This is a genomic window from Citrobacter braakii (genome assembly GCF_002075345.1).
Lineage (GTDB): Bacteria > Pseudomonadota > Gammaproteobacteria > Enterobacterales > Enterobacteriaceae > Citrobacter > Citrobacter braakii.
Window position 1 is genome coordinate 286,242 of record NZ_NAEW01000004.1, and the last position, 57,671, is coordinate 343,912.

The 57,671-nt window shown below is 52.7% G+C and carries 51 protein-coding genes (2 of these 51 cut by a window edge); 13 read left to right on the forward strand and 38 right to left on the reverse strand.

The features are described 5' to 3' along the window. The 10 genes from ptrA to rppH all read right to left on the reverse strand — a co-directional run. Nucleotides 1-1,675, reverse strand: partial view of a pitrilysin gene (ptrA, locus tag BZK42_RS11230; RefSeq protein WP_053390052.1) — the 5' portion only. The gene continues 1,214 nt to the left of window position 1, outside the view; 1,675 of the gene's 2,889 nt are visible here — the first part of the coding sequence; it begins with the start codon at nucleotides 1,673-1,675; the stop codon falls past the left edge of the window. Between the two features lie 179 nt (nucleotides 1,676-1,854). Then, entirely contained in the window at nucleotides 1,855-5,223 is a 3,369-nt protein-coding gene (recC, locus tag BZK42_RS11235) for an exodeoxyribonuclease V subunit gamma (protein ID WP_080859168.1), read from the reverse strand. Nucleotides 5,224-5,235: 12 nt separating this feature from the next. After that, nucleotides 5,236-5,559, reverse strand: a complete 324-nt coding sequence (locus BZK42_RS11240) for a prepilin-type N-terminal cleavage/methylation domain-containing protein (protein ID WP_047359086.1) — start codon at nucleotides 5,557-5,559, stop codon at nucleotides 5,236-5,238. Continuing rightward, entirely contained in the window at nucleotides 5,544-5,951 is a 408-nt protein-coding gene (locus BZK42_RS11245; RefSeq protein WP_016154272.1) for a DUF2509 family protein, read from the reverse strand. Before BZK42_RS11245 ends, BZK42_RS11240 begins: the two co-directional genes overlap by 16 nt. Beyond that, nucleotides 5,948-6,511, reverse strand: a complete 564-nt coding sequence (locus tag BZK42_RS11250; RefSeq protein WP_016154273.1) for a prepilin peptidase-dependent protein — start codon at nucleotides 6,509-6,511, stop codon at nucleotides 5,948-5,950. Before BZK42_RS11250 ends, BZK42_RS11245 begins: the two co-directional genes overlap by 4 nt. Then, nucleotides 6,502-6,972: a prepilin peptidase-dependent protein gene (locus BZK42_RS11255; RefSeq protein WP_047359083.1), complete on the reverse strand. Its 471-nt coding sequence runs from the start codon at nucleotides 6,970-6,972 to the stop codon at nucleotides 6,502-6,504. The genes BZK42_RS11250 and BZK42_RS11255 overlap by 10 nt, the downstream gene beginning before the upstream one ends. A 183-nt stretch (nucleotides 6,973-7,155) precedes the next feature. Next, nucleotides 7,156-7,950 carry a thymidylate synthase gene (thyA, locus tag BZK42_RS11260; protein ID WP_003033990.1) on the reverse strand — a complete coding sequence of 265 codons (795 nt, stop codon included), beginning with the start codon at nucleotides 7,948-7,950 and terminating at the stop codon, nucleotides 7,156-7,158. A gap of 6 nt (nucleotides 7,951-7,956) precedes the next feature. Further along, nucleotides 7,957-8,832, reverse strand: coding sequence for a prolipoprotein diacylglyceryl transferase (gene lgt, locus BZK42_RS11265; protein ID WP_003825606.1), 876 nt, complete (start codon nucleotides 8,830-8,832; stop codon nucleotides 7,957-7,959). A gap of 164 nt (nucleotides 8,833-8,996) precedes the next feature. After that, complete coding sequence (gene ptsP, locus BZK42_RS11270; RefSeq protein ID WP_016157379.1) at nucleotides 8,997-11,243, reverse strand: phosphoenolpyruvate--protein phosphotransferase; 2,247 nt, start codon at nucleotides 11,241-11,243, stop codon at nucleotides 8,997-8,999. A gap of 12 nt (nucleotides 11,244-11,255) precedes the next feature. After that, complete coding sequence (gene rppH / locus BZK42_RS11275; protein WP_003825602.1) at nucleotides 11,256-11,786, reverse strand: RNA pyrophosphohydrolase; 531 nt, start codon at nucleotides 11,784-11,786, stop codon at nucleotides 11,256-11,258. Between the two features lie 684 nt (nucleotides 11,787-12,470). Between rppH and mutH the strand changes: the two genes are divergently transcribed. The 4 genes from mutH to BZK42_RS11300 all read left to right on the forward strand — a co-directional run bounded on the left by mutH (nucleotide 12,471) and on the right by BZK42_RS11300 (nucleotide 15,465). Further along, nucleotides 12,471-13,166: a DNA mismatch repair endonuclease MutH gene (gene mutH / locus BZK42_RS11285; RefSeq protein WP_080859169.1), complete on the forward strand. Its 696-nt coding sequence runs from the start codon at nucleotides 12,471-12,473 to the stop codon at nucleotides 13,164-13,166. Nucleotides 13,167-13,241: 75 nt separating this feature from the next. Beyond that, the gene (locus BZK42_RS11290; RefSeq protein ID WP_016154277.1) at nucleotides 13,242-13,955 is read left to right on the forward strand and encodes a TerC family protein; all 714 of its coding nucleotides are present in this window, start codon (nucleotides 13,242-13,244) and stop codon (nucleotides 13,953-13,955) included. Nucleotides 13,956-14,099: 144 nt separating this feature from the next. After that, nucleotides 14,100-14,318: a lipoprotein YgdR gene (ygdR, locus tag BZK42_RS11295; RefSeq protein WP_000758660.1), complete on the forward strand. Its 219-nt coding sequence runs from the start codon at nucleotides 14,100-14,102 to the stop codon at nucleotides 14,316-14,318. Nucleotides 14,319-14,424: 106 nt separating this feature from the next. After that, nucleotides 14,425-15,465, forward strand: coding sequence for an NADP(H)-dependent aldo-keto reductase (locus BZK42_RS11300; protein WP_046276130.1), 1,041 nt, complete (start codon nucleotides 14,425-14,427; stop codon nucleotides 15,463-15,465). A 100-nt stretch (nucleotides 15,466-15,565) separates the two neighbouring features. Here the strand turns inward: BZK42_RS11300 and lplT are convergent, their stop codons facing one another. Next, nucleotides 15,566-16,771 (reverse strand): lysophospholipid transporter LplT, encoded by a 1,206-nt coding sequence (gene lplT / locus BZK42_RS11305; protein ID WP_016154279.1) that lies wholly within the window; start codon nucleotides 16,769-16,771, stop codon nucleotides 15,566-15,568. Beyond that, a complete protein-coding gene (aas, locus tag BZK42_RS11310) occupies nucleotides 16,764-18,923 on the reverse strand; it encodes a bifunctional acyl-ACP--phospholipid O-acyltransferase/long-chain-fatty-acid--ACP ligase (protein ID WP_016154280.1) in 2,160 nt (719 codons plus the stop codon). The genes lplT and aas overlap by 8 nt, the downstream gene beginning before the upstream one ends. Nucleotides 18,924-19,520: 597 nt before the next feature. Between aas and galR the strand changes: the two genes are divergently transcribed. Together galR and BZK42_RS11325 are read left to right on the forward strand one after the other, a co-directional pair. Further along, nucleotides 19,521-20,549, forward strand: coding sequence for an HTH-type transcriptional regulator GalR (galR, locus tag BZK42_RS11320; RefSeq protein WP_016157382.1), 1,029 nt, complete (start codon nucleotides 19,521-19,523; stop codon nucleotides 20,547-20,549). A 13-nt stretch (nucleotides 20,550-20,562) separates the two neighbouring features. Next, nucleotides 20,563-21,573 (forward strand): LacI family DNA-binding transcriptional regulator, encoded by a 1,011-nt coding sequence (locus BZK42_RS11325; RefSeq protein WP_008785715.1) that lies wholly within the window; start codon nucleotides 20,563-20,565, stop codon nucleotides 21,571-21,573. Between the two features lie 51 nt (nucleotides 21,574-21,624). On the opposite strand, the gene lysA is transcribed toward BZK42_RS11325, so the two are convergent. Further along, nucleotides 21,625-22,881 carry a diaminopimelate decarboxylase gene (gene lysA, locus BZK42_RS11330; RefSeq protein WP_080859170.1) on the reverse strand — a complete coding sequence of 419 codons (1,257 nt, stop codon included), beginning with the start codon at nucleotides 22,879-22,881 and terminating at the stop codon, nucleotides 21,625-21,627. Between the two features lie 118 nt (nucleotides 22,882-22,999). Here lysA and BZK42_RS11335 point away from each other — a divergent pair, with 118 nt between their 5' ends. Beyond that, nucleotides 23,000-23,935, forward strand: a complete 936-nt coding sequence (locus tag BZK42_RS11335) for a LysR family transcriptional regulator (RefSeq protein WP_016157385.1) — start codon at nucleotides 23,000-23,002, stop codon at nucleotides 23,933-23,935. On the opposite strand, the gene BZK42_RS11340 is transcribed toward BZK42_RS11335, so the two are convergent. Continuing rightward, nucleotides 23,907-24,614, reverse strand: coding sequence for an aspartate/glutamate racemase (locus tag BZK42_RS11340; protein ID WP_080859171.1), 708 nt, complete (start codon nucleotides 24,612-24,614; stop codon nucleotides 23,907-23,909). The two genes, BZK42_RS11335 and BZK42_RS11340, sit on opposite strands and share 29 nt — an antisense overlap. Before the next feature lie 137 nt (nucleotides 24,615-24,751). Between BZK42_RS11340 and BZK42_RS11345 the strand changes: the two genes are divergently transcribed. Beyond that, nucleotides 24,752-25,078: a cupin domain-containing protein gene (locus BZK42_RS11345; protein WP_016154285.1), complete on the forward strand. Its 327-nt coding sequence runs from the start codon at nucleotides 24,752-24,754 to the stop codon at nucleotides 25,076-25,078. A 144-nt stretch (nucleotides 25,079-25,222) separates the two neighbouring features. Here BZK42_RS11345 and kduD read toward each other — a convergent pair whose 3' ends face one another. From kduD to BZK42_RS11365, 4 genes are all read right to left on the reverse strand, one after another. Further along, a complete protein-coding gene (kduD, locus tag BZK42_RS11350) occupies nucleotides 25,223-25,984 on the reverse strand; it encodes a 2-dehydro-3-deoxy-D-gluconate 5-dehydrogenase KduD (protein WP_016154286.1) in 762 nt (253 codons plus the stop codon). Nucleotides 25,985-26,041: 57 nt separating this feature from the next. Next, complete coding sequence (gene kduI, locus BZK42_RS11355) at nucleotides 26,042-26,878, reverse strand: 5-dehydro-4-deoxy-D-glucuronate isomerase (RefSeq protein ID WP_080859172.1); 837 nt, start codon at nucleotides 26,876-26,878, stop codon at nucleotides 26,042-26,044. 484 nt (nucleotides 26,879-27,362) lie between these two features. Further along, nucleotides 27,363-28,541: an acetyl-CoA C-acetyltransferase gene (locus BZK42_RS11360; RefSeq protein ID WP_016157388.1), complete on the reverse strand. Its 1,179-nt coding sequence runs from the start codon at nucleotides 28,539-28,541 to the stop codon at nucleotides 27,363-27,365. A 102-nt stretch (nucleotides 28,542-28,643) separates the two neighbouring features. Further along, entirely contained in the window at nucleotides 28,644-29,528 is an 885-nt protein-coding gene (locus BZK42_RS11365) for a LysR family transcriptional regulator (RefSeq protein ID WP_016154289.1), read from the reverse strand. Between the two features lie 101 nt (nucleotides 29,529-29,629). Between BZK42_RS11365 and BZK42_RS11370 the strand changes: the two genes are divergently transcribed. Together BZK42_RS11370 and BZK42_RS11375 are read left to right on the forward strand one after the other, a co-directional pair. Continuing rightward, nucleotides 29,630-30,085 carry a multidrug/biocide efflux PACE transporter gene (locus BZK42_RS11370; RefSeq protein ID WP_016154290.1) on the forward strand — a complete coding sequence of 152 codons (456 nt, stop codon included), beginning with the start codon at nucleotides 29,630-29,632 and terminating at the stop codon, nucleotides 30,083-30,085. A gap of 142 nt (nucleotides 30,086-30,227) precedes the next feature. Then, nucleotides 30,228-31,457, forward strand: a complete 1,230-nt coding sequence (locus tag BZK42_RS11375; RefSeq protein ID WP_029139645.1) for an amino acid permease — start codon at nucleotides 30,228-30,230, stop codon at nucleotides 31,455-31,457. A 53-nt stretch (nucleotides 31,458-31,510) separates the two neighbouring features. Here BZK42_RS11375 and rcnR read toward each other — a convergent pair whose 3' ends face one another. Further along, on the reverse strand, nucleotides 31,511-31,783 hold the full coding sequence (gene rcnR, locus BZK42_RS11380) for a Ni(II)/Co(II)-binding transcriptional repressor RcnR (protein ID WP_003825567.1): 273 nt from the start codon (nucleotides 31,781-31,783) through the stop codon (nucleotides 31,511-31,513). A 120-nt stretch (nucleotides 31,784-31,903) separates the two neighbouring features. On the opposite strand from rcnR, the gene BZK42_RS11385 reads away from it, so the two are divergent. After that, nucleotides 31,904-32,791 (forward strand): nickel/cobalt efflux protein RcnA, encoded by an 888-nt coding sequence (locus tag BZK42_RS11385; RefSeq protein ID WP_080859173.1) that lies wholly within the window; start codon nucleotides 31,904-31,906, stop codon nucleotides 32,789-32,791. Between the two features lie 45 nt (nucleotides 32,792-32,836). Here BZK42_RS11385 and BZK42_RS11390 read toward each other — a convergent pair whose 3' ends face one another. From BZK42_RS11390 to BZK42_RS11420, 7 genes are all read right to left on the reverse strand, one after another. Continuing rightward, nucleotides 32,837-34,219 carry an amidohydrolase family protein gene (locus BZK42_RS11390; RefSeq protein WP_080859174.1) on the reverse strand — a complete coding sequence of 461 codons (1,383 nt, stop codon included), beginning with the start codon at nucleotides 34,217-34,219 and terminating at the stop codon, nucleotides 32,837-32,839. 12 nt (nucleotides 34,220-34,231) lie between these two features. Next, nucleotides 34,232-35,182 (reverse strand): carbamate kinase family protein, encoded by a 951-nt coding sequence (locus BZK42_RS11395; protein ID WP_080859175.1) that lies wholly within the window; start codon nucleotides 35,180-35,182, stop codon nucleotides 34,232-34,234. Nucleotides 35,183-35,208: 26 nt separating this feature from the next. Further along, nucleotides 35,209-36,759 carry a permease family protein gene (locus tag BZK42_RS11400; RefSeq protein ID WP_016154296.1) on the reverse strand — a complete coding sequence of 517 codons (1,551 nt, stop codon included), beginning with the start codon at nucleotides 36,757-36,759 and terminating at the stop codon, nucleotides 35,209-35,211. Between the two features lie 117 nt (nucleotides 36,760-36,876). After that, complete coding sequence (locus BZK42_RS11405) at nucleotides 36,877-38,295, reverse strand: YlbE family protein (protein WP_080859176.1); 1,419 nt, start codon at nucleotides 38,293-38,295, stop codon at nucleotides 36,877-36,879. Then, entirely contained in the window at nucleotides 38,295-39,842 is a 1,548-nt protein-coding gene (fdrA, locus tag BZK42_RS11410; RefSeq protein WP_080859177.1) for an acyl-CoA synthetase FdrA, read from the reverse strand. Before fdrA ends, BZK42_RS11405 begins: the two co-directional genes overlap by 1 nt. After that, complete coding sequence (locus tag BZK42_RS11415; RefSeq protein WP_143329695.1) at nucleotides 39,820-40,608, reverse strand: oxamate carbamoyltransferase subunit AllH family protein; 789 nt, start codon at nucleotides 40,606-40,608, stop codon at nucleotides 39,820-39,822. Before BZK42_RS11415 ends, fdrA begins: the two co-directional genes overlap by 23 nt. Nucleotides 40,609-40,734: 126 nt before the next feature. Then, nucleotides 40,735-41,340, reverse strand: a complete 606-nt coding sequence (locus BZK42_RS11420; RefSeq protein WP_016157395.1) for an ankyrin repeat domain-containing protein — start codon at nucleotides 41,338-41,340, stop codon at nucleotides 40,735-40,737. 391 nt (nucleotides 41,341-41,731) lie between these two features. Here BZK42_RS11420 and BZK42_RS11425 point away from each other — a divergent pair, with 391 nt between their 5' ends. Next, on the forward strand, nucleotides 41,732-42,661 hold the full coding sequence (locus BZK42_RS11425; RefSeq protein ID WP_016154301.1) for a LysR substrate-binding domain-containing protein: 930 nt from the start codon (nucleotides 41,732-41,734) through the stop codon (nucleotides 42,659-42,661). 42 nt (nucleotides 42,662-42,703) lie between these two features. Here the strand turns inward: BZK42_RS11425 and BZK42_RS11430 are convergent, their stop codons facing one another. The 6 genes from BZK42_RS11430 to pgaA all read right to left on the reverse strand — a co-directional run bounded on the left by BZK42_RS11430 (nucleotide 42,704) and on the right by pgaA (nucleotide 49,628). After that, nucleotides 42,704-42,976: a GNAT family N-acetyltransferase gene (locus BZK42_RS11430; RefSeq protein ID WP_016157396.1), complete on the reverse strand. Its 273-nt coding sequence runs from the start codon at nucleotides 42,974-42,976 to the stop codon at nucleotides 42,704-42,706. Nucleotides 42,977-42,987: 11 nt separating this feature from the next. Further along, nucleotides 42,988-43,218: a 4Fe-4S mono-cluster protein YjdI gene (gene yjdI, locus BZK42_RS11435; protein ID WP_016154303.1), complete on the reverse strand. Its 231-nt coding sequence runs from the start codon at nucleotides 43,216-43,218 to the stop codon at nucleotides 42,988-42,990. An 82-nt stretch (nucleotides 43,219-43,300) separates the two neighbouring features. Further along, a complete protein-coding gene (gene pgaD, locus BZK42_RS11440; protein ID WP_016154304.1) occupies nucleotides 43,301-43,807 on the reverse strand; it encodes a poly-beta-1,6-N-acetyl-D-glucosamine biosynthesis protein PgaD in 507 nt (168 codons plus the stop codon). Continuing rightward, a complete protein-coding gene (gene pgaC / locus BZK42_RS11445; RefSeq protein WP_016154305.1) occupies nucleotides 43,804-45,138 on the reverse strand; it encodes a poly-beta-1,6-N-acetyl-D-glucosamine synthase in 1,335 nt (444 codons plus the stop codon). The genes pgaD and pgaC overlap by 4 nt, the downstream gene beginning before the upstream one ends. Then, nucleotides 45,135-47,156 (reverse strand): poly-beta-1,6-N-acetyl-D-glucosamine N-deacetylase PgaB, encoded by a 2,022-nt coding sequence (gene pgaB / locus BZK42_RS11450; RefSeq protein WP_080859179.1) that lies wholly within the window; start codon nucleotides 47,154-47,156, stop codon nucleotides 45,135-45,137. Before pgaB ends, pgaC begins: the two co-directional genes overlap by 4 nt. Before the next feature lie 9 nt (nucleotides 47,157-47,165). After that, nucleotides 47,166-49,628: a poly-beta-1,6 N-acetyl-D-glucosamine export porin PgaA gene (gene pgaA / locus BZK42_RS11455; protein WP_047414399.1), complete on the reverse strand. Its 2,463-nt coding sequence runs from the start codon at nucleotides 49,626-49,628 to the stop codon at nucleotides 47,166-47,168. A gap of 949 nt (nucleotides 49,629-50,577) precedes the next feature. On the opposite strand from pgaA, the gene BZK42_RS11460 reads away from it, so the two are divergent. Then, nucleotides 50,578-51,114, forward strand: a complete 537-nt coding sequence (locus BZK42_RS11460) for a GNAT family N-acetyltransferase (protein ID WP_047414402.1) — start codon at nucleotides 50,578-50,580, stop codon at nucleotides 51,112-51,114. A 228-nt stretch (nucleotides 51,115-51,342) separates the two neighbouring features. On the opposite strand, the gene vexE is transcribed toward BZK42_RS11460, so the two are convergent. The 6 genes in view from vexE to tviE are tightly spaced (at most 45 nt apart) and all read right to left on the reverse strand, a layout consistent with a single transcriptional unit that may run on beyond the window. Further along, complete coding sequence (gene vexE, locus BZK42_RS11465; RefSeq protein WP_080859180.1) at nucleotides 51,343-53,325, reverse strand: Vi polysaccharide transport protein VexE; 1,983 nt, start codon at nucleotides 53,323-53,325, stop codon at nucleotides 51,343-51,345. A gap of 19 nt (nucleotides 53,326-53,344) precedes the next feature. After that, a complete protein-coding gene (vexD, locus tag BZK42_RS11470; RefSeq protein WP_080859181.1) occupies nucleotides 53,345-54,649 on the reverse strand; it encodes a Vi polysaccharide ABC transporter inner membrane protein VexD in 1,305 nt (434 codons plus the stop codon). Nucleotides 54,650-54,671: 22 nt separating this feature from the next. Beyond that, on the reverse strand, nucleotides 54,672-55,367 hold the full coding sequence (gene vexC / locus BZK42_RS11475; protein ID WP_046276114.1) for a Vi polysaccharide ABC transporter ATP-binding protein VexC: 696 nt from the start codon (nucleotides 55,365-55,367) through the stop codon (nucleotides 54,672-54,674). A 25-nt stretch (nucleotides 55,368-55,392) separates the two neighbouring features. Further along, the gene (gene vexB, locus BZK42_RS11480; RefSeq protein WP_016154312.1) at nucleotides 55,393-56,187 is read right to left on the reverse strand and encodes a Vi polysaccharide ABC transporter inner membrane protein VexB; all 795 of its coding nucleotides are present in this window, start codon (nucleotides 56,185-56,187) and stop codon (nucleotides 55,393-55,395) included. Between the two features lie 8 nt (nucleotides 56,188-56,195). Beyond that, on the reverse strand, nucleotides 56,196-57,263 hold the full coding sequence (gene vexA / locus BZK42_RS11485) for a Vi polysaccharide ABC transporter protein VexA (protein ID WP_080859182.1): 1,068 nt from the start codon (nucleotides 57,261-57,263) through the stop codon (nucleotides 56,196-56,198). Between the two features lie 45 nt (nucleotides 57,264-57,308). Beyond that, a protein-coding gene (gene tviE, locus BZK42_RS11490; protein ID WP_080859183.1) for a Vi polysaccharide biosynthesis glycosyltransferase TviE crosses the window boundary here: on the reverse strand, nucleotides 57,309-57,671 show its 3' portion. It continues 1,374 nt past the right edge of the window; the window shows 363 of its 1,737 coding nt (coding positions 1,375-1,737); the start codon falls outside the window, past its right edge; the stop codon is at nucleotides 57,309-57,311.

Consider the following 57,671-nt stretch of genomic DNA (forward strand, 5'->3'; position numbering starts at 1 on the left):
CCTTCGGGTTACGCAGGATCACGCTGACGTCAGCCTTCGGCTCACTGGCAAAATACTGGCTCGGCGCATACACCACGCGTAGATCCGGCTCATCAACGATCAGTTCCGGGTGAGCGTATTTTTTATCCGTTTTAATCAGCGTGAAATCATCCGGAATGTAGGGGTTCAACTCCGGTAACGACAGCGCAATGCCCTGCGCTTTTTGCTGCCAGTCGGCAAAGGTTTTGTCGCTGATTTTATCCACCTGGTAAGGCGCATCGACAAAATAAGCGGTTTTATTATGCGGTTCTTTCGCACTGATATACCAGATACGCGCATTCTGTGGCGTCATCATTGCCAGGCGTTGCTCAACGGCTTTCACATCGTACTGGTCGGCAATATTCACCGCATCTAGCGTATGTTCGACAGGAACGCGGATCATGGTATCAGCCAGCCATTCCACGTAGTCCATATCACGGGTGATGGAGGGATAACGGAAATCGAGATCCAGTACGTGCGCCAGTTCGTCAAAATAGCGTTTATCGACGCCTTTATCGCGTAACAGATTGAGATAACTGAATATTGCCGCAACAACTTCATCGCGGTTCGCCAGCCCTTTGTCGGTTAATGTCGCGGAAATGGCTAACACGCCGCTGTTCCCATTGACCACCGGATCGGAATCCGCACGAATACCTTCAACCAGCCCCTGCTTTTGCAGCCAGTCAGACAACGTGCCAGGGCTACGATTACCAATCAGATAGGTCACCAGCTCATCGGTTTTACTGCGGAACTGCGCGCTGTTGTTATCGATACGAAACTCGACGCGCAGTACTTTACGCGGCATTGCCGGAACATAGTGGATGATGACGCCCTTTTGCGCGTCGGTGACTACCGGTACGGTAATTTCAGGCTTTGCGATATTTCTGTTCGGTACGCGTCCAAAGGTGTCAGCAGCTATCCGCGCCAGCTCTGGCAGGGGCTTATTGCTATAAATCACCGCCTTCATCAGGTTCGCGGAGTAGTACTTTTCATGAAATTTTTGTAATGCCTGCACCACCGGGTTTCCCGGTTTATCGCTTAATGTCTCGAGATTTCCGCCGGAGAAACGCGAGCCAGGGTGCGCCGGGTTGATGGTCTCAGCACTCACCTGCGCCATACGCATCCCGTCTCGGGTGCGCGCCAGCGTCAGCTCGGAGTTAACCGCGTTACGCTCACGATCGGCATATTTTTTATCCAGCAACGGATCGGCAATAGCGTCCGCCAGGCGATCCACCGCCCCCACCAACGCGTCGTTTTCGACTTCAAGATAGAAGGCCGTACGGTAAGGCGCAGTGCTGGCATTGTGGCTGCCGCCGTGCATTTTCAGGAATTCAGCCAGACTGTCCGGCTGTGGGTATTTTTTCGAGCCCATCAGACACATGTGTTCGAGATAATGCGCCAGCCCCTGATGCTCGTCAGGATCTTCCAGCGAGCCCACGGGAACCACCAGTGCAGAAAGGGATTTCACGGCCTGAGGATCGGATACCAGCAACACGACCATGCCGTTATCAAGGCGCACGGCCTGATACTGGCGGGTGTCTTTATCGCTTTTACGGATGGTTTCAGCTAAAGGCTGCCAACCGGTATCTGCCTGACTTACGGGAACCCAAAGGGCGACGAACAACAGTAATGCGCTGAACCAGGTGCTGCGGGGCATTCACAAACCTCATCATTAACGTATTCACCTGTTCACAGCAAAGCACGCATAAATACGTGGTCTGAACAGGGCAAGACTATGTGCTGAACGAGCCAGCATCCTCTCTTTGTAAGAATCAGTCCGTGACAGAATGCGCATCATAGTGGAAGCCATCGAACTGCGCAATTTTTATACAATCATCATGACTGATTAAAGCGAAAAATCGGTAACAGGTAGCGCTGAGACTGTAAAACAATGGTCTCCAGCGTAGCCGCATCCAGCTGACGCCAAAGACGCTGATACCAGATATCATCACTTTCACCCCGTACCATCATGTTGCCTTCATAGGCCTGCAGAAACTTACTGCGCGCTTTTTGCAACGTTGCATCGTCATCTAACATGGCATCATTTGCGGCGTCATAACAGGTTTTTATCCAGCCGCCGCCGCTTTCGGGCAATACCAGCAATGGTGACGACATGCCTTCCCGATACCCGTCAATGAGCTGCGACAGGTACAGCAGCGCCTGCTCTGCATCCAGTGGCGGAAAACGCCATTCCCCGTCTTTACGCAGGAACAACCGGCTCTCTCCCGTACCGCCACTGGCACAATAGACAAGATGTTCCAGCCAAAGTTGCACACCCTGCGCAATGCTTATCAAAGATGGGCGCCAGCGCAACAAACCGTCCTCTTGCACCTGTGGCAGCCAACCGGTGATTTGCACGCCGTTACAGTTAAGATCGATTTCCATACTCTGGCAGGGCTGACGACAGGCGATAATGCGTTCAGCCAGCGACTGCATCTCCTGACGCTGCGTATCCCACAGAATTTCGCCAAATGGCCCATAGGGAAGCGTGCCCGCCGCACGAAAACGGCGAAACAGTTGTTCAGCATCCTTCTCTTCAACCAGCGTGTTAAGCAATTGCTGATTAAGCTGATAGCGGGTTAATCCTTCAAGAGTGAACGGTTCCGTTTCCGGGATCTCACTTTCTTCAGAGCGGAAGTTGACCCTCAGACGCATCTGGAAAAAAGCCCTTACCGGATGAGCCCAAAATCGCTGCAGCGTTTCCAGCGTCAGCGTTTCAGGCATCTCAAAGGGAAGCGTCTGGACAAAATCCGTGTGCGCTTTTCCTGACAGGCTCGCCGCAGGCAGCCATTCCCGGGCATAGCTTTGCTGTTCGCCCGGCAGATAGTTTTGTGCATCAAAGGGCATACGGGTATGCAAACGGGTAATGTGTGCTTTTACCCGCGCTTCGCTTTGATCGCAGGTCAATGATTCATCGCCCGGCAGATAGTGGCTTTGCCCGATATAGTCCATCAGTTCCTGCACCAGTACCGACGGGAAGCGCTCGCTGTTGTCCTGAATGGAGCGGCCAATGTAGCTGATGTAGAGCGTTTGCTGTGCTGAAATCAATGCTTCAAGAAACAGGTAGCGGTCATCATCGCGACGGCTGCGATCGCCCCTCATCGGTTTTTGACTCATCAAATCAAAGCCCAACGGCGCAAGCTGACGCGGATAAACGCCATCGTTCATACCCAGCAGGCACACCACCTTGAAAGGAATAGAGCGCATCGGCATCAGCGTACAAATGTTAACTGGCCCCGCCAGGAAGCGCTGGCTAATGCGCTCCTGGTCAAGACGCTGAGCCAGCTCATCTCGCAATAGAGAAAGCGGTATGGCATCACCATACTCAGCCCCCAGACCTTCAGTGATAATGGCCTGCCACTGCTGTTCAATCAGCGTCATCGCCGCTTCGGTATCTGCATCCGGCAGGAAGAAATCATTAAGCATGTCCCGACAAACGGGCAGCCACTCTTCCAGCGGCCGTTCCTGCGCTAACCCTCTACGCCAGAGATTGAGCTGCATCAGCAACGAGGCCAGATGCCCTACCAACTCGGCAATCAAACCGTTGGACTCATCGTATGGCAATACCGATTGCCACTCGCCCTGCGCGCTTTCCATCGCGTAGCCGAGCAGCATGCGCGTTAAACCAAATTGCCAGGTATGCTGACCTGTAGGCGGAAGTTCCAGTTCACGCACGTTATCGTCGTCAATTCCCCAGCGAATCCCGGATTCATTGACCCATAAACGAAGATAGCGCAGCCCTTCTTCATTGATATTGAAACGCGCCGCCAGCACGGGCACATCCAGTAATGCCAGCACATCCTCTGAGACAAAACGGCTATCCGGCAGCGACAACAGGCTAATAAAGGCCTGTAAGACGGGATGAGACTGGCGCGCCCGACGGTCGGAAATCGCATATGGTAAGTAACGCTCAGCTGGCGCGCTGCCAAAGACCGACTGAATAAATGGGCTGTAGCTGTCGATATCCGCCACCATCACAATAATATCGCGCGGCGTCAGCGTGGGATCCGCTTCCAGCATTGCCAGCAGGCGGTCATGAAGAATTTCTACCTCGCGCTGTGGGCTATGACAAACATGGAAAGTCACGCTGGTGTCGTTCAGTTCAAGCCGTCGTTTATTGTCGCTACGCGAATACTCTTCCAGCGTAACGCCCGCCACGGCATGACTTTCAAGTTCCAGAATATCCGATTGAATATTATGCAAAAGATTGTCAGGCGTTATATCGACAAACGCATCCAGCTCCTGACTATTTTCCAGTTCTGAAAGCAAATAAATGTAATCGCGCCCCAGTTTGCCCCACGAGGCCAGCATCGGGTTGCCCACATCCTGTTCACCATCGCTGTTAAACAATCCTTCGGCTTTCTGACTATCGCGAAACAGCGGCAGATGGCGTTCTTCAAAGCTGTGCCGACGCTGACGCGCCATCAGCTTCGCCAGCCAAGCGGGATCTTTTATATCTCCCCAGTAGTAGCGACAAGGGTTGGTAAACAGCAGATGAATATCAATGTGCTTGCCCAGCGCCTGCAATGCCTGCAAATAAACCGGCGGCAGCGCTGAAATGCCGCAAATAAAGACGCGAGAAGGCAGCCCCTGCGGGCACTCGGACGCACTTTCCAGAGTCTGAATAAATCGTTGGTATAAATTGGCGCGATGCCAGCGCGGTTGGCCCAATTCCTCGGTGTGTTCCACCAGCGCTTTCCACAACGGCGCCTGCCAGGCCTGAGACTCGCCGAGTCCCTCAACCAGTCGCCCAGCTTCCCACAGGGTCAACCACTCAGGGCGATAGACTAAATACTGGTCAAAGAGGTCAGCCGCGCGCGAGGAAAGCTGAAACAGCTTACGTTTATCGGTGTCGTCCGTCAGATAGTGGCGCAGCAATGCGAAGTCATCGCCATCCAGCAATTGCGGCAACAGCGTCATCAACTTCCAGCTCATGCTCTGTTTGCTGAACGCGCTCTCTTTCGGGATATCCGGCAGCACGCGCACAAACATATCCCAGATAAAACTCGCGGGCAGCGGAAAATCGATGTTGGCGGCAATACTAAACTTCTGTGCAAGGGTCATTTGTAGCCACTGCGCCATACCGGTACTTTGAACCAGGATCATCTCAGGTTCAAAGGGGTCGTCCAGCCGCTCGCGCTCAACGATAAATTCCATTAACGCTTCCAGCACATCCAGACGATTGGAGTGGTAGACCCTTAACATAGCGACTCCTGACTACTGACGATTCGGGCAATGCAGACGCGTCATCTGACCCTGCCTGCCCAAGGGTGAAGAAATTTTAACGTTGATGCTGACACATCCCGCGCTCGTTGTCTGCATTCGGTTAACCTGCCAGTTCAAAGGCGATGAAAACTGATACAGCTGGGTTTGCTGCCAGGCGTGACGCCAGAGTTGCTGATACTGGTTTCTGATGATAAAGCTGTTCATCAGCGCCCGCTGGTATCCTGACAGCGCGGTCACAATCATGATCATCAGCACCATTGCCAGCATCACTTCCGGCAGGCTAAAGCCACGCTGTCTGTTCAGGGGATCTGACATAGCGCCTGCTCCTTTAGCGGACAAAAATCGCTCCAGCCATGCACCGAATATTCGATATTGTCATCAATAATCGCCCCCTGCCGCCATAACGATACCCCTTCATAATGGACTATTAGCAGCACGAAATTATTAGTAAGCAGTCGCAGGCAAACCGCGGCATCCTGCGTGGTATAACGCCGACACTGTACGGCGAGTTGTAAGCGCCAGGGCTGCATACGCCCCCATTCCATCGCGGATTGCACCACCGCCTGGCGCTGCAGAGCCTGACTTTGCGTGACCACTCGCGAAGCAAAACGGGACTCCTGCCTGCTAACGCCTTGCAGCAGAAGGCTACCGAGCACCAATAGCAACAAGACCATCGCTAAAGATGAAACGCCCCGCTCACGGTTCACAGGTTGAATCCTGTCACGCTGTAGACTGCTTCAATAACCTTTTGTGGTTCGGCATTGTTCACTCCGCGCAAACGCAGCGTAAGGAGCGGGGAATATCCGCTGATATTCAGACGTTCGACCTGAAATGCCTCAATCTGTATCGTGGCTGGATCGGTCATTTTCTCCCACCCTTTTCCATTGCAGTCCGTTACTCCCCGCAGGGTCTCCAGTACCTTGTCCTGTAAACGAAATCCAATCGTATCGGCCTCTTTCGCGGGACTGCTCTCCCAAATGCCGTTGCTATTGGCATCCCAGCGCGCAATGACACAGTCGCCCTTAGCCGATATCTCCAGCCCTTCTCCGACACAGTTTCCGCGGCAGTACCCTGCCCGCTGAAGATGCTTCGCCACGGTGTATACCCGCTGCCATATTTCATCTTCAAGCGCTAACTGTCGCGTGTTGCGCAGGATCTCTCGCTGCAGCGCGGGTAAAAATCGCGCTGAGCTAAGCAATAAAACGCTGCTAATCGCCATAGCAATCAGCACCTCCAGGAGTGAAAAGCCCCGTTCATTTACTGACATAACCTGGCCTCATCTTTCTCGCAAAGCCTGATTCGCCCCCAGCCTGACACCACCACGCGCCATTCCCCTGTCGTATTTTTCAGGCGAATATGTCCAGCCCATGCCGTATTGCGCAGACCAAAAAAGGCCAGTGAAGGCGTTATCTCTGCCATTTCGACATCGTCCCAGGGCGGTGTAAAAACCAAGGGCGAAACGGGTAGACACGTGGTTTGCACAGCAGCAGAGCTGACAAAACACCAGGATGTGCCATCCCGAATCACGCTGATGACGTGATCGCGGTTACGCCAGTTAGCATCTTCACGCAGTTGCAGCAGGTAATCTCGCACCTGAATGGCGGTTTGCCATAGCCGCTGTTGCTGTTGCCAGCGCTGCCAACCATACAGCCCCGAGGCGCCAAGCGCCGCGACGATCAGCATCGCAATCAGGGTTTCGATAAGCGTGTAGCCGTGTTGTTTTTTCATGTCGCCAGTATGGCGTGAGGAAAATGAATAACGAGCGGGAAATTCGGTTTCTACGGCGAGCTACGAGGAATATTTGTCGCGTTGCAGGTCGTTGCAATATTTCAGGAACCCACGCCGAAGAACGCGATTTGAGACAAAAAAAACCGACGCACACGGGCGTCGGTTGTGACAGCATGAAGCCGATTAGATAGCCACTGGCGCTTTAATACCAGGATGCGGATCGTAGCCTTCAATTTCGAAATCTTCGAAGCGATAGTCAAAGATAGATTCAGGCTTACGTTTGATGACCAGCTTCGGCAGCGCGCGCGGTTCGCGGCTAAGCTGCAGATGCGTTTGATCCATATGATTGCTGTACAGGTGCGTGTCGCCGCCGGTCCAGACAAAATCACCCACTTCCAGATCGCACTGCTGCGCCATCATGTGTACCAGCAAGGCGTAGCTGGCAATGTTAAACGGCAAACCGAGGAACACATCGCACGAACGCTGATACAGCTGGCAGGAGAGCTTGCCATCCGCCACGTAAAACTGGAAGAACGCGTGGCACGGCGCCAGCGCCATTTTATCCAGCTCACCGACGTTCCATGCAGAAACGATAATTCGGCGAGAGTCCGGGTCATTTTTGAGCTGGTTTAACACCGTGGTGATCTGATCAATATGGCGACCGTCTGGCGTAGGCCACGCACGCCACTGTTTGCCATAAACCGGGCCCAGATTACCGTTTTCATCCGCCCATTCGTCCCAGATTGAGACGTTGTTTTCATGCAGGTAGGCAACGTTGGTGTCGCCCTGCAAAAACCACAGCAGTTCATGAATGATCGAGCGTAAATGGCAGCGTTTAGTCGTAACCAGCGGGAACCCTTCCTGCAGATTAAAACGCATCTGATGACCAAAAATGGAAAGCGTTCCGGTTCCGGTACGGTCGTTTTTCTGTGTGCCTTCATCCAGCACTTTTTGCATCAGTTCTAAATACTGTTTCATGGTTCCTCAGGAAACGTGTTGCTGTGGGCTGCGGCGGTACGCCCAAACCATCATAATAATGCCTGCGACAATCATCGGGATTGAGAGGATCTGTCCCATGCTGATGTACTGTACCCAGGTGCCGGTAAACTGCGCATCCGGCTGGCGGAAGAATTCAACGATAATACGAAACGCGCCATAACCAATCAGGAACAGACCGGATACCGAGCCCATCGGGCGCGGTTTACGAATGTACAGATTAAGAATGATAAACAGCACAACGCCTTCCAGCGCCATCTCATAAAGCTGTGAGGCGTGGCGCGGCAGCGAGCCGTAGGTATCAAAAATAGACTGCCATTGCGGGTTAGTTTGCAGCAGTAAAATATCTTCGGTACGGGAGCCCGGGAACAGCATGGCGTACTTGAAGTTCGGATCAACGCGTCCCCACAGCTCACCGTTGATAAAGTTGCCCAGACGCCCTGCCCCCAGACCAAACGGAATCAGCGGGGCAATGAAATCAGAAACCTGGAAGAACGAACGCTTGGTGCGTTTGGCGAAGATAATCATCACCAGGATCACACCAATCAGCCCACCGTGGAAGGACATCCCGCCGTCCCAAACGCGGAACAGATACAGCGGATTATCGAGGAATAACGGGAAGTTATAGAACAGTACGTAACCAATTCGTCCTCCGAGGAAAACCCCGAGGAAGCCCGCATACAGTAGATTTTCTACTTCATTTTTGGTCCAGCCACTGCCCGGACGATTAGCACGGCGCGTCGCCAGCCACATCGCAAAAATAAACCCCACCAAATACATTAAGCCGTACCAGTGAAGCGCGACGGGTCCGATTGAGAAAATGACCGGATCGAAATCCGGAAAATGCAGATAGCTACTGGTCATCTGTCACCACAAGTTCTTGTTATTTCGCTGAAGTCAGACAGCAATTGATAAGCGCGCCTGCATAATGCAGGCGCTCCAAAGGTGCGAATGATAGCACATGGGGATCGCAGCGGATGCCGATTACAGTTAAAAGATATGTATACCTACTGTTACCAGCCCTCGATTCACAATCCCCCGCGAATCAGTCCCCCCATGCCACGGCGTTCCATAAAAGCCGCCACCTGATGGCGTACTTCTGTCGCCATCTGCGCTTCCAGGCTGCGTTGCGCCAGCGTTTGCGCCTCATCAAAATCGATATGGCGCAGCAGATATTTAACGCGAGCCACGGAACGACCGTTCATCGACAAATGGCGAAAACCCAAGCCGATCAGAATGGCCACGCACATCGGGTCGCCCGCCATTTCACCGCACAATCGCAAATCGATACCGCTTCTTTCGGCTTCCTGCGCAATCATCGCCAGCACACGTAACATGCCCGGATGCAGGCTGTCATAAATGCTGGCTACCCGTGTATTGTTACGATCGACAGCCAGAATGTACTGGGTGAGATCGTTGGTTCCGACCGAGATAAAGTCTATCCGGTTTATCAGATGCGGCAGCATAAACACCATCGACGGAACTTCCAGCATGATGCCAATGCGCGGTTTTGGGATCGCGTAGCCGATCATCTCTTCCACTTCGCGTCCGGCGCGTTCAATCAAACGTCGCGCTTCGTCCACTTCATCAATGCTGGTGACCATCGGCAGCAAAATGCTCAGGTTGCCGGTTGCCGCGTTGGCACGCAGCATGGCCCGAACCTGGATCAAAAAGATCTCCGGCTGATCGAGCGTTATGCGGATCCCACGCCAGCCAAGGCACGGGTTCTCTTCACTGATCGGCATGTAGGGCAGTTGTTTATCGGCGCCGACATCCAGCGTACGCAGAGTCACCGGCTTGTCGTTAAACATTTGCAGCATGCCCTGATACTGCGCAACCTGTTCTTCTTCTGAAGGAAAACCGCTTTGCAGCATGAACGGGATTTCGGTGCGATACAGGCCAATGCCGTCGATCCGGCTCCCCAGCTTCTCTTCATGCTCCGGGCTGAGGCCCGCATTGAGCATCACCTTCACGCGCTCGCCGCTTTTCAACTGTGCTGGCTGGTTGACGTCGTCTTCCGCCAGGCGGCTCAGCTCAATTTCTTCACTGATAAGACGCTGGTATTCCTGGATCAATACCGGTTCTGGATCGACCAGCAGTTCACCGCGATAACCGTCCACTACCAGCGTACGGCGGTGTAACACCGATGGCTGGATATCGGCCCCCATGACGGTAGGGATACCCAGCGCACGAACCATAATAGCCGCATGAGAGTTGGCCGCGCCGTCCCGAACAACCACACCGACTAAGCGGTCCTGAGGAAGTTCCGCCAGCGTGGTGGCGGAAAGCTCATCCGCCACCAGCACAAAACGTTCCGGCCAGGTATTCGGCCCCTGGATCGAGTCGTCAAGATGGAACAGTAGACGCTGGCCCAGCGCGCGTAAATCTCCGGCCCGCTCCTTGAGGTAGTTATCACTCAGCGCGGCAAACTGTTCGGCAAACTTTTCAATGATCGTTTTAACGGCCCACTCGGCCACCGAACCATTATCCACTTCCGCAAACAGCTCACGGCGCAGACGAGTATCGGAAAGCAAGTGTGAATAGAGATCAAAAATCGCCGCCGTTTCTTTCTGCGCCCCGGCGGTAAAGCGTTTGCTGTAGCGGCGGAATTCATTCGCCGCCTCTTCCAGCGCACCGGTGAGCCGCTCGCGCTCAAGCACCGGATCCAGCGTTGAAGCCTGATAGACCTGCTCCATCAGCGGCAGCGTCGCATCCTGCCAGCCTTCGGCTATTGCCACACCAGGGGCGGCGGGCAATGCGCGGATGCGCGTTTGCCGGTATTGGCCGAACAGCGCGTTAAGCTGCGACTGCGAAAGAATCGCCGCCATTTGCGTGGCGAGCGTGACGAGGAAAGACTCTTCACTTTCATCGTACTGCCGCAATTCGCGCTGCTGGACCACCAGCACACCTAACAGCTGACGGCGCTGAATAATCGGTACGCCTAAGAACGCACGAAAGCGCTCTTCTTTTACTGAAGGGATGTATTTAAAGCTGGGATGTTTTTGCGCATCGGCGAGGTTGATAGGTTCCGCCAGCCTGCCAACCAGGCCAACGATACCTTCATCAAACGCGAGTGCGACAGTACGACCACGCGGTTTCTTCAGTCCCCGGGTCGCCATGAGGTAATAACAACGTCGATCGTGATCGGCCAAGTAAACCGAACAGACCTCTGTATCCATCGCAAGACAGATGTCGGTAACCAGAATATTCAGCGCTTCATTCAGACGCGGAGCACTGGCCACCTTTTCGACTATTTCGCGCAGGCGGGTGAGCATAATTTGCGTAGCTTAACCTCTTTTACGTCTGTACGCAGGTGCGCTTTGCGGCTTAGGAGTGCTCTCCTGAAGCGCCATGACAACACTTGCGAATTCTTTCATCACCCTGCGATAGACATCGCGTTTAAATGACACCACCTGTCGAACCGGATACCAGTAACTCACCCAGCGCCAGCCGTCGAACTCAGGTGTACTGCTGGTTTGCATATTGATTTCAGCATCGCTGCTGACCAATTGCAGAAGAAACCATTTTTGTTTCTGGCCGATACAAACCGGCTTCGTGTCCCAACGCACCAAACGTTTCGGTAACTTGTAACGCAACCAGTTACGAGTAGAAGCAAGGATCCGTACATCTTTACGACTGAGACCCACTTCTTCAAAGAGTTCCCGGTACATCGCCTGCTCTGCTGTCTCTCCTGCATTTATCCCACCTTGCGGGAATTGCCAGGAGTGCTGACCAAATCGCCGGGCCCACATGACCTGCCCCTGGCGGTTACAAATTACTATCCCTACATTCGGGCGGTAGCCATCGTCATCAATCACCGGACTACCTCAATATAAACCTTATATACAAACGATTGTTTCACACTCCAGAGAGTCGGTAAACCACTCTGTTAAGGGCGCGATACTCTAATAACAATTGAATAACTCACAGCTAAGGGCGGAGTTATAAACAGAAGAAGGGCAAGCAAGGCGATTTTATTCACCTTTTCTGTGGATATAGTTGTGAAGAAGTACGGAATTACTATGGGAAAACCCAGAACAGTCCGAATAAGACATTCGTCACATATCAAAAATAGTCTTCTATATTCATAAAGTTAAAACCGTTCAGCGCAAATAAACCCATAGAAATGTGACGTATATCACGCACACGATCTTCAGGCTGATGAAAGATCGACCAGCGTTGGTTTTATCCACAGATTATGCCAATAAGTTAGGCACAATTTGTGTGAAAATTCGATTTTCGTCGCACGTCAAGGCTGTAAATTGAAACAGTAGTGGGGGTTTTTCACAGTTATCCCATCTTTCTGTGGATAACATGGTGTAAGATCCTGTTCATTGTCAGTGACCAGAATTGGAAAACCCGCTTCGCTGTTGCGCAACTCTGCGTATGTGAATCTAAAAACCAATATAAATCATAGAATTGAATAAAGCATGTGGAAAAAGATAAACTCTGTCCACACGGTATAAAATCTTTGCTCATTTTTTCACCTAAGGGTTAACCCGATGTCAGAACTCCATCCGCTGCTTTCTCCCCCTGAATCTGAAGCCCAGTTGTTGAGCCAGGCACAGCTGCTTTCGGGCTACGCGCTGGGAGAGTTGGCAGCAATGGCGGGACTCGTCGCCCCCAAGGATCTCAAGCGCGATAAAGGCTGGATTGGCGTGCTACTGGAAATCTGGCTCGGCGCCAGTGCGGGCAGCAAACCGGAGCAGGATTTTGCGGCGCTGGGCGTGGAGCTGAAAACAATCCCAGTGGATAGCCTTGGCAGACCGCTGGAAACCACCTTTGTGTGCGTGGCACCGTTAACCGGCAATACCGGCGTTACCTGGGAAACCAGCCATGTGCGGCACAAACTTAAACGCGTTCTGTGGATCCCGGTAGAAGGCGAACGCAGCATCCCGCTGGCAGAGCGCCGCGTCGGCTCTCCCCTGCTGTGGAGCCCGAATGAAGAAGAAGACCGGCAATTGCGTCTGGACTGGGAAGAGTTGATGGATATGATTGTGTTAGGCCACGTCGAACGCATCACTGCCCGCCATGGGGAAGTGCTACAGCTGCGTCCTAAAGCCGCCAACGCCCGAACGCTTACCGAGGCCATTGGCGCCCATGGCGAACCCATCCTGACCCTACCTCGCGGTTTTTACTTGAAAAAGAACTTCACGCGCGCATTGCTTGAGCGACATTTCTTGTTCCAGGCGCAATAGGCACCGTCCGGTCTTTCACCCGCCGCGTTACGGGCCTATAATTACCGCTTCTTTTTTTTGGCAGGACTTTGTTTGATGTTATTTGCATGGATAACCGATCCTAACGCCTGGCTTGCGCTCGGTACGCTGACGCTGCTGGAGATCGTTCTTGGGATCGACAATATTATTTTCCTCTCTCTGGTTGTAGCCAAACTCCCGACAGCGCAACGCAATCATGCCCGACGTATTGGGCTTGCGGCGGCGATGATCATGCGTCTGGCACTGCTCGCCTCTATTGCCTGGGTAACGCGTCTGACAAACCCGCTATTCGAAGTGTTTGGCGAGGCAATATCAGCGCGCGACCTGATCCTTCTACTCGGGGGATTGTTCCTGATCTGGAAAGCCAGTAAGGAGATCCACGAATCCATTGAAGGTGAGGAAGAGGGGCTGAAAACCCGCGTTTCCTCTTTTCTGGGCGCGATTGTGCAGATCATGTTGTTAGACATAATCTTCAGCCTGGATTCCGTGATTACTGCGGTAGGCTTGTCCGATCATCTGTTTATCATGATGGCGGCAGTGGTGATTGCCGTGGGTGTGATGATGTTTGCTGCACGCCCGATTGGCGATTTTGTCGATCGCCATCCTTCGGTAAAAATGCTGGCGCTCTCGTTCCTGATTCTGGTCGGTTTCACGCTAATTCTGGAAAGTTTCGACGTCCACGTTCCGAAAGGATATATCTATTTCGCCATGTTCTTCTCTATTGCGGTAGAGACCTTGAACCTGTGGCGTAATAAAAAAAATCCGCTCTGATGAAATCCATCGCTCCCCGCACGGGGAGCGAATGCGCGCCACACCTACCTCTTCTCACAGTTTAAGATTTTACTGGTTTCGCCATGCACAACTTCGCGTTATTACTAAACTATTGTCAGATGCAGGCCATGTGAGGATAAGCAGATGAAAAAATGGGCAGTTTTGATTTCCGCCGTAGGACTGGCTTTTGCCGTTTCCGGATGCAGCAGTGATTATGTAATGGCGACAAAAGATGGTCGAATGATCCTGACCGATGGAAAACCAGAAATTGACGATGATACCGGTCTGGTGAGCTATCACGACCAGCAAGGCAATGCGATGCAGATTAATCGCGATGATGTGTCTCAAATCATTGAACGCTGATGGTTGAGGTCAGCAGCGCGCTGGCCTTAACAATTTTACTTCCCTTTTTCTCTTCCCTCAGCCATTTTTATAATCCTTATGTCGTGATTATAAAAAGGAAACGGCTATGCAATATCACCGTATACCACACAGCTCGCTTGAAGTCAGTACACTGGGGCTGGGCACAATGACGTTTGGTGAACAAAACAGCGAAGCCGACGCACATGCACAGCTCGATTATGCCGTAGAACAAGGCATAAATTTGATCGACGTTGCCGAGATGTATCCGGTACCGCCGCGTCCTGAAACCCAGGGTCTCACCGAAACCTACGTAGGTAACTGGCTCGCCAAACACGGCAGCCGTGAAAAGCTAATCGTTGCTTCTAAGGTGAGTGGACCTTCACGTAACAACGACAGCGGTATTCGACCGAATCAGGCGCTGGACCGTAAAAATATCCGTGAAGCGCTGCACGACAGCCTGAAAAGACTGCAAACCGATTACCTGGATCTGTATCAGGTTCACTGGCCGCAGCGCCCGACCAACTGCTTTGGTAAGTTAGGCTACAGCTGGACGGACTCTGCGCCAGTCGTTTCGCTGCTGGATACGCTGGACGCGCTGGCAGAGTTTCAGCGCGCGGGGAAAATTCGCTACATCGGCGTGTCCAATGAAACCGCGTTTGGCGTGATGCGCTACCTGCACCTGGCGGACAAACACGATCTGCCGCGCATCGCCACCATCCAGAACCCCTACAGCCTGCTGAATCGCAGCTATGAGGTTGGACTGGCGGAAGTGAGCCAGTATGAAGGCGTTGAACTGCTGGCCTACTCTTGCCTTGGCTTCGGTACATTAACCGGTAAATACCTGAACGGCGCGAAGCCAGCCGGTGCACGCAATACGCTGTTTAGCCGTTTCACACGTTACAGCGGCGAGCAAACGCAAAAAGCCGTTGCGGCCTATGTGGATATCGCGAAACGCCATAATCTGGATCCTGCGCAAATGGCGTTGGCATTCGTGCGTCGTCAGCCGTTTGTCGCCAGCACCCTGCTGGGAGCCACGACGATGGAGCAGCTAAAAACCAACGTTGAAAGCCTGCATCTGGAGTTGAGCGAAGAAGTACTGGCAGAGATTGAAGCGGTGCATCAGGTGTATACCTATCCTGCACCGTGACGGTTAGTGCCTGATGGCGCTACGCTTATCAGACCTACAAATTGCTGCGTTCTGTAGGCCAGATAAGGCGACGCTGCCATCCGGCACATTCATTGTTCATTCATCGCGTACCAGGCTGGCGGCGCTGCCAAATCCACAGCGCCGCAATCGCCAGCGCAAACAGCGCGCCGAATCCAATACCAATCGCTACCGCCGGGATCCCCACCAGCACTGCCAGTGAGTAAATCCCGAGCATCAGCAGCATCGCGCTGTTTTCGCCCAGGTTTTGCACCGCGATCGCATTACCCGCACCAACGCTTTTCTTGCCCCGCTCCTGCAGCAACGCATTCAGCGGTACCACAAAGAAGCCACCTGACACGCCGATAAGCATCAGCAACGCGTAAGCCGGAAGCAGCGCATGCTGAAGTGAGAAAATCAGCACCACGACGCCAATCAGGATCCCCGCTGGCATACAGCGCGACACAGTTTCCAGCGTCACCAGCTTCGCTGCCGCCCCCGCGCCTACGACAATCCCAATCGCTACCATGGCATTGAGGTAGGTCGGTGTAGCGTTATCGGTGATGCCGAGCGCCACCGGAACCCACAGCACCAGCAGAAAACGCAGCGTGACGCCCGCGCCCCAAAATAGGCTGGTTCCGACCAACGAAAAACGTGTTTCACCGTTGCGCCACAGCGAAGAAGCGGCGCAGAAGAAACTGCGCGTCATTTTCCCCAGATGCCAGGATTGGCCAGGACGAGCCGCGGCCAGTTTCGGGATGTACAGGTTAGCCACCACGGCGCCAGCATAGGCCAGCGCACAGGCAGAAAGTGCGGCAATCACATGCCAGTCGGCCAGAACGCCGCCGGCGACAGAACCGAGCAAAATCGCGGCGATGGTGGAGGCTTCCATCAGACCGTTGGCTTTCACCAGTTTGTCACCGGTGGTCAATTCACCGAGAATGCCATACTTGGCCGGTGAGTACGCGGCCGCACCAATCCCCACCAGCGTATACCCGAGAAACGGATTAATGCCGAAGCAAATACTCGCCGCGCCCAGCAGTTTCAGGGCGTTCGCGAACATCATCACTCTGCCTTTGGCAAAGCTATCCGCCACCTGTCCAACAAATGGCGCAAACAGGATGTAAGCGCCCACAAACACCATTTGCAGGATTGGCTGGCTCCAGTCCGGATAAAATTGTTCCTTCAGCAGCGCCAGCGTAGCGAACAGCAGTGCGTTATCGCCAAACGCCGACAGAAACTGCGCGGCGATGACGGACATCATCCCTTTGGACCAGATTGAAGTGTTAGTGTGCGCTGACTCAATCATGTTGTTTTTCCGGCTCATCGACCCAGCTTTTCAGCGTAACAAAATCCGGCTTACCGCTGCCGAGTAATGGGAGTTGCTTCAGGTGGCGAATATCACGCGGCACGGCAAGTTCAGGCACGCCATGCGCTCGCGCATACTGCTGTAGTTTTTCACGCGTGAGTTCGCTGTCGGTAGTGAACAGCACCAGGGCCTCACCTTTGCTGGCATCGCTCTTGATCGCCGTGGCGTGCATTTTGTCTGCAGATACCGCCAATGCCAGTTGCTCAACCATTTCCAGCGAGACCATCTCTCCGGCAATTTTAGCAAAACGCTTGGCGCGCCCCTGGATCTGTACAAAGCCGTTTTCATCAAAGCGGACGATGTCTCCGGTGTCATACCAGCCGCGCTCAATCTCACCCTGCGCATTTTCTGCCGTCGGCACTTCCAGCACGCCAGGTTTTTCGACGCGCAAATAGCCGCTCATAATATTCGGGCCTTTCAGTTGTAAACGCCCACCGTCCTCAATACCCGGAACAGCCAGCAGTCGGGCATCCATGCCAGGCAAGATGCGCCCTACCGTTCCTGATTTTGCCGCCATCGGCACATTGATCGACACAACCGGCGCACATTCCGTCACGCCATAGCCTTCAAGGACACGCAGGCCAAATTTCTCCTGCCATAGCTGCTTTGTGCTGTCTTGCAGTTTTTCTGCGCCTGCCACCACATAGCGCAGGCGGTGGAAATCGTACGGATGCGCGAAACGCGCATAGTTACCGAGGAACGTTGAAGTACCAAACAACACGGTGCAGTTCCGGTCGTATACCAGCTCCGGCACAATGCGGTAATGAAGCGGGCTGGGATAAAGAAACACTTCCGCACCGGTCAGTAGCGGCGTGAATAATCCCACCGTCAGGCCAAAGGAGTGGAACAGCGGCAGTGCCGACATAAAGCGGTCATCGGCGGTGAAATCGGCAATTGTTTTAATCTGCTCAACGTTCGCCAGAATACTCTTGTGGCTGTGGACCACGCCTTTCGGATGGCCTTCCGAACCAGACGTAAAGAGGATCACCGCAGCCTCTTCCGGCTGCTGTTTCACCTGCGCCAGATGCGGTGCCAGCAGATGTGAGAAAATCCACAGCTTATCGCTCAACGTCACATCGGCTTTTAAATCTTCCAGATAAACCCAGCGTACCTGGGTGAGCTGTTCCGGTAGATGCCAGAGTTTGCCTTTATCGAGAAACTGTCGGGAAGTGAAGATCGTTTTGATTTCAGACGCAGTAATGGCGCTGGTTAACCCTTTCACGCCCGCCGTGTAGTTCATCATGGCCGGAATGCGTCGACGCGCAATGGCTCCAAAAATGACCGCCGCGCTGATCCCCGCATTTGGCAGCATCAGGCCGATTTTTTCACCTTCGGCGCTGTATTTTTCCAGAATACGGGCCACAAAGAGCGTCTTAGTCAGCAGCTTGCGGTAGCTGTCTGGCGTAAAGTTAACATCTTCAATGCAGTTTTTGCCCGCGCCAAAACGGTATTTTGCCGCCAGCAGCGACTCGTATAGCGTTTCACGCGGGCGTACCGCCATGCGTGCTTCCATCATAATTTGATGCAGCATTTCACCGGCGATTTTGCGGCGATCGCGCGCTCGCGGGGCTTCCGGCATTGGCATTTGAGTCGGCGGTAGAATGTGCAGTTGGATACGCGGGAAGAATCGCTGTTTAACCAGACCTTTCAGGCGGCTGAAGTGGGAAAGCTCTGCCCCCTCAATGCGGACAGGAACGACCGTCGCTCCCGACTTCGCGGCGACAAACCCGGCACCGTCATATATTTTCATCAACGAACCGGTGGTCGAAATGCGTCCTTCGGGAAAAATCACCACCGGACGGCCCTGCTCGACCAGACGGACCAGATGCTTAATCGACATCGGTTTGGTTGGGTCTAACGGCACGAAGTCAATCAGCGGGGTTAGCCAGCGCATATACCATTGCTGGCTGATCGAGGTGTAAACGGCGAAGACGGGACGAATCGGTAAAAATAGCGCCAGTAGGATGCCGTCTATAAATGAGACATGGTTGGGAGTGATTAGAACGCGTTCTCCCTGTAGCGCGCTGACATTGCCCGTGACGCGAACGCGGAAAAGCACGCGAAACAGATTACGAAAAAAGCCAAATAGCATCTCAACTCCCTGTGCCATTAATTATAGAAACATTAATGGTGGGAGAGTATACGAGTTGGGGAATGGGCGCGACAGGTAAACAGGTAAATACAGTCCGAAAAAAAACCTGCGCATCCGCGCAGGTCGGTGCAAGAGACAGGTACGAAGTGCGTACCGAATAATCTCACCAATCAATACCTCTGGGATCTTGATTGTGGTCGTCAGCAGCCAGATACGCCAGTACGAAAACGCAAAGGAATGAACCCAAATGCAACGAGTTGTGTAAATTATCGGTTACTGTTACAGATAGGCTGAAGGCAAAAAAAACCTGCGCATCTGCGCAGGCTGGTGTAATTCTAGTGATCAACCCGAAAGTTGATTTCACCTATCAATACCTCTGGGATCCCAACTTTAGCAATCCGCTCAGTTCTCCCACCAGCGAACAATCGCAACAGCACATCGCAAAGTGTAAGCAAAAATTAGCATTTTCTATTTTCTGTCTTACTTCGCTCGCGCGCGCTCACATTTGCGAGGTCCTGACGGGCAATCTGCTTGAACAGCCAGCCATTTTCCGTAACACTGACGGAATGTAAGCGTTTACCCACAACAGGTACTATCATGGCGACCATAAAGGATGTAGCCCGACTAGCTGGTGTATCAGTCGCCACCGTTTCTCGAGTGATCAATGATTCCCCCAAAGCCAGCGAAGCATCGCGTCTGGCCGTAACGAGTGCAATGGAATCACTCAGCTACCACCCCAATGCGAACGCGCGTGCACTGGCGCAACAATCCACTGAAACCATCGGTCTGGTCGTTGGTGATGTGTCCGATCCATTCTTTGGGGCAATGGTTAAAGCTGTCGAGCAGGTGGCCTATAACACCGGGAATTTTTTGCTGATTGGCAACGGCTACCATAATGAACAGAAGGAACGTCAGGCGATTGAACAGCTCATTCGCCACCGCTGCGCGGCCCTTGTTGTCCATGCCAAAATCATCCCGGATGCGGATTTGGCTTCATTAATGAAGCAAATCCCCGGCATGGTATTGATTAACCGAATTCTGCCGGGATTCGAACAACGCTGCGTTGCCCTCGATGACCGTTTCGGCGCGTGGCTCGCTACCCGACACCTTATTCAACAGGGCCATACGCGCATTGGCTACCTGTGTTCCAATCACAGTATTTCTGATGCGGAAGATCGTCTGCAAGGCTATTACGACGCGCTGGCGGAGAGCAATATACCGGTGAGCGATCGACTGGTGACGTTCGGCGAACCGGATGAAAGCGGCGGTGAACAGGCCATGACTGAGTTACTTGGTCGTGGCAAAAACTTCACTGCGGTAGCCTGCTACAACGACTCAATGGCGGCTGGCGCCATGGGCGTATTGAATGATAACGGCATTGATGTGCCGGGAGAAATCTCGCTGATTGGCTTTGATGATGTGCTGATTTCCCGCTATGTGCGCCCACGTCTGACCACGGTACGCTATCCCATCGTGACGATGGCAACCCAGGCCGCTGAACTGGCGCTCGCGTTGGCGGAGAAGCGACCCGCACCTGAAATTACCCACGTCTTTAACCCAACTCTGGTGCGTCGCCATTCCGTTTCGGCGCTGACAGAGCCGGGGAACTCATCGTCAAACGATTAACCAGGATTGCGTCATGACTACGATGTTGGACGTTTCACGACACGCAGGCGTCTCAAAAGCGACCGTTTCGCGCGTACTAAATGGAACGGGTCAGGTAAAAGAGAGCACGCGCCAGAAAGTGTTCAAGGCCATGCAGGCACTCGATTATCGGCCCAACTTTTTAGCGCGCTCTTTGGCGAATCGCACCAGCAACAGCATTGGCCTGGTGGTTTCCACATTTGATGGATTCTACTTTGGCCGCCTGCTGCAACAGGCCTCGCGCCAGACGGAGTCTCACGGCAAGCAGTTGATCGTCACCGATGGTCACGACACGCCGGAGCGTGAGCAGGAAGCCGTGCAAATGCTGGCCGACAGGCAGTGCGACGCCATTATTCTCTATACCCGCTATATGAGTGAAAAGGCGATTATGTCGCTGATGAACAGCATTGCGATGCCCTTGCTGGTCATCAACCGTGATGTCAGTCAGGCCCGCGATCGCGCGATTTTCTTTGAGCAGGAAGACGCGGCGTATCAGGCGGTCAATTACCTGATCTCGCAGGGGCACAGCGATATTGCTTGTATCACCGTGCCAGGCCATACGCCAACCGGTAAATCCCGCCTGATGGGGTATCGTAAGGCTCTGGAAAAAAACGGTATTCCCTGGGATCCTGATAAGGTTAAATACGGCGACTCCACGATGACGCGAGGCTATGAAGCCTGTCGAGAACTGCTGGAGGAAGGGGTGAAATTCAGCGCCCTGTTCGCCTGTAACGATGACATGGCATTAGGTGCATCAAAAGCGTTACATCAGGCCGGACTGAGGATCCCGACGGACGTCTCGCTGTTTGGTTTTGATGATGCGCCCAGCGCCAAATGGCTGGAACCGGGGTTATCTACCGTTTATCTGCCGATTGATACCATGATAACCACGGCAATCGACCAGGCTATACGTCTGGCCAACGGTGAGAGCGTGGAGCCGATCCCTCCGTTTACCGGCAAACTGGTATTACGTGACTCAGTAACGCTCGGACCGTACTTTAAGTAATATGAAAAAGAGCCGGATGGCGACGCAAGCACCTTATCCGGCCAGCTTTACTCAGATTAATTCCAGCGCTAACAGCTCATCAATGGTCTGGCGACGACGAATCAGTCGTGCCACGCCGTTATCAAACAAGACCTCCGGCAGCAGCGGGCGGCTATTGTAGTTTGACGACATTGACGCTCCGTACGCCCCGGTATCATGCAAAACCAGATAATCACCCGGCACCACCGCAGGCAACAGACGGGTTTCCACATTTCCGCCTTCCTGCTGGGTAAACACGTCGCCTGATTCGCACAACGGTCCGGCCACCACGGTCTCCCGTTGAGGAGTTTGTTCCAGAGAACGACCATCTCCCGCCAGCGCGGAGATATGGTGATAGCTACCGTACATGGCCGGGCGCATCAGATCGTTGAAGCCCGCATCGATCAGCACAAAGTGACGGCTGCCCATCTCTTTTACGCTGCGCACCTGCGCCACTAACACACCAGCTTCCGCGACCAGGAAACGCCCTGGTTCGATCTCCAGTTTGACGGCATGACCCAGATGACGCGCAATACTATCGCGCGCGGCGTTCCACAATCCAAAATAGTGATCGGTGTCGATCGCCTCCTCACCTTCGCGATACGGGATTGATAAACCGCCGCCTGCGGAGATCGCCTCCAGATCCTGACCAAATTCCACCACCTGACGCACCATCGCGCCGCACACCTGCTCCAGATGCGCGTAGTCCACGCCAGAGCCGATATGCATATGAATACCCACCAATTTCAGCTTATAGCGCTGAATTACCTCCAGCGCCGCCGGAAGATCGCTGTACCAGATGCCGTGCTTGCTGTTCTCTCCCCCGGTATTGGTTTTCTGACTGTGTCCATGCCCAAAGCCAGGGTTTACGCGGAGCCAGACGCGATGGCCCGGCGAGAGCTGGCCCAGTTGTTCCAGCATATCGACCGACCCGGCATTTACCGGAATGCTCAATTCATGCACCCGGGCGAGCGTCGCTTCATCAATCATATCGGCGGTAAAGACAATCTCATCTTTGCCAGGTACAAAACCTGCCGCCAGCGCGCGTTCAATTTCGCCAAGCGAGACGGAATCGACCTTCACGCCCTGCTCGCGCATCAGGCGCAAAATATGAATATTCGAACATGCCTTCTGGGCAAAACGCACCACGTCAAACTGACTCAGTTTGGCAATCTGCGCGCGAATAATCTGCGCATCATAGACCCACACCGGGCAGCCGAATTCGGCAGGCAGGCGCAACAGGTTGTCGGCGGTCAGGTCAGTGTCTGTGTTGTTGAGTGGGCGTGGCATGGTGTGCTCCGGTATTGGCTTTTTTATGATTACGCCACAGCCCAAAAAGAATAAAAAATATCGTTTTATCGTGAGTCTATGCAAAAATGATATGGATTAGCTCATTCGAGGATTGCCTATGCCCGCGGTTAACCTGCGCCACATTGAAATTTTTCACGCCATCATGACCGCTGGTAATCTGACGGAAGCCGCGCGCATGCTACATACCTCGCAGCCCACCGTCAGTCGGGAACTGGCCCGATTCGAAAAAGTCCTGGGATTAACGCTGTTTGAACGCACGCGTGGCCGACTGCATCCAACCGTGCAAGGCTTACGTCTGTTTGAAGAGGTACAACGTTCGTGGTACGGCCTGGACAGAATTGTGAGCGCCGCCGAAAGCCTGCGCGAATTTCGTCAAGGTGAATTGTCGATTGTTTGCCTGCCGGTATTTTCGCAGTCCTTTTTACCACCGCTGCTGCAGCCATTTCTCGCGCGCTATCCGCAGGTCAACATTCAGATCGTGCCGCAGGAGTCACCACTGTTGGAAGAGTGGCTGTCGGCGCAGCGCCACGATCTGGGGTTAACGGAAACGCTGCATACGCCAGCCGGAACGAAACGCACCGAATTGCTGGCGCTGGATGAAGTGTGTGTACTGCCGCAGGGGCATCCGCTGACCGAGAAAGCGGTATTAACGCCGCAGGATTTTCAGGGAGAGAACTATATCAGCCTGTCGCGGACCGACAGTTACCGTCAGCTATTGGACACCCTGTTTAACGAACATCAGGTGAAGCGCCGCATGGTGATTGAAACCCACAGCGCCGCTTCAATTTGTGCAATGGTGCGGGCGGGCGTGGGGATCTCGGTGGTAAACCCACTGACCGCGCTGGATTATGCCAGCAGCGGAGTGGTTATCCGCCGCTTCAGTATTTCGGTACCCTTTACGGTCAGCCTGATCCACCCACTTCATCGCCCTGCCTCGGCGCTGGTCGATGCTTTTACGGCGCATCTGCAAGCCCATCTCCCGAGACTTATCGATCCGCTGGAGGCTATTTTGTATCCACAGACGAAAGCATAAACGCCACCGCATCTTGCGCATGGATTGCCGCGGTGTCGAAAACCGGTAATGGACTTAACTCGGCTGGAACCAGCAGACCAATCTCGGTACAGCCAAAGATAACCCCTTGAGCGCCCTGTTTAGCCAACTGCTCAATTACGCTCAGGTAGTAGTCGCGGGAAGCGTTGCTGAACTCACCGAGGCACAGCTCGTCGAAAATAATCTGGTTTATTTTCTGACGATCATCAGCCTCAGGAATAAGCGTGCTAATACCAAATTCAGTCTGTAGACGTCCGCGGTAAAAATCCTGCTCCATGGTGTAGCGCGTACCCAGTAGCGCCACGTTGCTCATCTGCTGTTTTTGTATGGCCCGACCCGTCGCATCGGCAATATGCAGGAACGGCACGTCACAGGCGGTTTCAATCGCCTCAGCAACTTTGTGCATGGTGTTGGTACACAGCACAATCCCTTCTGCTCCAGCTTGCTGAAGCCCTGCGGCGGCCTGCGCGAGGATCTCCCCTGCCCGCTGCCAGTCACCGCCAGACTGACAGGCTTCAATCTCGTGAAAATCTACGCTGTGCAACAGAATCTGTGCCGAGTGCAGGCCACCCAGACGCTGTTTTACCCCTTCATTAATGAGTCGATAATAAGGAATGGTGGATTCCCAGCTCATACCGCCCAACAGACCGATCGTTTTCATCATTTCCCCTGATTTGTTGTTATCTCTCCAGTGAACCAAAGATGTGATCAACTTTCCACATCTGTTGGCGTGCATTTCTTTTTTTAATTTTCTGATATAGGTTTAATGAAACATTGTTTTAATTACAGGAAGGCCGAATGTTTATTTTTCATAAAGAGACCACCCTTGAAGATCTGGGCAATGGCGTTACCCGACGCATTCTTGCTCACGACGGTAAAATGATGGCGGTTGAGGTGAACTTCGAGCAAGGCGCGATTGGTCCGATGCACAATCATCCGCATGAGCAGCTGACTTACGTTTTGTCTGGGGAGTTTGAATTTACCATCGGCGAAGAAAAGCATGTCGTTAGGGCAGGCGATACCCTATATAAACAACCCAACATTATGCATGGCTGCGTCTGTTTAAAACCGGGAACGCTACTCGATACCTTTACGCCCATGCGCGAAGATTTTCTGCCTGCGTAATTTTATCTGTTCGTAATCTGCCTGGCGGCATAATGTTGTTCCAGAGGGAATGAATATGTCGCCTCCGGTGTATTGCTACATTCACCTTATGTTTAACCGACAAAACCTGCCAAAGGGCAGGGTTTGTCGGTTCTGGAAAGCGGGTTAACGTGCCAGCCAGCCGCCGTCTACCGCAACGGTATAGCCGTTGATATAGTCAGATGCGCTGGATGCCAGGAACACAATCGGCCCCATCAGGTCACTCGGCAGACCCCAACGACCCGCCGGGATACGATCGAGAATTTCTGCGCTACGCTGCTCATCAGCGCGCAGCTGTTGAGTGTTGTTCGTCGCCATGTAACCCGGCGCAATTGCGTTGACGTTGATGTTATGTTTGGCCCACTCGTTCGCCATCAGGCGGGTGACGCCCATTACACCGCTTTTAGACGCGGTGTAAGACGGCACGCGGATCCCGCCCTGGAAAGAAAGCATAGAGGCGATGTTGATAATTTTGCCGCCGTTACCCTGAGCGATAAAGTGCTTCGCCGCGGCCTGAGACATAAAGAACACGCTCTTAATGTTCAGGTTCATCACGTCGTCCCAGTCTTTTTCACTGAAGTCGATCGCATCGTCACGACGGATAAGACCTGCGTTGTTGACCAGAATATCGATATGACCGAATTCTGCCACTGCGCGCTCCAGCAGCGCCGGAATGCCGTCAATTTGACGCAGGTCGGCGGTCAGACTTAAAAAACGGCGCCCCAGCGCGGTCACGCGTTCGATAGTTTCCGTCGGTTCAACGATGTTGATCCCCACGATATCGCAGCCCGCTTCAGCCAAACCCAACGCCATACCCTGACCCAGGCCAGTGTCACAACCGGTCACAACGGCGACCTTACCTTCAAGAGAGAATGCATTCAAAATCATTGTAAATCCTTAATTTTTTATAATGCCCGCCGCAGCAGGCACGGCTATCGCCCGCAACTAGCGCAGATCTTTGACCGCTACATGGTCCATATCATCAAAGACCTGGTTTTCGCCGACCATGCCCCAAATGAACGTATAAGCTTTTGTGCCAACGCCGGAGTGAATTGACCAGCTCGGCGAAATCACCGCCTGCTCGTTGTGCATCACAATATGACGCGTTTCCTGAGGCTGCCCCATCATGTGGAAGACGCAGGTATCTTCTTCCATATTGAAATAGAAATAGACTTCCATACGACGTTCATGGGTATGACACGGCATGGTGTTCCACAGGTTACCCGGCGCCAGTTCGGTCAGACCCATGCTCAACTGGCAGGTTTCCAGCACATCCGGCACAAAATATTTGTTGATGGTACGACGGTTACTGGTGAGGTCATCGCCCAGCGTCACTGGCGCAACGTCTGCTGGCGTGACTTTTTTGGTTGGATAAGTCGTGTGGGCCGGCGCGCAGTTGTAGTAAAACTTCGCCGGTTTCGCCGTATCGATACTGGCGAATACCACTGCTTTGGCCCCTTTCCCGACGTACAGCGCGTCACGATGACCAATTTCATAGCACTGGCCGTCAACGGTAATCGTGCCCGGGCCACCGATGTTAATCACACCCAGCTCACGACGCTCGAGGAAGTAGGTTACGCCCAGCTGTTTGCCGACTTCGCCACCCACAGAGACGGTTTTGGCTACTGGCATAATGCCGCCAACAATGATGCGGTCAATGTGGCTGTAGACCATGGTGTATTCATCTGCGACAAACACTTCTTCGACCAAAAACTCATTACGCAGCTCCTGAGTGTCCAGGGTTTTCGCATGCGCACTATGGATGCTTTGTCTTACGTCCACATTTACCTCCAGTGATAAATTGACCGTGAATGCTTAAACGAATAGCAAAACGCTGTTCCGTTTTATCTTATGCGCTCATGATATCCCTCCCGGAATGGGTTTTCAATTACAAATAAAACAACGTTTCACTTTTTCTGCATCTTATTATCAAAAGTGTAATTGCGATCACGCTAGCGCATATAAATCGCGGGAACGGTTTCAATAAAATTATTTAAAACAATTAGATAGATAAAAATAAACAAGAGTAGTTCATGAGGGGTAGGGATAAGACATTGAAAATACAGCCAGCCTCACACGCCGTTCACACACCTTTTCTAACAAAGTGCGCTGTTAATCACATGAAATGAAACACCGTTTTGATACGTTAACAGAGTTTAGAGTGTATGTTTCTGTAACTGGCCTTGCCCTCCTGTTGGAGGGCTTTTTTATAGATGCAGGGGATATACAGCGGGAAAGGCGTTTAAGCAGAGAAAACTACGGGTGGTTAATCTCGTTCGATAGCGAGCGCCACGCCCTGACCACCGCCGATACATAACGTTGCCAGGCCCTTGTGCGCCCGACGCTTCACCATTTCATGCACCAGTGAAACCAGAATACGGCAGCCAGATGCGCCAATCGGATGACCGAGCGCAATGGCTCCGCCGTTCACATTCACCCGCCGTTCATCCCACTCCAGCATTTTTCCAACGGACAATGCCTGTGCGGCAAAGGCTTCGTTGGCCTCGATAAGATCAACATCAGCCAGTTGCCAGCCCACACGCTCAAGGCAACGGCGCGTCGCGTACACCGGCGCAATTCCCATGAGCGCGGGATCAACCCCGACGCTGGCAAAGGCACGAATGCGAGCCAGCACCGGCAAATTCAGCTCCAGGGCCTTGGCCTCGCTCATCATCATCACCGCAGCGGCGCCATCATTGATGGATGACGCGTTGCCCGCGGTTACTGAGCCGAGCCTGTCGAAGGTCGGATCCAGACGCGCCAGCCCTTCTGCGCTGGCATCGGTGCGCGGCTGTTCGTCGGTATCCACCACGAACGATTGCCCATTACGCTGCGTTACCACCGGCACGATTTCATCTTTAAAGCGCCCGGCGTCAATTGCCATCCGCGCCTTGTGCTGCGAATGCAGTGCGTAGGCATCCTGCAGTTCACGGCTGATGCCATATTCCCGCGCCAGATTTTCCGCGGTAACGCCCATATGGTAATCGTTGAAAGCGTCCCACAGGCCGTCATGCACCAGGCTGTCGACCAGTTGACTGTTGCCCAACTGTGCGCCGGTACGGCTATCAGTAAGGACATGCGGCGCACGGCTCATATTCTCTTGTCCGCCCGCAATCACAATGTCGGCTTCGCCGCACTGGATAGCCTGGGTCGCCAGATGCAGCGCTTTCAGACCCGAGCCGCAGACATCGTTAATGGTGATGGCGGAGACGGTATTGGGTAGCCCACCATTGATGGCGGACTGACGCGCCGGGTTTTGCCCGGCACCTGCGGTAAGCACCTGTCCGAGGATCACTTCATCCACAGCGTGAACGTCCACGCCCGTGCGCTCCAGTAACGCCCTGACTACCATGCTACCTAATTCAACGGCAGAGTGGCGCGCCAGCGTCCCCTGGAAGCAGCCGATCGGTGTCCGTAACGCCCCGACTATCACAACCTCTTTCATCACCACCTCAGCGCAAAATAACACCGCAATAGTAGATGATTGTTAAAAAGAGTTATCAAGGTTGTTTAAAAACGGTGATTTTTATCACAAAGGAAATTCGTATCATTTATTGGTCATCTGAACGCCACTCTGCTGTAAATGGTCGCGCAGCCAACTTCCCGCCACGCCAGGCGGTGATTTCTTATTCCACAGCAGATCGATAGAAATAGCCTTTGGCCAGCCGGGCAGCATCAATTGGACCAGCGGTTTTTCTGCCGCAAACTCCTCCACCAGCGCACAAGGGAGCGCGCACCAGCCGAACCCCTGCACCGCCATACTCAGCAGCAACAAATAGTTAGGCGCCGACCAGACGGGGCCGCGCGCCACGTTAGTGCCGCTCTCCAGATAGGTATTCAGCCGCAGCTCTCGCCAGGTATGTAGCTGTTCCCACTGCAGTTTTTCTTGAGTCGCCAGTGGATGCGATGCCGCAACGTATAATCCCATCCAGGTTTGCATCGGCAGACGCGTGACGCCCATGTCGGTCGGGTAATCCTCCCGCGCTTCGATCAACCCAACCTGAGCACGTCCTTTTTGCAGCAGATCGATAACGTCTTCATCTTCGCCAATCAGACATTCAAACTCGGTATGGGGAAACTTGTGGTCAAACTGCACCATCAATTCTTCCAGCACATCCGGATGCAGCGTGTCAGACAAAACGAAGGTCAGACGCGCTTCCGTTTCACCCGACAGCGAAATCGCTGCCTCATCAAGACGTTCGCTGGCCGTCAAAATTGCCTGCACATAGCCCAGCACCCGCTTACCTTCTTCGGTTAGCGTCGGCTGACGTGATGAGCGGTCAAACAGCGCAAAACCGAGATCGGCTTCCAGATGCGCAATGGCCGTGCTGATGGTGGACTGACTTTTACGCAGCCGCCGGGCCGCAGCAGAAAATGAGCCGCAGGAAACGGTCTCCACAAATGCCGTTAACGCTTCAGGGGAGTAACGCATGAACTATCTACTTTATCGATGGATACTATCTTTTAGATATCACATAAAACGATAAAATTGCCACCATTCCGTTATCCGGGCATCAAAGAAGGTTTTAGATTATGCAACACGATACAGTCCAACGCCGCTCGTTACTGGAGCGAATTTTTCATGCCGTCTGCTTTGAAGGCATTGCCACCGCGATCCTCGCACCAACCACCGCATGGTTGATGCAGCGCTCGGTGCTGGAAATGGGCGGACTGACCATCCTTCTCGCCACCACGGCGATGATCTGGAATATCATTTATAACGCCCTGTTTGACCGACTGTGGCCGTCGCACCTGGTAAAACGTACGGCTAAAGTGCGGGCATTCCACGCCTTAGGCTTCGAGAGCGGTTTTATTGTCATCGGGGTGAGCATCGTGGCGTATGTGCTGAACGTCAGCCTGCTCCAGGCATTCACACTGGAAATAGGTTTCTTCCTGTTCTTCCTGCCATACACCATGTTCTATAACTGGGCTTATGACACTTTACGCGAGCGCGTTATGAAGCGTCGCCAGCAGCGCGTTACTGCCTGATAATTCAAACAATAGCCGGAATCTTCTCGGTTCCGGCTTTTGATCCATTCACTCGCCCGCTTGTTGACACCTCCCCCAGCCCCTGCCATTTGTGGTAAATTGCGCTTCTTTTTGTTTATTTTATAGTTGATACGTTCAAATAATGTCGAAATTTTGGTCAAAAGAAGAGACTCTCTGGAGCTTCGCACTATATGGGACTGCCGTCGGCGCAGGAACCCTCTTCCTCCCCATACAGCTGGGTTCTGCAGGCGCGGTGGTACTGTTTATCACCGCACTCGTCGCCTGGCCTTTAACCTACTGGCCGCACAAGGCGCTGTGCCAGTTTATCCTGTCCTCAAAAACCTCGGCAGGTGAAGGGATCACTGGTGCAGTTACGCACTACTACGGCAAAAAGATAGGCAGCCTGATCACGACCCTCTATTTTATTGCCTTCTTTGTGGTGGTGCTGATCTACGCCGTGGCGATAACCAATTCACTCACTGAACAACTGGCAAAACATATCGCCATCGATCTGCGTGTTCGCATGCTGGTCAGTCTTGGCGTGGTGCTGGTGCTGAACTTGATTTTTCTGATGGGCCGACAAGCAACCATTCGGGTAATGGGTTTTCTGGTGTTCCCGCTCATCGCGTACTTTTTGTTCCTTTCGCTCTACCTGACCGGAAGCTGGCAGCCAACGCTACTCACCGGCCAGATGTCTTTCGATCAGCACACGCTTCATCAGGTTTGGATATCTATTCCCGTGATGGTTTTCGCTTTTAGCCATACGCCAATTATCTCGACGTTCGCCATCGACCGACGTGAGAAATATGGCGAGCAGGCCATGGGTAAATGCAAAAAAATCATGAAGGTAGCCTACGTCATCATCTGCCTGAGCGTGCTGTTTTTCGTCTTCAGCTGTTTGCTTTCGATTCCGACAAACTATATCGAGGACGCGAAAAATGAAGGCGTGACCATTCTGTCAGCGCTATCGATGATGCCAAACGCACCAGCATGGCTGTCGATTTCTGGGATCATTGTCGCCGTCGTGGCGATGTCAAAATCGTTCCTCGGCACCTACTTTGGCGTGATTGAAGGGGCAACCGAGGTGGTAAAAACATCGTTGCATCAGGTGGGAGTGAAGAAAAGCCGGGCCTTTAACCGCGCCCTGTCCATTATGCTGGTTTCGACCATTACGTTTATCATTTGCTGCATTAACCCTAATGCAATTTCAATGATTTACGCGATTAGCGGGCCGCTGATTGCCATGATTCTGTTTATCATGCCGACATTATCTACCTATCTGATCCCGGCGCTAAAGCCGTACCGTTCAGTGGGAAATCTGATCACCCTGATTGTCGGTCTGCTGTGCGTATCTGTGATGTTTTTTGGCTAGAACGTGTTTTTAACGGCTCATTCATCAGTATGTGGATGAGCCGTTAAACTGACTTATTTGATGTACGAATCGAGTACCTTCAAAACCACATCCAAATCTTCTTCGCGCTTAATTTCATCGCCCTGATGCACAATGTGCTCGGTCAGATGACCTTTAATCACCTCGCGCATTAACCCGTTTACCGCACCGCGGATCGCCGCTATTTGCTGCAATACCGCCGCGCATTCATGCGGTTCATCCAGCATGGTTTTCAACGCCGCTACCTGCCCCTGAATCTTACTGGTTCGGGCTTTCAGCTTTTGTTTGTCGCGGATCGTATGTGACATAGCAATACCTTTTCAACGTCTGGCTGGAGCGACAATACCATCGTCATTCTACTGGGGGGTAGTATTTAATACTGGGGGGGAGTAGAATCTGGCAAAATTAAACAACTAAGAATCATTCTCATGGGTGAGTTTTCTACGCTTCTTCAGCAAGGCAACGCCTGGTTTTTCATTCCCAGCGCGATTCTATTAGGAGTGTTACACGGTCTGGAACCGGGGCATTCCAAGACGATGATGGCGGCCTTTATTATTGCCATTAAGGGGACCATCAAACAGGCGGTGATGCTGGGGCTGGCGGCAACGCTGTCGCATACCGCAGTGGTATGGCTGATTGCGCTCGGCGGGATGTATATCAGCAAAGCGTTTACTGCCCAGGCCGTTGAGCCGTGGCTGCAGTTTGTCTCGGCGATTATTATTCTCGGGACCGCATTCTGGATGTTCTGGCGAACCTGGCAGGGAGAACAGAACTGGCTGACCCAGACGCATCATGACCACGATCATGAGCATCACCATGATCATGATGACCATCACCACCATCATAACCACGGTGAAGCTCACCACCATCATCACGAACATGACCACGATCATAACCATGCTGCGTTAGCAGGGCTGAGCGAGGGTTCGAAAGAGTATCAGGACGCGCACGAGCGGGCACATGCTACCGATATTCAGCGCCGCTTTGCAGGCAAAGAGGTCACCAACGGCCAAATATTATTGTTTGGTCTGACCGGCGGGTTGATCCCCTGCCCTGCCGCCATTACGGTACTGCTGATTTGCATCCAGCTCAAAGCCTTCACGCTGGGTGCCACCATGGTGCTGTGCTTCAGCCTCGGGCTGGCGCTAACGCTGGTAACGGTGGGCGTGGGAGCGGCAATCAGCGTGCAGCAGGCGGCCAAACGCTGGAGCGGATTTAACACACTGGCACGCAAAGCGCCCTATTTTTCCAGCGCGCTTATCGCGATGGTCGGCTTATATATGGGGATTCACGGCTATATGGGGATCGTCGGTTAACGAACAGAGAGCGCAGCAGCGATTGCCGCTGCGCATCAAACCAGGCTAGCTTGCGACGTTCCCCCACACCAGTTGGCCTTTATGGAAGGTCGCGGTGCGTGGGGAGATTCGCGCGACCGCTTCCGCTGAGCAGGAGGCATCCACCAGTACAAAGCTGGCTTCATCCTGCGCCTTCGGCCAGACGCGCTCACCTTTATCGTTAAGCGGCAGCACATCGCCGGTGGCGAGGAACAGCGCTCGCGACAGGTTGAGTTCATTGGGACGAATATAGAGCTGCGCGTACAGATTCGCCTTCTCCAGCATGTCTCCAAGCCCGTACGGCGACCAATGGTCAATCACACTGTCGGTCCCGGTAATCACTTCCACACCTTTGTCACGCAGCTGCTTGAGCGGCATATGCAAGGTTCCGATCGGCACCGTCGAGGCAATGGTAATCTGCTGCGCCGCCATGCGGCTCGCCAGCGCATCCACCTGCTGTTCGTTCAGCGTCGCCAGCGCAAATGCGTGGCTGATGGTCAGTTTGCCCTTCAACTGCGGCGTTTTCTCCACCGTTTCCACCATGTAATTCACCGCCGCAACGCCTGCCGGGCTGGTTTCATGCAGATGGATATCCACGCCTTTATCGTAATCCAGCGCAATCTGGAACATGGTGTCGAGGGATTTTTCCATCGCCCCGTCCACACTGGTTGGGTCCAGACCGCCGACGTAATGCGCCCCCGCCTGCATTGCTTCACGCATCAACGGTTCAGACTTCGATAACAGCAGGCCATGCTGCGGAAACGCCACGATTTCACAGGCAAAACCCGGCTGGCGACGCGCCAGCACCGCCTGCAGATTTTCCAGGTTTTTCAGCCCGGAAACCGGTTCGATATTGCAGTGGCTGCGGGCGATCGAGGTGCCTTTTGATTGCAGCAGATCGATGAGCTTTTCCGCGCGCTCCTGCGTGTAAGGCTGGAGTTCAGGCAGCAGCTTTTGCTCAAGGCGGATCATATCCTGAATGGTGGTGCCAGCCGGGCGATTCAGCGAACGCCAGGGACCGCCGTAAAAGGTTTTATCCAGATGGATGTGCATGTCGCGCATGGCGGGCAGCATCAGCTTTCCACCCGCATCGTAGTGCGGCAGCGTCGCATCCGGATGCTGCTTATTCTCACGCAGTGCAACAATTTTCCCGTCCTGAATTTCAACGGTTTGCAGCGCGGTATGGGTATGCACCACCACCGAGTTTTCGTAATCAAACCCCGCTTCCAGCAGGACGTTATCCAGGTAATAGTGCTTATCGTTAATCGTCATTGTGCTCTTCGCCCCGCAGGTGTTCCCGACAGGATTAGCAGCATACGCGACCGGAGCCACTGCGCCAAACAGCGCGGCAGCGGTGACCATTTTTCCGCTCTGACTTAAAAATTCACGGCGGCTGTTACTTTCCTTCATTCACATTTCCTCTCAGGAATGGACAATATGAGTGCCCGTTTCGCCGCGCAGTGCGGCCGGCAGGCATTCCGGCGTGGTGATGATCACTCGCTTACCGCCACGCGCCAGGAACGCCAGACTGGCAACGATTTTGGGTAACATGCTCCCCGGCGGGAAATGTCCCTCCTGCATGTAACGGGTCATCGTTGCGACATCCACCTTATCCAGCGCCTGCTGGTTGGGTTTGCCAAAATGAATACAGACCTGTTCGACGCCGGTGGTGATCACCAGAATGTCAGCGCGGATCTCCTGCGCCAGCAGAGCCGTGGAGAGATCTTTATCAATCACCGCATCCACGCTCTGATAATCCCCCTGATCGCTACGCACCACCGGGATCCCACCGCCACCCGCGCCAATCACCACAAAGCCTTGCTGGGTCAGCGTTTTGATCGCCTCCGCCTCGACAATACGCTTCGGTTCCGGAGAGGCGACGACCCGGCGGTAGCCGCGTCCCGAATCTTCAACAAAGCGCCAGCCCGGATTGACCCGCTGCAGTTCATCGCGCTGCGCTTCGCTAAAGAACGCGCCGATAGGCTTGGTCGGGTTAGCGAAGCCCGGATCGTTTTTGTCGACCTCCACCTGCGTGACCACCGTAACCGCCTTCTGATCACCGCGCCGCGCCATGCGGTTGTTCAGCGCCTGTTGGATCAGATAGCCGATCCCGCCCTGCGTATCGGCGACGCAGTTTGCCAGCGGGGTGAGCGGCAACCCTTCACGCTCATGCGCGATTTCCGCACGCCGTAGATCCAGCCCCACCTGCGGCCCGTTTCCGTGCGTCAGCACAATGTTGTAGTCCGATGCCAACATCTCCAGCACCGTGTCCGCCACCGCTTTCACCGCTTCAGCCTGGTGCTCAATCGACTGGCTGGCGTTATCTTTGATAATGCTGTTGCCGCCAATGGCAACGACCACAAGTTCTTTCATAGTGTTATCTTCCGCTTACAGGCGATTCAGGTCGTTTTCGTCGGTTCCTGCTCAGGCGCAGTCACCGCTTCACGGCTATCAAGAACATGCTTGAGGACAAACATGCCGCTCATCATCAGGTAGGCCACAACAAACATCATCGAACTGCCTTCTGCAAAGCCAACCGCCGGAGAGTGGATCACACCAAACAGCGATAACAGCGCGCCAAAAGCTGCGGCAATCGCCCCACGCAGCGGCTTATTCATAATGGCGAAGATAGCGACGCAGCCCCACAGCATACTGGCCAGCGGCGCGCCGCTTCCCAGATGCACCAGCCCATCGTAATAGACACCTTTGCTGTGCAGCAGGTCGCTACCCAGTTTCCCCGCGGATGTTCCGGCGGCGCCCATCACGCTGTTGACGATGGTCAACGCCCAGTTAGCGATCCACGGGAACAAGCAGATAAAGATAACGGGAACCTCGACTTTGGGCGTCTCTCGCACCACCTGGTTGGCGGTCACCACGCCGATAAATACCAGAATCGGCACTATCGCAGTCATCGGAATAATCGCGAGCATAAACGCCCCCAGCCCAAACAGCGGTACCAGGAACATGGTGATGCCTGAAGCGAGGGTATAACCGATGCTGGCCCCCATCGCTTTCCAGCCCGCATGCCCAACATATACGGTCACCGGGAATGGGTTGCCCAGCATGCAGCCGAGCATGGAGGCAAAACCGTTCGCCATCATGACTTTACGGGTGTTGTACTCATCACCCGCCGCATGCGCACTTTCAATGTTCTCAAGGTCAAAAATGTAGTTCGCCAGACCCAGAGGAACCGCAGAAGCCAGGTACGGCAGCGCGTGCGGCAAACCCTGCAGGAAGCTGTCGACATGGATTTCCGGCGGATTGAAGCCAAAGGAAGACATCGAAGATTTAATGGCTTCCGGGCTTTGCAAACCGGAGATCCACGCCAACGCTGTACCGGCAATCAGCAGCAGCAAACCGGTGGGGATGCGGGCAAAAATCGGCTTCTTACCGAACCAGTTAATGAAGATCAACAACAAGACGATGAAAGAGACGGTCGGCGCTTCAAATGCCTGCAGCATCGGGTTCATCGCCAGCAGCAACAGTCCCAGACCGGACAGACAAGAAAGTAATACTGTACGCGGGATCATCTTGCGGATGGTCTCGCCCAGGAAGGAGCCGCCGACCAGGATCAACGCTTCTACAAAGCACCACACCAGGGCTATCTGGATAGCAAAGTTGGCATCTTTGGTTTGCTGATATACCGGCATTAGCACCAGGAAGGTCACGGTAAAAATTGACGGTGCGCTCGGCCCGGACGGCAGCGCTGTCACGTCTTTACGCCCGGTGTGCTTTGCCATCTGCAGGCCAAACCAGGCGTAGCAGACGCTGGCCACCAGCACCGCCAGACCAAAGGCAGGCGCAATGCGACCATAGACAATTTCGGTAGGGATCCCGACGACAAAAATGAGCAGCCCCATCATTGTCAGCAGGTTAGTCAGGTTGTTGGTCATCAGCCCAAAGTAAGCAGCCCAGTCACCACGTTTCCATTCTAGTTTTATGCTGTTCATGGAATATCCTTAACAGGTTAAGCATCGTTTGCGATCCCGGGGATCGCCCAGCCCTGCAGGTAAGCAACGTTTTTCGCTTCGCTACTGTGGGGCTAACAGCGTTAGCCCCGATTGTTGTTATTGGCAGTAGCGGTCGCGCCAGTTGAGGATCGCCTTTTCAAAACAGGCGAACGGCGGATGGACTATTCCGGCGCCGATCATGCCGATCCCCGCATCTTTGTGCGCAATTGCGGTGTTAATCACCGGCAGAATGCCGGTGCTACCCACGCGCGTAATGTCGATAGCGGTCGGTACGCCCATAAAACCAAGTAACGGAATGGTAACGTTGGGGTTTTCGCCGAGAGTGATTTCACGCATCTGGCGAGAGAAATCGACCGCCTCTTCAACCGTACCGCCCACCAGCGCCACGATGGCCGGTGCCGTTGCCATGGCAAAACCGCCGATGCCGTAGGTTTCGGTAATTGCGCTATCACCGATATCACGTCCGGAATCTTCGGGCTTATAGCCCGCAAACATCGGGCCAATCACCTGCTGCGCCGGACCGGTAAACCACTGACCCGATAAGCCGCTGATGCGCAGACCGAATTCAACGCCGTTACGTGCCATCGTCGTAACTACGGTGCTGTATTCGATCCCGTGTGCGGCGTCCATTGCGGCTTTACACATCGCCATCCAGGTCGGTCCGGAGAAGTAATCGCTGCTGAGGACGAACTCGAATACCTCACGCTGCTGCTCAACCGGATAGCCGGTCTGAATAATCCACGGCGTCAGTGCCTGTATCAGTAGCGCCGTCCCGGCGTTATTGCGGTTATGACACTCATCGCCCATGTGCAGCGCCTGCGCCAGCATCAGGCGCAGATCGATTTCGCCCGCCAGCTTCATGGCGTCGCGCAGCATCGGTCCCATCACATCGCGCATCCAGTTCAGGCGATCGATAACGCTCTGATCGTTCGCGCCCATGCGCAGGATCTTCGCCATCTGCTCGCTCATATTGGTGTATGCGCGGTTGCCGTAGGTTTTGTTCTCGACGATGTGCATAAACATCGACGCCGACGTTACACCCGCCATCGAACCGACACAGTCATGCTCGTGGCACGGTGAGAAGATGATTTCACCCGAGGCGGCCAGGTCGGCGGCTTCATCCAGATCTTTCGCCAGCCCTTCAAACACCAAAGCCCCGGTGACCGCGCCCTTCATTGCGCCGCACATTTTTTCCCAGCAGATGGGCGGTCCGGCGTGCAGGATGGTGTTGCGGGTCATGCCCGGCACGACGTTGATCGCCTGGTCATAGCCAATCAGCACCGGATGCGACTGGATAATGCGTTCCAGCGCCTGCTGGTTAGCGGCAGCGATTTTGTCAGCCAGCGGCGAATCGGCAATTTCGTCCAGTGCGGCCACGACCTGCATGTTGCCCTGGCCCGGCGGCGTCCAGTCGAGCTGGGTCACGGGAACATTCTGCTTTTTCAGGTCATCGCTGAACATCGCGATGCCGACGTTAATCACGTTCAGCGGCTGGTTAAACAGTGTCTGGCTCATCAGGCTTCCTCCCCTTTACAGATAAATTCACGCGCCAGCAATCCGGTATTGGTGCTACTGCTCGCCCAGATCACGCCTGCATCGGTCAGCATCTGGCACTGTTTTTCCAGCGACGGCGTATCGAGATCGGTTCCCAGCACGTAGCCGAGGATCTCAAGCGGACGCCCCTCTGCGGCGGCGATCGCTTTGGCTTCGACGATCGCCTCGATCATCACGCCAACCGGATCTTCATGTGATCCATATCCAAGAACGAAGTCCATAACGATCACGCCGACTTCAGGATCGCGTGCTTCCTGCAACAGACGACTAATGCGGTTGGTTGGATCGATCATCGGATGCGGTTTACCGTTGGTAAAATCGTCATCTCCGAAATCAAGGAAGGTATGTCCCACGCTGCGGTTGAGATCTGTCAGGCGAAAAGCCGGATCCGGATGAATGTTGCTGTAAACTTCTGCATGTTTTTCCATGGCAGCAAACATCGCCTCATCGCACAGCGTGCCGCCACAGAACAAGCCGCGAATGTACTTTTGCTGCGGGGTCAGGCGGGCGCGGACCTCTTCAATCAACGGCCAGTTGAGCGGATGCAGATCGAGGCTCTCTTTTTTCACGCCAGTCAGCAGTACCGCTTTCAACGCCGCCTCTTTAGTGCCGCGTGCAAACAGCAGACCGTTTTCATCCGCAGGCGCGGCTTCACGTCCGAGGAAACACACTACGACGGGCTTATGGCAGGCGCGCGCACGTTCCAGCACTTTGCGCGCCACTGTTGGCGCAGGAGGTTTGGAGATAAGCGCGATGATCTCGGTTTGCGGATCGGCCTCCAACATGCCAATCGCGTCAAGCATCATCAGGCCGCCAATCTTTTCGCTCAGATCGCGTCCACCGGTGCCAATCAGTTGGGAAATCCCGCCGCCAAACTCGTGAATGCGTACGCTCAGCTCCTGGCTACCGGTACCGGAGGCACCAACAATTCCGATGTTGCCGCGACGCACCGCATTGCCAAAACACAGCGCCGCGCCGTTAATAATGGCGGTTCCGCAATCGGGCCCCATCATCAGCAGCCCTTTTTCATGCGCCAGCTGCTTGAGCGCCAGTTCGTCTTCAAGAGAGACGTTGTCAGAAAACAGCATCACGTTGAGGTTATTTTGCAGCGCCTGACGCGCTTCACGCGCGGCAAACAGACCATTGACCGAGATCACCGCCAGGTTGCTGTCAGGAACATGCTTCTTCGCACTGGCAAGCGTGGCATAGCGCGCTTCATGCTGCCCCCCCTGCTCTTTATGCGTAAACAAGTCTTCAATCGCCACCAGCGTCTGATTGTTCGCCGCCTCGCTGGCACCTTTAATGACAATCATCAGGTCGCCACTTTTCGCCTCTTCAAGTTCAGGCGTGAGCAGACCGAGATTCTTCAGTACGCCCTTATTCATTTCTGTCGCCATAGCCACGAACGCCTGCTCAACGCCATCGAGCTTATTTGCGCGTGTGGAGATAGACATCAGTGAGACAGAATCAAAATACGTGTTCTTTTTAACAACTATCCTGATCGACATAATTCCCTCCGGACCTGTGGCTCAGGGCGCAGGCATCCGCCATGCCATACAGCATGTCGCAGCCAGAACTTGAGCCGATATTTTTAATGTCAGTAATATATTGCGTAGAAACGGGTTGTTGCTCTGTAATAATATGGTTCAGCAGCCGTCCGACGCTTTCCCGATAACGTTGATGAAAGGCTTCCTCTAGCGTTATTTTGCTGAGTAGCGTGGTATTATTTCCGGCACGTTGTAAGGCTGCTAAAAAATCATCACGATATTTCCCCAGCGGATGTCCAGGAATAAATAAAATAGTGCTTAAACCCACTAAATAGTCATCAGATGAGGGCGTCAGACCAATCCCCAGACCAATTAAATGGCTGACCGCTGTAGAGATATTTTCTCCTGTATGCAACGCCGCCAGTAATGTTTGCCGGCGACTCAGTAATTGACGGGTGATTTCCAGATAAAACGGGTTATCACCCTGGTACAGAAATAATGTGTCAGCGCTTCTTAGCTGTTGGCGGATAACCTCTTCCCAGCGCAGCCAGCGGATTGCAGCAAGGCTTATTGCATCAAGCCTCCACTGTGGTATGCGCCACGGCAGACAACCGGAAGTTTCTATCCATTTATCGTTGCCAACGGCTATCCCCGATTCGGTAAAACTGACTCTCTCACCGGGGTGAAACAGCTCTTCACAATGCGTCAGCGCCAGCCGACAGCTGTTAGGCGCGTTATCACAACCTTCACTCAGTAACGTCAGCAACCGCTGCTGTTCAGGTACCAACAGGTTTACCGCGCGGGAAAAAACCTGTTCAACCCGTCCCGTTCCCCGGAAAGCCAGAAACGCGCCGTCTGCGGTTAGCGCCCGTACACATCGCCGTGATGGCGTAGCGATAGTAGCGCTCCTCTGTCAGGCTCCGGCCGCAATCAGCAGCTCGGCAATTTCGTGGTATCCTTTCTCCCGCGCCAGCTCCAGCGGGGTTTTACCGTATTTATCCGTCATGTGCGGGTTTGCGCCATGGTCGAGCAGCAGCTTGACGATTTCCTGCTGTTTCGCGCCGCCGTCATTAAGCACGATGGCTTCCAGTAACGGCGTCCAGCCGACAAAGTTGGTATGATTAACATTGATATCGGTACGCAGCAGCAGTTCGCGCACGATCTCTACATGACCTTTTTCGCTGGCTGGCGTAATACCGACGCCGCCAAAACGGCTCAGGCAATTAAGATCGGGGTTGGCCGGTAATACGGTACGCAGCAGCGTTAAATCGTTAGTCAGACAGCTAATCAGGAATGGATTAAAACAGGTTTGATCCTGTTTATTAATATCGGCACCGGCAGCAATCAATAAAGAAACACAGTCATAATGTTTATTCAGGCTGGCAATAATTATGGCAGTGCGCCCCTGGCGGTTAGTGGCATTAATATCCACATTTTTTGCCAGGCAGGATTTTAATCCATCGGCATCACCCTGCTCTGCCGCCAGCAGAAATTCAGTAATGAGTTCTTTCTCTGACATAATCGCTCTCCTGCAGTTTTTTAGACTTTTTAAATATCCGATAAGCTGAGAATAGCAACAGAGTGCAGAGAATAATATCCGCTTAAATTTCATTCATCGTAAGCGTGTCGATTATTGAATCAAATTTAACAATGAGAACAAAACGTGCTGTAGTGCAATCTTTTCCTTATGACAGAGCCGCTTTTAGCCATTAATCAGTTGTCAGGAAAATCAGGCGTGATGCTACACGGATAGCGGCCTGCAATTAATATACAGAAGTGTGATTGCCTTCAAATCAATTGTAAAACTAGTGTTAAATTCTGTTCAAAACTGATTGCTCTGCATAAGGATTACAAATACATTCAACAATCATCGCGTCGCGGATGTGCGTTTGTCGCCGGAGGGGAGGAAGATGAATTCAATTTTTACCGAGGAAAACCTGCTGGCATTTACGATGGCAGCCCGCTACAGCAGCTTCAGCAAGGCGGCTGAGGAACTTGGCTTAACCACATCAGCAATTAGTTACACCATTAAGCGCATGGAGCTGGGGCTCGACGTGGTGCTGTTTACCCGCAGTACCCGCAGCATTGAGCTGACTGAGTCCGGACGCTATCTGTTTCGCAAGGCGACCGACCTGCTCAACGATTTCCACGCCATCAAGCGCAGTATTGATACCATTGCTCAGGGCATTGAAGCCCGGGTACGCATCTGTATTAATCAACTGTTGTATACCCCTCAACATACGGCACGACTGCTGCAGGTACTCAAGAAACAGTTTCCAACCTGCCAGATAACCGTCACCACCGAGGTGTATAACGGCGTCTGGGATTCGATCATTAACAACCTCGCCAACATCGCTATCGGCGCGCCGGATACGTTACTGGACGGCGGGGGGATTGATTACACCGAGATCGGCGCGATCCGTTGGTCGTTTGCGATTGCCCCGGATCATCCGCTGGCTTTTATGCCTGAACCGATTTCTGAGAGCCAGCTGCGCCTGTACCCGAACATCATGGTGGAAGACACCGCCCACACCATCAACAAGAAGGTCGGCTGGCTGTTACACGGACAGGAGTCGATTCTGGTTCCTGATTTTAATACCAAATGCCAGTGCCAGATCCTGGGTGAGGGCATCGGTTTTCTGCCGGACTATATGGTGCGCGAGGCGATGGAAAAGTCGTTGCTGGTCACGCGGCAGATCCACAACCCGCGTCAGGATTCACGGATGCTGCTGGCGACCCAGCATTCGGCCACCGGTCGTGTAACCCAATGGATTAAAAAAGAGTTTGGCCCACAAGGGGTGTTGACGGGAATTTATCAGGATTTGCTGCATCGGGAGTGATGCGCCGGACGGCGGTCATGCCTTCCGGCGTACGTAAGATTATCAGGCGCGAATATCGTCATACTCGCGGGTTTTATCAAACTCATGTTTGGCAAACGGGCACAGCGGAATAACTTTGCGGTTTTCGGCGCGCATTTTCTCCACCACCTTCGCCACCAGCAGTTTACCGACCCCCTGGCCTTTCAGGCTGGGGTCGACATCGGTATGTTCAATTATGCTCAGATGCTCACCCGTCGGCACGAAGACAATCTCGGCAACCTGATTGCCTTCGGCATCGTTAACATAAAATTTGTTGTGGCCTGCAAGAATTTCCATGGTCCCCTCACTCATTTCTGGCGATATTTCAGCGCACCGCTCGGACAGGTATCAATCACTTTAATGACCGTCGCGACATCCACTTCATCCGGAATGATCCACGGTTTACGCTTCAGGTTAAAAAGCGCTGCGCTTCCCCGCACGCAGTTGCCCGAATGTTGACATATCGCCGTATTGAAGTAGACGTCAATCTTCTCACCGGTATAGGCCCGGTAACCGGCATCCAGTAGTTCCTTATCCACGACATTGCCTCGCATTTTTTTATTGTCTGGGTCTAATCATAGACCTCTGCGAGGCTGAAGGAAGCAACCGAAAGTAGAAATATCACTCAGGCCTTTTCTGCAACAACGGCTGCGGCTCTGGCGGCAAATACTCCAGCATCGCAGGCGTCGGCGGCGGTAGACGGTTATCGGCGATGTCCCTGTCCACATCGATATGACTGATTTCACCACTTTCATGATGGTGAACCGTCAGCACCCGCGCTTTGTTCAGCTCTGTCACCAGTTCCCGGGTAATACGTAAACTTTCCGCCAGCTCATGATCTTCCAGTCCGGGCCTGCGACTGCGACGTTCCACCCGAAAACGAAACTGGTTGTACTTCGCCCAACCAATCAGCACCAGTCCGTTGACCAGCGCGACAAGGATGTAAAACGTGACCGTATCCAGCGTGGTGAAAAAGGGTCGCACACCTATATAAGGTGAGTGTGCCAGAGCGGTGATCAGACCTTTATAAATCAAATATAAAAAACCAACCCAGGCAAAAAGCGTTAACAGCACGTCAATAATGCGCGGCAGCAAACGCTGCTCCGTAAAGATCAGCGGCTGGCTCATGATTCGATCCTCCCAATTCCACGATCGGGACTCACCCAACGCGCCCTGCCGCGTTTGCGTTTGAGCATTACTTTCGGGAAAGCGACCAGCGTGGTGAACAGGCTTAACATCCAGTACACCACCGGGAACCAGATAATCCAGAACAACGACGCGCCAATGCCTTTTTCATAGCGCCGCTCAATCATCAGACTCACCGCAAACTGCAGCAAGCACACCACGCCGAGGATTAGCCCAGTAAATGCCGGCGGGAACAGATGTTGTACATACAGCGAGTCCGGCATCGGGATCATCAGCCCTAACAGGAACAGCACGATACTGATCGCATAGGCAAACGCCCAGGTGGTAGAAAAACAGAACTCAAAAAACAGCGGCCACATACGGCGATATTCCCATGACCACAGGCGGCGCATGTTCACGATAAACACCTCCGCACCGCCTTGCGCCCAGCGCAGTCGTTGTTTCCATAACCCTCTTAACGTTTCAGGCATCAGGATCCAGCACAGTGCGCGCGGCTCAAAGAATATCGACCAGTGGCGCAATTGCAGCTTCCAACTGATATCGATGTCTTCGGTGATCATGTCCGGGCTCCAGTAACCGACCTCGGCCAGCGCGCGACGACGAAACGCAGCAACCACGCCGGAAACGGTAAAGATCTGCCCATAAACTCGCTGAGTGCGCTTAATCAAGCCGATAATGGAAGAAAACTCCCCGACCTGCACCCGACCGATTAAGGTGGAGCGGGTTCGAATACGTGGGTTCCCGGTCACCGCACCGACGCGCGGGAACTGGATCAGCGGCGCCACAATATAGGCAACGGCATCACGGTCCAGTAACGCATCGCCATCAATACACACCAGGTAATCACTGCGCGCCGCTGCTGCCCCGGTCTTGAGCGCCAGCGCTTTGCCCTGGTTTTCAGCCAGATGAATCACCCGCAGACTGGGGTATTCCACCGCCAGTTGTTCCAGCACGTCGTGGGTGTCATCCGTTGAACCATCGTTGATGGCAATCACTTCAATATTTTTATATCGCTGCGCCAGCGCGGCCTCAATGGTTTCGCGCGCATTGATCCCTTCGTTAAAACAGGGGATCAGAATGGAAACCAGCGGATTCCCCTCCAGCGTCGGTGGCGGTGTGTCATCTCCCCATTTCCAGTGACGCTCACGGTAGAACCAGAAATAGACCCCGCCGCTTATCCACAAAGCAGACATAAACAAGGGCCAGAAGAAGACGAAGTTCAACATCACTTCACCTGTAAAGATGACCGCCACGCCAAACGGCAGGCTGAACATCAGGCAAAGTATCAGGAAAGCAATTATGCGATCGGTCATTTTTGCGGGTACCAGTATGAGGAGAACGTCGAGCGAATCTCTGACATCTCAGGTTTGTCGCTGATGAAATCATCCGGGTAATAGCCGTAGTTACCTGCACCGCTTAATTTCAGCTGGCGCATCCATTCGGCTATTTGTTTTCCGCTGATTTCAGCCTCGTCCCCGGATTTACGCCAGTCTCGTGCCTGTAGTTCAAACACGGTTTTGTCCAGCGCGCCGGGCGTTTGTGCAACGGCATTCACTAATCTGTCGAGCCAGGCGTTGGCATCATTAGCCGGGATCTGCTCCATGAAAGGCATCGCCATCGGTGCCGTCCAGTCATAGGTATTGAGGAAATCATTCAGGTTCTGCGCAAACCAGGCTTCACTCTCCGGCTCCAGTACCGGCATGGCGTAAATATTGCGCGCCGTCTGCACCTGCGGACCGCGAATATTACGCACCGCCTGGGTCAGTTGTTTGGTGAAGTCGATCAGCACCTTACTTTTCAGTCGCGTCCAGCGCTCGAACGCCTGTGGATTGCTACGGATTTGCTCAATGCTTCCGGGAAGCCCTGCGGCGCGGTAGGCAGCCAACGCCTCCGGTGACGCGTCTTCAAAGTCCGTCAGGAAAGCATCGTCATGGAACAAAATCCCTTTGAAGCTGGCGTGTTTGGCCAGGTCTTCATAGATTTCAGTGATGCTCTGACGCGCTTCGCTGCTCCAGGGGGACAGACGGACATAGTTCTCGCGGTTGATCGCTGTACGTCCCGTTTTCGGATCCCAGGCGGTTACGCGTGGGATGGAAGCGTCGAGATCGAAAGCCAGAACCGGCATCCAGGCATACACCGTCACCCCTGCCCGCGTTTGTAACTGCCAGGAGATATAGTTAAAGAGGTCGGCACGCATCGGCAGCCAGCGGTTAGGGAAATAGAGCTCGCGAATATTTCCGTCGCCCTGCGGATCGGCGTAGGCCTGCAGGAAGACATGAGAAATACGCATGTCATAAACGCGCTGGATAAGCTTGTCGATGTTTCGCTTCTGCTGAGCAGGGTCCTTGTCATACACGTAATCCAGATCGACATGCATCACGCGCATCGTCTGCGGTTCACGTACCTGAGCGACCTGGCTGGCAAAGCGCTTAAGAGAGGGGTTATCAGAGATTAGCACGCGCGGGATGTCATCAAGAAACGCGGCATTCGCCAACCCTTCGTTGAGCGTGAAGGCCATCTTATAGCCATGCTCTTTAGCCAGGTTTAACGTTGTGCCATTGGCCGCACCGTACGGCCAGACCCACGCGCGCGGTGATTTCCCGGTCACCGATTTGATCTTGTTGGTGATGAGAGAGATATCCGCGTTTATACGGCGCGTGTACTGTTCATCCGTTTCGTAAGTGCCGGTTTTCTTATCATACAGGCGGTTCGCCACCGCCGGTTCTTTACTTCCCTGCGGGTTGGCTTGTGCACCGAAATGCGAATTCCAGGTGTGCGCACCGACTTCCACCAACGGTGATTTGCCCATCTCTTCGACCATTTTCCAGGTGGCGAATTTATCTCGCACCGTCATTAAGCCGCCAAAATCGACTTTTTTGTTGGCGGGAGCATCAACCCAACTCCCCACCGGCGCCCAAAGCGCAGGCCAGTTGTAGGCTTTCAGCAGCGGCCAGACGCGGGTATAAAAACTGCTATATCCGTCATCAAAGGTGAGTAAGACCGCTTTTTCTGGCAACACGATTTTACCGTCATGGGCGTCCAGGATTTGCTGCACGCTGATCGGGTTATAGCCATTATCACGCAGCCAGGCCATTTGGTCGCTCAACGCGCTGGTGCGCACAGAAAGATAGCGCTGGTCGGCGGCACCATCCTCGACATCGTGGTAGCCGAGCACCAGGAAGCTATTTTTCGGCCACGGATGATCCGCCGTCAGCGGCGTTCTCTCTGCGGGAGGAACGTAGCGAGGCGTTGTATTGTGCGCGCTACTGCACGCGGTAATCATCAACCAGCCAGCGATTAATGCGCTAAGCCACAGGCATCTTTTCAGCATGAACAATCCTTAAAACCTGACATTTAAATCGAAAGCGAGGGAGATATTCCGCTCACGTTTACCGTCGTAGGGGCGTTTATCCCAAATCAGCATCACCCCGCCATCTACGACGTTGTTCCATTTGAGCCGTTGTCCGTATCCCACCTGAACGATGGCACCAGCGTCCTGGCCTTGCTGCCAATAGCCACCTACGCCAGCCAGACCTTGCTGCGTCCACACGGTGTCATAATGGCGGTAAAGAACCTGCTCCGCGCTCAGACCCGGTACCACGGAAAAATCACTCTTCGGGTTGTAATACGGCACATTCTCTTTGGTGTTGGTGCTCCCGCCGATGCCCGGGGTAAAGTCCAGGGTGAAGCGCGGCGTTGTCCACATGCGCTCTTTTCCGCTGAGTCCGTATTCGATGCGATCGTTACCATCTGAGAAATGTGATGCGGCAAACGACAGTTGATATTCACGTCGTTCGTTTTGATACCAGCGAACAAACATATCGCCGCCGTTGGCATACACGCCGCTACGCAGCGCGCGCAGTGGCGTATTACGCGACAAGCGCTCGGCCGAACCGCCTACGCGCCAGTTGTCATTGAAGTCATGCCAGCCGGAAAGACGACCGCCAATTTTCTGACCATCGCCATAATTTCGGCCAGAGACTTCCATTTCTGCCCAGTAGTCGCGGGAAGTCCATTCCGCCCCCGCAGCCAGATCGCGGCTGATGCCTTTACCTTCCTCAAATTCGCCAGTAGCAAAGTTGAATCCAGTAAACAATCGCCAGTTGTCGTTAATTGGCGGACTGTAAATGGCAGTATTGATGTTGAAGTCATTCTTACCGCTGACCGGGCTATCGGACGAGATCCCTTGTGTGCCGCTAATGCGCACTTCCGACATTTTGTGGACATCACGAATACGCGCGAGGCGCAGCGTCGCTTCATCATCCGGGCTACGAGCGATGACATCATCCGTCAGTTCATCGGCCTGCCTCCATTCCTGGAGATCCAACGCAACATAAGCCTGCTGACGTTCCAGTTCCAGGTTACTTGGCTCAATCACTTCCGCCAGCTTCAGCTCTTTCTCCGCCGCATGCGGCAAGCCACGTGCTTCAAGAACGGAGGCATAAGATATGCGCAGCCCCTGGTTACCTGAACCTGTTCGCGCCAGATGCTCTGCGAGCTTTTCAGCCTCAGGTAGTTCATTGGCAGCAATATAATATTGCGTCAGCATCGACTGTCCGAGCAGCCAGTTATCGTTAGGCTGCGGCGTTGGCGAACCATAGATGCGTCGCAGGTACGGACTCTCTTTGATTAGGTTTTCGGCCTGTTTTTTAGCGGCATCAAAGTTTTCATTATCGATATGCGCGTAGAACAGATCCTGTTGATCCTCAGGACCAAGCGGCGTAACGGGAATCGGTCCATTCGGGTAGTAGATGCTCATCAGCATCGCTTCGGTTTTTTCTGGCTGGCGTTCGCTTAACCATGCCGATGCTACCCAGCGTTTTGCGTAGTTTGGCACTTCGCCGCTCGCAGAAAGCGATTCGTATTCCTTAATCACTTCAGACGTTCGCTTACGAACCAGCAAAGCGCCCATGCGGTCAATTCTCGCCCGACGGACATCATTCTGCGCGGATGGCTCATCCTTCCAGGCAGCCAGCAACTGGTCATAGCGGGCCAGCGCTTTATCCGCCACGATAAACCGCTCTTCTTCATTACGTGCGGACGTATAGGAGGAACGTACCATTTCGGCGGCCGCATCAAGCTCAAGGCGGCGCTTCACAGGATCTGCCGTAGGCACTACCTCCGCCATATTTAAGGCGGGCCCGGAAACACGGTTTGCTGACAGAGCAGACAGCAGCGTAGATTTTGCATTTTTGTTGCCAGGATCAACGTCATCCGCCTGGCTGGCAACCAACAGCGCGTCCCAGTTTTTTCCCTGAGAATGATATACGTAGGCAAGTAGTGCATCGGAGTCAGCACCCGGATGTGCCTGTGCCAATTTATTCGCTTCAGTAAGGGCTTGCTGATTGTAGCGAGCATCTGCCAACGTCATTATCCAGCCGGTGCGTACGTCAACGTTGTCAGGCTCTTCCTGTAAAACGCTTTCCCATACCGCCAATGAATCATTCCAGTTTTTCTGGTTACGGTACGCACGTGCAGCGGCGACTTTGCCGCGTGCAGGCACATCCATCTGCCCACGATAGCGCCGCCAGATTTCAATAGTGGCTTTATCGTTGTTATCAACCCAACTGGAAACTTGCAGCCAGTCGGCAACCTGATTTGGCGTTAGCGCGCTTTGCTTTCCCTGATCCTCTAGATAACGCAATAACGGTGCACTATTACCACCCCGCGCTTCAATAACCAAAGCGTCATAATCTGATGTCGCTGCAGAGATTTGCATAGGGAAAAGAACGCTTGCCGTAAATAAACAGCTTAAAGACTTAAAACGTTTAATGAAGTTGGCATGTCGACGCATACTTAACATATCTGCCCTTATAACTTACATCAGAGTAAAAATAAGCGTTTTCAATATATTACAGTCGGTTACTAACGATACCCGACCATGTAAGATGCACTGCCGCTTATTTTGCAATAGGGTTATGAAGCAATTAACTCTTTCGTCTTATTGACTACCCGCGCCTCGCCCTCTAATCGTGGGAAAGCAGGCGTAAACTCGAAAATTTTATCACTCAGCGTAGTTCGTGGCTATGCGATACGAAAACTCTTAGACAAAAAAGTATTTTAGACTAAATAATCCTAATACTCTTGGGATTGAATTCTGGATTTAGATTAAGTTTGCATGACGAAACCTTGTGACGATGATAACTATTGCTGGTTGGCATAGCTACACCGCGCAACTGTTTGCATGGTAACTATTGTGTGCGGATAGAGAAAGTTCTGATAATAATGCCCCTGATAACAACAAAGATAACAATGTAAATAATATAACCTAATTTTAAGTTTCGAACAGGGTCGATAAAATGAAATTAAAGGTACAGTCATAAGCAGAACTAAGTACAGTAAAAACTCAATAAAATCAAATGACTTCTTAACCTATCATTGAAATCTACCAAAATTGGTATTTTGGTATCCGCCATAATACGTGCGCGAAGAATTGTGCATTGCTCGACTCGCTAAAATATTTACCACTCTTGCGTATTATTGACAGTATCAACCACACTCACTTTACCCTTACAATTTGAAAGCTTATTTACATTGAAAATAATTTATATACCCTAAATAATTCGAGTTACATGAAGGCGGCAAGTGAGTAAATCCCCAGGAGCATAGCGAACTATGTGACTGAGGCGAGCTAGCGTAGCCAACGCACATGCAGCTTAAAGAATGACGGGTATAGACGCATAATTTTTTGCACTTACCTTCTCTCCAGCCTTTGAGGTAATTTGGACAAAGATGCCAATGGGAGCTGGTCAATGAAAATCGTTAACGCTGAAAAAAAACACATCCCCGCCATACGTGATATCTACGCCCATCATGTTATTCACGGTACCGGCAGCTTTGAAACTGACCCGCCGGATACCCGCGAGATGCAGGATCGTCTGGAAAAAATCCGCAGTCTGGGACTGCCGTGGGTTGTCGCATTGCAAGAAGATAAGGTCATCGGGTATTGCTATCTCACCCGCTACCGCGAGCGTTATGCCTATCGCTATACCCTCGAAGATTCGATTTATATTGACCCGACGGCACAGCGTCAGGGGGTGGGAAAAGCGTTGCTACGCCATGTAATTGAGTGGGCTGAAACGCAGGGTTATCGGCAGTTGATCGCTATCGTCGGCGACAGCAATAATCAGGGATCGCTGAAAGTCCATCAGCAGGCCGGATTTACGAAAATAGGCACGCTGACGAACATTGGATTCAAGCATGGGCTCTGGCTTGATACGGTATTAATGCAACGCAGCCTGGGTACAGGTAACAGTACGCTACCAGCGGATTTCGATGCCGCTATTTAACATCGCTAAGGGATGACTTCAGGATACTGTCTTCTGGTAGCCCTCAGACAAACAGAACCACAATCAGGTATAACGTAGCTATTATATAATTCTCCGTTTTTCAGCTCGTTAGAACGAAAAAAGCACCCGAACGTTAATGAACGGATGCTTTCTAAATCGAATAACTCAGTTTTACTTAGCGGGCGGCCCCGCCTGGTGCGCCAAAGGCATCACGGGGCAAACGTCTTTTCAGCCCGAAGATGTTTCATCCCTGCGCGTGATATTTCGCCAAATCCCCCCCGACAGTCTCAGATTTTCAGGCCCGCTATTCAGGATTTGGGTTACACATTTCAGGTAATTGTCTTTCCAGCGCTCAATAAAAGAAGACTGGCTTTCGAACCTCTGCGGATCGACCATTTTCTCCAAAACAAAATGGATGCGCCCGTCTCGCCACACCGGAACACCAAATACGGTGGGTAAGTGCATTTTCCAGGCAAGTCGAGAGCAAAAGGTGGAGTAGGTAATCTGCTGGCCGAAAAAGTCGATAGTCGGCGCGCTCAAATTCAGCGCGCCGTCGATCGCCACAACAAGCGACTGCCCACTATGCAAGGTCTGTATGCAGGCTCTGACCACGTCCGCTTCGCTTTTGTCACTAACCGAAATCAACCGCTCACCGTAGCCCCCTTTGAGCACGCCAGGCGTGGAAGCCACCCATTTGCTGTTCATTTCCAGCAAGGAGAGGATCATCGGCCCGGCATACATTGCGCCCATATGAGCCGATACAACAATGCAACCACGCTTATCGAGCTGCAGCCGTTGGAAAAACTGCTCGACATGCGATATATCGGCCAACCGATACATCGGTTCGTCGGCCTGCTCTCCACGGCATTCAAGCCAGTCGAGGAGATAATTATCGGCAAGATACCCCCACTTCGCCCGGCGTTCCCATTCATCGCGCTCGATACCGGACTGTCTGCCGGCAACTTCCCATGCCCAGTCAAGGCGCTCAGGCGGTAGATTAACGGCAGATATTTGCCCATCAAGCGCCAGCAGCCCCTCTTCGAATGACTGAGGCAGATGGCTTGCTCTGGCCTGAATATAGTGCTCAAAGACGCTTTCCGCTTCGCTTGTTTTCCCCGCCTGTAACAACGCCGCCGCGGCATAACGGTTCCATTTACTGGTCGCCCCTTTTTCCCTTGCCAGTTGTACAAACTCATCGCTGGCAGCAGCGTATTGCCCAACCTGGCGCAGTGCTCGGGCATACATGGCTCTGACATAAGGAAGATCAGGATGAGTCGCGAGCGACTGCTGCAGTAACGGAATGGCTTTCTCATTCTGACCCGTTCTGATTAAGGCATCGGCATACAGGGTCACGATCCGTAAATTATCAGGATTAAAATCCAGGGCATGACGCCAATGCTCAGCGGCCTGAAGCTTCGCTTCCCGGCTGCGGCCGGATTGATAGTGGGCAAGCCCCAGGCTACGACGCAGCGCCGCACCATCCAACCCACGGGCTAATACGGACTCCCCAGTCTGAATGGCTTCCTGATATTTACCGACAGCGCACAGCGTATCAACCGCCAGCCCCGCCGACTCCTGGCTTTCTAACACGAAGAAAGGGAGCAATGCGCGGGCCAGGTCATGATCTTCTGGTAGGCGGCTTTTATTTAAGAAACGGAGGCAGGTCTCAATCATATCTCCCCGCGGGGGAACTTCCTGCGCCTGTGTTCTGGCCAACGAGATTGCCTGTAACTCTTTATCCACCAGCGTCAGGCTGCGCAGATGGAGGGCAAAAATTTTGCTATTGCCCGAAAAAGCGAGCCATGCCCGCTCGGCTAAGTCAGCAACAGTCGCATATTGTTTACTCTTAAGCAGCACGCTTGCGACCAGCAGGACATCCTCCGGCTGGCACACATTCACCGCCAGCAGTTTGTTAACCACCTGTAGTACAGCGTCCCGATGATGTGATGCCAGCGGCGAAATAATCCAGCGTCGCAATAAATCACGGCTATTCTTTGCTGTCAGCACACGGTCGGACAACAAAGTCAGCGCGGCATCTGTTTCATCTTTACGCAAACACGCGATAGCGAAGAGAAGAATGTTTTGCTCATTTCCAGCACTATCTCGCACTTTTTCGGGATGCTGCCCGAAATAGTGACATAGCCCCTCCCAATCCTCTTGTTTGAGCAGGGTGGTTGGCGATTTTTTTTTACATGTAGAGTGCAAGCTCATCGTATTTCCTTACTCCGCCTTATTCACGCATCCGCCTGATAGTTATCAGGAGAGAAGTCACCAGGTACGCGATGCCCAGCAACACGAAGAACAGTAACCACTTTGTTCCATCGGCATAGCGAGTGGTGTCAGACACCACCATCGGTTGAGAAATGATCAGCAAATACCGTCTCTCACGTAACGCTTGAAGCTTCCCTTGCTGTAAGGTCTGCAAGGCAGATTCCCAGCGTGTTTTGGCGATCTCACTCTGCAGGCGAAGATCTTCAAACAGGGACAGACTTTCTGAAGAACCTTGCGACCCTAACTTATTTGACAGGCGGTTACGTTGTTCGCCGATCTGCTTTTCCAGGACCTTGATTTTGGCCGACAGGCGAGGAATAAGGGGGTTCTGATCCAAACCATTAGCCATTAATTGCGCGTATTCCGCTTTCGCCTCCGCCAACTGCGTTTCAAAGCCAGCAATTAATTGATAAATCGCGGTCACGGTTTCCTGCGGTTCAATATCTTTTTGTATATGCTGTATTTTTAGCAATTCAAGCCGAGCGGCCCCCAGATTCTCCTGGGCCGATTTAACATCGTTTTCAAGCCATAAAATCCGTTCCTGCTGCATCCGCGCTGAAACGGTATTAACGTGCTGTTCAGCAAAAGCCAGAATGCGCTGGGCAAAAAACTCAGCCTGTTTCGCACTCCGCGCCTTGACGTTTAAACGCAGCATGCCCTGTTGAATATCGACAGCAACCGAGACTTTCGATAAATAGTAACGATAAGGATCATCATTAATACCCAGCGGCGCGTGGTAGCGGGAAAATAATGCGATATCGTCTTGCGCGAAATAAGATAAAAAACCGAGCTCTTTTTCCATCCGCTCCATCATTTCTTTCGAAAGTATAAACTCGCGAACCTGAAAGCCCTCCGACATCTCATTGCCTGCACCAAAGAAAGCTGTTCCAGAAAAATTATCCTGGCTGGCATCAGTTTGCACAATAAAGGTGGCATCCGCGCTATAAAAACGCGAAGTTAATAACCACGACATAAGCATAATAACCAGCAGCGGCAAAGCAATATAAAGAAAGAGCCGACGTAGCGATTGTTTGGCTTGCTGAACACGTCGCTCTTTAATAACCAATGACGCTCTACGGACAGAATCAGCATCCGTCGCGGACCACCCGGCGTCTGGGCGATGATGACTTTTCGCATCGGCCGTTTTTTCCGTCTGGCGAAGGGAGCGTTCATCCTCTTTTTGTTGTAGTCGCGAGGCTCGGCTTTCTTCTGCTACCTTCGCCCTTTCCTCTTTCCATTTTTTAATACGTTCTGAATTTTCCACACTCTATCCGTATATTTTCTAATTATATATCAAAGGAATAATCATCAGTTTGAATCGTCGCCTGATTTGACTGATATTGTTCAAAAAGCGCAGATGCCTGTGCTAAATCTTCACACATCGTAATTTTTCCATGCAGCAGTACGCCAAACGCATGACAGTGTTCTTTAATAAGCCGAGGGTTGCGCGTTAGCACAATCAACCCTTTCTGTTGCAGCTCATAAGCTAGTGCCGCCTGCATACGCAACTGTGTGGCATTATCCCCGGTGTACAGCTTGTCATCAGCAATATAAAGGCGACAGGGAAGCAGTAAATTAATGGCAAATGCCAGATGCGCTTTCATCGTGACAGAATATTCACTCACCCTGTCGGTATAGCGCTGTTCAAGCTGGGTCAATTGATAGCAGAAATGTGAAAACTCATCGCCATCCAGGCCATAAAGACTGGCCATCATGCGCGCATTCTCTTCGCCGGTTAACCCCGGCAGAACAAAAGCATTTGCCCCCAGTGGGAGCGCATCACCCCGTAGCCCAATAAAATCCCCTTCATCAGGAGCATCTATACCGCACAGCAATCGGGTTAGCGTCGTTTTGCCTGAACCAGGGGCCGCCAGAATACCGATATGCTCATGGTAATCCATGATAAAATCTGTTTTATCAAGGACCACCCGCGGGCCCTTATCAGACTCAAAATAGCGTGTACAACCTAATAAACCGAACACGAACGCGTCTCTCCTGAAGCTAAAGTCAGTGATTTTCAGTGTCACAAATCAGGTGAAAAATGATGCCCGCGAGGAATAACGTTGCGGAAAATGCCAGAGGGTAAAGAGGTTCAAGGTACAAGGAGTTATACCCCTCAAACATTCCTTCTCTGACTATCTCATTAGCATGAAGTAGAGGGTTCCAGCTGAATATGCTTAATAATGAATAGGGCAATTCATTCGCCGTATAAAAGACAGCTGAAATCAAAAACATCGGTCTTAGCACTACAGGAACGGCTTTGTAGACCAGCGGAAACCGTTCAGACAGTGCGTCACAAAAGTAACCAAACGATAATCCCAGAAGCCATGCGATAACCATCCCTTCAAAAATCAGGATCGGTTTCTGGGCTTCCCAACGGGAGAAGATAAGAAAGTTAATTAATGAAACAATAATATAAATGATAACCGCATTAACAAATTCGACTGCGGCAAGAGCAAAAATCACATGTCTTTTCTTAACCTGCGAGACAACCGCCAACGATGTAAAGAATGAACGGGTGCGCATGGTTGCGGTAATGGTATAACGAAATAACAGATACGGTAATATACCTGCAATAACAAAGCTGATATCGTCAGTGAATATTGGCACGGTGCGATTTAAATATTGAAAAGAAATAACGGTAATGGTTATCCATACCAATGGTACGGCCAGCACCATCATATAGTTTAGCAAATTACCGTTATAGCGTGTTTTGATATCGCGTGACATTAACAAAATGATTAACTCACAGACGGTAATGAGTTTCATAAAATAATAAGTATTATTTTTCAAAATATTCATATGGCGCGTTAGAAAGAATTAGAGCCGCGGATCAAAAAGCTATCGAATGCGGCTTTCACCTTAGCGAAATCAGTCAAGGAGGCGTTCGAGATATAGATAACATCGCCGTCTTCCACCCGCATGGCCTGTGCTAAAAACACCGAGTCAGGTTGGCTCATATCGACATGATAGATATTCAGCTTACGCATCTGCTGTTTCGCTTGCTCCGCTTCGTCATGCTTGTACAGAAAAACCGCCTGCGGATCGGCAAGATTGTCGTTTAATCCTTTTGCCAGCGCCAAAGCATCCACTACGCTGGAATGACGCTGAACCAGAGCATGTTTTCCCTGAACACCCGCCGCGCCGAGCACATTAACATACTCGGTCACTTGACGCAGAGTGATACGGTCATCCGGCTGTAAGACAATATCCAACCCGGGATACTGATAAATATCTGACAGTCGCGCATTGAAATAATGCTGCTGGCGCGTCACGTGAACTTCCATCATCTCTGCGCTGGTATTTTCTACTGCCGCCGCCGTTGCCAAAAAATGACTAAGACGATTCATACTCTGTTCGAGAGGGTAACGACCTGTTTTCCCGCTGCCCTCGACCGTCACCATGGCTCCGGTGCGGGCGGTAAGCGTCACCAGCACCTGAGGATTCAGGACAACGCGCGAAAGTCGCTTTCTGATCTCTTCAGCCAGTTGTGTCACATCCAGCCCGGTAACCGGGATTATCCCGGCATAAGGCACCTGAACGATATTACCGTCAGTCACAAGAATATTTTCAAAATCCGCCCGGTCGCCGCTCGCGTTATTGGATAAATACCCCGCTCCCCCCGAGGATAAAATAGTGATATGCAGCACATCGCCTTTAGCCAAAGATGTCCAGTGCCAGTTATTTTCGGCAAAGACCGGATCGACAATAGTTTTCGGCACAGTATCGGCATCACTCAGTTTTAATGTCGGCGTGACTTCGACCAGATGATAATGAGGATCGTCCTGATTAATCAGGCTGGATTTAAATACCGCCCTGGGAATAGTGCATCCCGAAAGCAGAGAAAACGTCGTTAATAATATAATAATTTTTTTCATAACTTATTTTATAAATGAAATAGCTGAAAAAATGCTGCCCATTAATTAACGAGGCTGAGAGGCAATGGTTTGTACAAACGTTCCCACCATATGTTCCACGGTGAAGCGTTCTTGTAAAAATGACTGCGTCTGTTGGCAAATACCGGTTCTGCTGCGCCATAAATTGACCAACTGTTCTGCATAGCGGCAAGCCTGGTCAAGATTGACCGTCTGTGCATCATCAAGAATGAAACCCGAAACACCCTCAATAAAGCATTCTGCCGATCCACCTGCAGGGGTTGAAATCACCGGCACCCCGACCATTTGTGCTTCAATGAGCACATTGGGTAGCCCTTCATAACGCGAAAACAAAATGAATACGTCCATTTTTTGCAGCCAATACCCCACGTCACGCGAGACGCCAACGAA

Bases quoted from the DNA above. Each gene is read 5' to 3' on its own strand.
- recC (WP_080859168.1), bottom strand. From the start codon at position 5,223: ATGTTAAGGGTCTACCACTCCAATCGTCTGGATGTGCTGGAAGCGTTA.
- BZK42_RS11240 (WP_047359086.1), bottom strand. From the start codon at position 5,559: ATGTCAGATCCCCTGAACAGACAGCGTGGCTTTAGCCTGCCGGAAGTG.
- BZK42_RS11250 (WP_016154273.1), bottom strand. From the start codon at position 6,511: ATGTCAGTAAATGAACGGGGCTTTTCACTCCTGGAGGTGCTGATTGCT.
- BZK42_RS11255 (WP_047359083.1), bottom strand. From the start codon at position 6,972: ATGAAAAAACAACACGGCTACACGCTTATCGAAACCCTGATTGCGATG.
- thyA (WP_003033990.1), bottom strand. From the start codon at position 7,950: ATGAAACAGTATTTAGAACTGATGCAAAAAGTGCTGGATGAAGGCACA.
- lgt (WP_003825606.1), bottom strand. From the start codon at position 8,832: ATGACCAGTAGCTATCTGCATTTTCCGGATTTCGATCCGGTCATTTTC.
- ptsP (WP_016157379.1), bottom strand. From the start codon at position 11,243: ATGCTCACCCGCCTGCGCGAAATAGTCGAAAAGGTGGCCAGTGCTCCG.
- mutH (WP_080859169.1), top strand. From the start codon at position 12,471: ATGTCAGAACTCCATCCGCTGCTTTCTCCCCCTGAATCTGAAGCCCAG.
- BZK42_RS11290 (WP_016154277.1), top strand. From the start codon at position 13,242: ATGTTATTTGCATGGATAACCGATCCTAACGCCTGGCTTGCGCTCGGT.
- ygdR (WP_000758660.1), top strand. From the start codon at position 14,100: ATGAAAAAATGGGCAGTTTTGATTTCCGCCGTAGGACTGGCTTTTGCC.
- BZK42_RS11300 (WP_046276130.1), top strand. From the start codon at position 14,425: ATGCAATATCACCGTATACCACACAGCTCGCTTGAAGTCAGTACACTG.
- lplT (WP_016154279.1), bottom strand. From the start codon at position 16,771: ATGATTGAGTCAGCGCACACTAACACTTCAATCTGGTCCAAAGGGATG.
- aas (WP_016154280.1), bottom strand. From the start codon at position 18,923: ATGCTATTTGGCTTTTTTCGTAATCTGTTTCGCGTGCTTTTCCGCGTT.
- galR (WP_016157382.1), top strand. From the start codon at position 19,521: ATGGCGACCATAAAGGATGTAGCCCGACTAGCTGGTGTATCAGTCGCC.
- BZK42_RS11325 (WP_008785715.1), top strand. From the start codon at position 20,563: ATGACTACGATGTTGGACGTTTCACGACACGCAGGCGTCTCAAAAGCG.
- lysA (WP_080859170.1), bottom strand. From the start codon at position 22,881: ATGCCACGCCCACTCAACAACACAGACACTGACCTGACCGCCGACAAC.
- BZK42_RS11335 (WP_016157385.1), top strand. From the start codon at position 23,000: ATGCCCGCGGTTAACCTGCGCCACATTGAAATTTTTCACGCCATCATG.
- BZK42_RS11340 (WP_080859171.1), bottom strand. From the start codon at position 24,614: ATGAAAACGATCGGTCTGTTGGGCGGTATGAGCTGGGAATCCACCATT.
- BZK42_RS11345 (WP_016154285.1), top strand. From the start codon at position 24,752: ATGTTTATTTTTCATAAAGAGACCACCCTTGAAGATCTGGGCAATGGC.
- kduD (WP_016154286.1), bottom strand. From the start codon at position 25,984: ATGATTTTGAATGCATTCTCTCTTGAAGGTAAGGTCGCCGTTGTGACC.
- BZK42_RS11360 (WP_016157388.1), bottom strand. From the start codon at position 28,541: ATGAAAGAGGTTGTGATAGTCGGGGCGTTACGGACACCGATCGGCTGC.
- BZK42_RS11365 (WP_016154289.1), bottom strand. From the start codon at position 29,528: ATGCGTTACTCCCCTGAAGCGTTAACGGCATTTGTGGAGACCGTTTCC.
- BZK42_RS11370 (WP_016154290.1), top strand. From the start codon at position 29,630: ATGCAACACGATACAGTCCAACGCCGCTCGTTACTGGAGCGAATTTTT.
- BZK42_RS11375 (WP_029139645.1), top strand. From the start codon at position 30,228: ATGTCGAAATTTTGGTCAAAAGAAGAGACTCTCTGGAGCTTCGCACTA.
- rcnR (WP_003825567.1), bottom strand. From the start codon at position 31,783: ATGTCACATACGATCCGCGACAAACAAAAGCTGAAAGCCCGAACCAGT.
- BZK42_RS11385 (WP_080859173.1), top strand. From the start codon at position 31,904: ATGGGTGAGTTTTCTACGCTTCTTCAGCAAGGCAACGCCTGGTTTTTC.
- BZK42_RS11390 (WP_080859174.1), bottom strand. From the start codon at position 34,219: ATGAAGGAAAGTAACAGCCGCCGTGAATTTTTAAGTCAGAGCGGAAAA.
- BZK42_RS11395 (WP_080859175.1), bottom strand. From the start codon at position 35,182: ATGAAAGAACTTGTGGTCGTTGCCATTGGCGGCAACAGCATTATCAAA.
- BZK42_RS11400 (WP_016154296.1), bottom strand. From the start codon at position 36,759: ATGAACAGCATAAAACTAGAATGGAAACGTGGTGACTGGGCTGCTTAC.
- BZK42_RS11405 (WP_080859176.1), bottom strand. From the start codon at position 38,295: ATGAGCCAGACACTGTTTAACCAGCCGCTGAACGTGATTAACGTCGGC.
- fdrA (WP_080859177.1), bottom strand. From the start codon at position 39,842: ATGTCGATCAGGATAGTTGTTAAAAAGAACACGTATTTTGATTCTGTC.
- BZK42_RS11420 (WP_016157395.1), bottom strand. From the start codon at position 41,340: ATGTCAGAGAAAGAACTCATTACTGAATTTCTGCTGGCGGCAGAGCAG.
- BZK42_RS11425 (WP_016154301.1), top strand. From the start codon at position 41,732: ATGAATTCAATTTTTACCGAGGAAAACCTGCTGGCATTTACGATGGCA.
- BZK42_RS11430 (WP_016157396.1), bottom strand. From the start codon at position 42,976: ATGGAAATTCTTGCAGGCCACAACAAATTTTATGTTAACGATGCCGAA.
- pgaD (WP_016154304.1), bottom strand. From the start codon at position 43,807: ATGAGCCAGCCGCTGATCTTTACGGAGCAGCGTTTGCTGCCGCGCATT.
- pgaC (WP_016154305.1), bottom strand. From the start codon at position 45,138: ATGACCGATCGCATAATTGCTTTCCTGATACTTTGCCTGATGTTCAGC.
- pgaB (WP_080859179.1), bottom strand. From the start codon at position 47,156: ATGCTGAAAAGATGCCTGTGGCTTAGCGCATTAATCGCTGGCTGGTTG.
- pgaA (WP_047414399.1), bottom strand. From the start codon at position 49,628: ATGTTAAGTATGCGTCGACATGCCAACTTCATTAAACGTTTTAAGTCT.
- BZK42_RS11460 (WP_047414402.1), top strand. From the start codon at position 50,578: ATGAAAATCGTTAACGCTGAAAAAAAACACATCCCCGCCATACGTGAT.
- vexE (WP_080859180.1), bottom strand. From the start codon at position 53,325: ATGAGCTTGCACTCTACATGTAAAAAAAAATCGCCAACCACCCTGCTC.
- vexB (WP_016154312.1), bottom strand. From the start codon at position 56,187: ATGAATATTTTGAAAAATAATACTTATTATTTTATGAAACTCATTACC.
- vexA (WP_080859182.1), bottom strand. From the start codon at position 57,263: ATGAAAAAAATTATTATATTATTAACGACGTTTTCTCTGCTTTCGGGA.